Genomic DNA, 44,026 nt, shown 5'->3' on the forward strand with positions numbered 1-44,026 from the left:
GGTGGGGCCGACCACGCCGAGGGAGCCGAGGTGGAGCTCCTGCGGTCCGTAGCCGGTGGCCACGACGCTGGTCGCGGCGAGCTCGGAGTAGGGGCCTTCGTGGCCGATGCGCACGGTGAGCGCGTCGACGCCCGACTCCCCCAGCAGCTTGAGCAGCACGACGTGCTCCTCGAGCGCCTCGAGGAGGGGGCGGACGGCGGTGTCGAAGTCGCCGTAGCGCGCCAGGTTGGCGGTGCCGCTGACGGCGACCCGCTCGTCGCTGCGGTGGTCGGACATCGCCTCGGTGAGCACGGAGACGACCGCGCGCGTGACGTCGACGAGCTCGGGTCGCACCGTCTCGGGGAGGTCGCCCAGGGCGGTCGCGGCGGCAGCGATCTGCACGCCCGCGCTGGCCTGGTTGACCGCTGATCGCACCTCGGCGAGCTCGGTGTCGACGACCGTCTCGTCGAGCTCGACGAGGCGCTGCTCGACCCGCCCGCTGCTGAGGATGAGGATCACCATCAGCCGGGTCGGGGTGAGGGCGACGAGCTCGACGTGGCGCACGGTCGAGCGCGAGAGCGTGGGGTACTGCACGATCGCGACCTGTCGGGTCAGCTGGCTCAGCAGTCGCACCGAGCGACGTACGACGTCGTCCACATCGACCGCGCCGTCGAGCAGCGTCGAGATCGCGCGCCGCTCCGCCGCGCTCATCGGCTTGAGCGTGGCGAGCTTGTCGACGAAGAGCCGGTAGCCCTTGTCGGTGGGCACCCGTCCGGCGCTGGTGTGGGGCTGGTGGATGTAGCCCTCGTCCTCCAGCGCGGCCATGTCGTTGCGGACGGTCGCCGGCGAGACGCCCAGGCCGTGGCGCTCGACGAGCGCCTTCGAGCCGACGGGCTCCTCGGTGGCGACGTAGTCCTCCACGATGGCGCGCAGCACGTCGAGCTTGCGGTCGTCCACCACAGGAACCCTCCTCGCTGGCACTCGTCTGACGGGAGTGCCAACTCTACTCGCACGCCGTAGGGTCGCCGACATGCCCGACTTCGAAGAGGTGGCCCCTCGCGTGTGGGTGGCCCACTACGACTGGATGCACGTCAACATCGTGCTCGTCGGCGGGTCCGACGGTCTGGTCATGGTCGACACGCACGGCTCGGCCGAGCAGGCCCGCGTCGTCGCCGACGACGTGCGCCGCCTCGGCGCCGGACCGCTCACCGCGCTGGTCAACACCCACGAGCACTGGGACCACCACTTCGGCAACGCCACGATGGTCGAGGAGTTCGGCGCGATGCCGATCCACGCGACCGAGTGGGCCCGCGACCACGTCGAGGTGTCGTCGGGCCACACCTTCGAGATGTACGAGCAGGCCACCGACCACCCGCGCCGCGAGGAGGTCCTGGCCACGACCGTGCTGCCTCCGACGCACGTCTTCTCCTCCGCGGTGCAGCTCGACCTAGGCGACCGGGCCGTCGAGCTCGTCCACCCCGGCCGGGGCCACACCGCCGGCGACCTGGTCGTGCGCGTGCCCGACGCCGACGTCGTCCTCGGCGGCGACCTCGTCGAGGAGTCCGACCCCCCCTTCATCGGCGACGACTCGTTCCCGCTGGAGTGGCCCACCACGCTCGACCTGGTGCTCGGGCTGATGACCCCGGCGACCGTCGTCGTCCCGGGTCACGGCCGGGTCGTCGACAAGGACTTCGTGCAGGACCAGCGCATCGAGCTCGGCGTCATCGCCGAGACCATCCGCGACCTCGCCGCACGGGGCGTCCCGGTCGACCAGGCCCTCGTGACGGGTGAGTGGCCCTGGGAGCGCGAGCGGCTCGAGAGCGCCGTCCGCAGGGGCTACGAGCAGCTCCCGCGCGGCCACCGCCAGCTGCCCCTCGCCTGACACCGCCTATTGAGTTAGGGTCGCCTTACCTAACTCGAGGAGGCGCGGTGATCCCGTCCGAGGCGGCCCTGCTGGCGCGCAGCGTGCTGTCGTGCGCGCGGTCGATGACGCTCCGCGTCCACGAGGAGAGGCAGGTCTTCGGCGACGACGACTGCGACGTGACCACCGACGTGCACGGCTCGCCCGTCTTCAGCGCGCCGGAGGGCTCGGCCCTGGTCGCGGCCTCGCAGGGCAACGCGGTGGGGGTCGTCGAGGTGGTCAGCGGCCTCTCCGCCCCCGGCTCGGCCGGGCAGCGGCTCGACCTGTTCCTGCAGGGCACGTTGCGCCAGCGGGGCGCCGGCTGCGGGTGCTGCGGCGACCCCCGCGCGCTGGTCGGTCTCGACCTCGCACGCGTGACGCTCTTCCGCGACGACCGACCCGTGCCCGTCGACGTCACCCTGTTCCGCGACCGCCGGCACGTCCTCAACCCGGGCTACCTGCAGCGCACCGTCGAGCACGCCAACGACGCGCACGGGCCGGAGCTGCGCACCGCCATCGCCGCCGCCGTCGGAGCGCCCCTCCGGTCTCTGCTGGCCGCCGCGCTCGTCTCGGTCGACCCGAGCGGCGCCGAGGTCGCCTGGCTCGACGAGGCGGGCGCCCACCCGCACCGCATCGACTTCGCCCGACCCGTCACGTCTCCGCAGGAGCTCGGCGCGGCACTCCGGGCGCACCTGCACGCCGGCCTCTGCTGAGAGGCCCCGCCCGCCCCACCCCCAGGGGGCTGGCCCGCCGCCGGGTGCGCGGGTAGCAAGGACGGATGAGCGACAACGCCCCCGACCCGGCCCAGTCCACCGAGAACCCCGAGGCGACGAGCGGCACCAGCCCCGCCGACTCCGACCACTCCGGCGGCACCGCCTCCCCCGACGACGCCACCCTCGGCGGCATCTCCGACGACCAGCTCCCCGAGGACCTCCAGCCCGGCGAGGACAACCCCCTCGCCGAGCCGCTCGACCCCGACGCCGAGGAGACCAAGAGCCGCGAGGAGCTCGGGATGGACGACACCCAGGAAGACCTGGGCAACCCTCCCGTCGGTGAGTCGGGCGATTCGGGTGAGTCGGGTGAGTCCGGCGGCTCCGATGCCAACGAGGGCGACGGCGCCGAGGGCGCCGGCATCGCCGGCGGCTGACCTCGTCGCGCTGGACCTTGAGTCTCCCAGCGACTCAAGGTCCGACGGCGGCACCGCAGACACCCCGACACGCCCGGGATGCACAGTGAGTCTCCCCGCGACTCAGGGTCCAGCGGAGGCACCGCGGACACCCCGACACGCCCGGGATGCAGACTGAGTCTCCTAGCGACTCAGACTCCAGCGGCGACGTCGCCTCACTGCGTCACGCCAGCCAGACGAAGAACCCGACAATGCACGCGGCCGCGAGGGCCACGCTGCCCAGCGAGACCAACAGGTCCACCCACGGCGCGAGGCGCACCGGGCGGAAGGTTCCGTCCTCCACGTAGTCGTCCGTGCACCCACGGCGTGCCACCCCGAGTCGTGAGCCTGGTGTGCCTAACGTGGACCAGTGCCTGCCGATCGCTACGGAACCGACGTACTCTCCACCGACTGGCGCCGCCCCGCCCGCGGCCGCGCCACCGAGGTGCCCACCGAGCTGGGCATGGTGGTCGAGGAGGTCACGACCGACTGGTGCGGCGAGGTGGTCGCCGTCGACCGCGACATCGACACGCTGACGCTGGAGGACCGGCGCGGCAAGCGGCGTACGTTCCCGCTCGGCCCCGGCTTCCTGCTCGAGGGCAAGCCGGTCATCCTCACCAGGCCGGTGCGCGGCGGCGCGCCCGCCGCCCCCACCCGGACCGCCTCGGGATCGATCGCCGTGCACGGCGCCAAGGCGCGGGTGGCGCGGCAGAGCCGGATCTTCGTCGAGGGCCGCCACGACGCCGAGCTGGTCGAGAAGGTCTGGGGCGACGACCTGCGCGTCGAGGGCGTCGTCGTGGAGTACCTCGGCGGCGTCGACGACCTCGCCGACCACCTGCGCGACTTCCGGCCCGGCCCGCAGCGGCGCGTCGGCGTGCTGGTCGACCACCTGGTGGCGGGCTCGAAGGAGGCGCGGATCGCGCAGGGCATCGCCCGCTCGCCCATCGGCAAGCACGTCCTGGTCGTCGGCCACCCGTTCATCGACATCTGGCAGGCGGTGAAGCCCGACCGCCTCGGCATCGCACGGTGGCCCCACGTGCCCAAGGGCATCGACTGGAAGAAGGGCACCTGCCAGCAGCTCGGCTGGCCGCACCGCGACCAGGCCGACATCGCCCGCGCCTGGAAGCACGTCCTGGGCCGGGTCAGCTCCTACGCCGACCTCGAGCCCGAGCTGCTCGGCCGGGTCGAGGAGCTCATCGACTTCACCACCGCGCCGTAGGCCGCCGGCGTCAGTCCACGAGGTCGCGGACCACGGCGTCGGCCAGCAGCCGGCCGCGCTGGGTGAGCACGAGCCGCTCGGCCGACAGCTCGACCAGTCCGTCGGCGACGAGTCGGGCGACCTGCGAGCGGCCCGTGGCCTCGAGCGCGGACACCGGCAGCCCCTCCACCAGGCGGATCTCGAGCAGGATGCGCTCCATGCGCTGCGAGCGGTAGCCGAGGACCTCGCGCGCGAGCGCCGGCGAGACGCCGCGGCCGAGCCGCTCGGCGTACGCCGCGGGGTGCTTGACGTTCCACCAGCGCACGCCACCGACGTGCGAGTGCGCGCCCGGACCGACGCCCCACCAGTGGCCGCCGGTCCAGTAGAGCAGGTTGTGGCGGCACCAGTGGTCGGGCGAGGTGGCCCAGTTGGAGACCTCGTACCACTGCATCCCGGCGGCGGCGAACCGCTCGTCGGCGAGGTGGTACTTGTCGGCGAGGTCGTCCTCGTCGGGCATCGGCAGCTCGCCGCGCGCGACCTGGCGCGCCATCGCGGTGCCCTCCTCCACGATGAGGGAGTACGCCGAGACGTGGTCGGGCGAGCACGACAGGGCGGCCTCGACCGAGGTCTCCCAGTCGGCGAGCGACTCCCCCGGCGTGCCGTAGATGAGGTCGAGGCTGACGTCGTCGAAGCCCGCCTGGCGCGCCCAGTCGACCGCCGCCGGCACCCGCAGCGGGTCGTGGGTGCGGTCGAGGGTGCGCAGCACGTGGTCGACGGCGGACTGCATGCCGAAGCTGATCCGGTTGAAGCCGGCCGTGCGCAGCTCCTCGAGGTCCCAGGCCGCGACGCTGTCGGGGTTGGCCTCGGTGGTGATCTCGACGTCGTCGACCAGGCCGAACTCCGCCGCGGCGCTCGCCACGATCGCGCCGAGGTCGGCCGCCTTCAGCAGGGTCGGCGTGCCGCCGCCGAAGAAGATGGTCTCGATCGGGACGTCGCGGTGGCCGAGCACCTGGCGCGCGAAGCGGATCTCGCGGATCGCCGCCTCGGCGTAGGTCGAGCGGCTCGCGCCGACCTCGTCGCCGAGCTCGTGGGCGGTGTAGGTGTTGAAGTCGCAGTAGCCGCAGCGCACGCTGCAGAACGGCACGTGGACGTAGAGGCCGAAGGGCTTGCTGCCGAACTCGGCCCACGCCTCGTCGGGCAGCAGGCCGTCCTCGGGGGCGACGTCACCGTCGGGCTGAGCGGGGGGCACGCGGGTATCCAACCACGCGCACACCCCCGCTCAGGAGTCCCGGCTCAGGCGTACATCTCCTCGATGAGCGCCTTGTGGTTGTCCTCCACGACGTTGCGCTTGACCTTCATCGACGGCGTCAGCTCGCCCGACTCGACGGTGAGGTCGTGGTCGAGGAGCTTCCACTTCTTGATCGTCTCCCACCGGTTGAGGTGGGTGTTGAGGTCGTCGACGTAGCCGGCGACCATCTGCTGCACTGCCTGGGAACGCACGAGGTCGGTGTAGGACGCCCCGGACATCCCGTTCTCGTCGGCCCAGCCGGCCATCGCGTCGGGGTCGAGGGTGATGAGGGCGACGCAGTAGTTGCGCTCGTCGCCGAAGACCATGAACTGGCTGGCGTAGGGGCACACCGCCTTGAACTTCGACTCGATCGCCGGCGGGGCGATGTACTTGCCGCCCGAGGTCTTGAACAGCTCCTTGATGCGCCCAGTGATGACCAGGTGGCCGTCGGCGTCGAGGGTGCCCTTGTCGCCGGTGTGCAGCCAGCCGTCGGAGGTCAGCGTGCGCGCCGTCTCCTCGGGGAGGTTGTGGTAGCCGTCCATGACGCCGGGACCCTTGATCATGATCTCGTCGTTCTCGCCGAGCTTGACCTCGCTGCCGGGGAAGACCGGACCGACCGTGCCGAACTTGTTGGCGTCGGGGTGGTTCACGAACGAGCCCGCGGACGTCTCGGTGAGGCCGTAGCCCTCGAGGATCGTGATGCCGGCCGCGCCGAACCACTCGGCGATGTCGCGGTTGAGCGCCGCAGCACCGGAGATGAAGAACCGGACGCGTCCGCCGAAGCGGTCGCGGATCTTGGTGAACACGAGCCTGTCGTAGATCCCGTGCTGCACCTTCAGGCCCAGCGGCACCGGCTTGCCCTCGTCCTTGAGCCGGGCGACCTGCAGGCCGACCTTGAAGGCGTTCTGGAAGATCTTCTCCTTGGCGCCGCCCTCGGCGGCCTGCATCGTGACGATGCGGCCGTGGGCCTTCTCGAAGATGCGGGGTGCCGCACCCATGAAGGTCGGCTTCACGACACCCAGGTTGTCGACGATCTTGTCGACGCGACCGTCGATCGCGGCGGCGAAGCCGCACGCCATCTGCGTCGACATCAGCACCTTGCCGAACGAGTGGGCCATCGGCAGCCAGCGGAACTCCAGGTCGCTCTCCGACAGGATCCCCTGCGCGCGGATCGCCTCGCCCTCGTAGACCCACGAGGAGTGGCGCAGCCGCACGCCCTTGGGCCGGCCGGTGGTGCCGGAGGTGTAGATCAGGGTCGCGAGCTGGTCGGGCCGGATCGCCTGCGACGTGGTGCGCACGACGTCGGGCTGCTCGGCGAGCAGCTCCTTGCCCAGCGCGGCCAGGTCGTCGAGGGAGATCACCCAGTCGCCGTCGGCGCGGCCGTCGAAGGTGACGACCTTGCCGACGTGGGGCAGCTCGGCGCGGTGGGCGGTGAGCTTGGCGAGCTGCTCGTCGTCCTCGGCGAAGACGACGCGGCTCTCGGAGTCGCCGAGGATGTAGACGGTGTCCTCGGCGTTGGTGCTCGGGTAGACCGTGGTGGTCGCGCCGGCGGCGCACATGATCGCCAGGTCGGCGAGGATCCACTCGTAGCGGGTGCCCGACGCGATCCCGACGCGCTGCTCGGGCTGGACGCCGAGCGCCACGAGGCCGGCGGCGAGCGCCTCGACGCGGTCGCCGGCCTGCTTCCACGTCACCGACTCCCAGGCCTCGCCGCGGGGGAAGCGGAAGGCCTCGGCGTCGGGGGTCGCGGTGACCCGGTCGAAGAACTGGACGGCCACGTTGGCCGGCATGCTGGCGAGGAAGCTGGTGTCGATCGGGACCGCCATCGGGGACCTACTCATTCCGTCGGGGCGAGGCGGACGAAGCCTCGCTGCGGGGGCTGGGCTGCTGACTTGGGCTGTAACCTAGATCACTGTGTTTACCGGGCGGTAGCAAACGCGCCGGAATCGTCCGCCCTGCGGGACGTCGTCAGTCCTGGACGGCCTTGGTGATCGCGATGCACCGGGTGATCCAGTCCTGCTCGTCCGGCTCCAGGCCGCGTCCGGCCGCCCGGGCGTCCTGGACGGTCCAGCCGGCGTTGACGACCATCCGCACCACCACCCAGTCGCGGGCCCGGGCCTCGTCGAGCCCGCCCGCGTCGACCAGCGCGTGGAACCGGCGGCGCAGGCCGTCGCGCAGCGACCCCACGGCCAGCGGACCGGTCAGCTCCTCCATCCGCTTCCAGAGCATCGGCGCGGGCTCGTAGTGCGGGTCGCCGACCATCGGCTTCGGGTCGATGGCGTGCCACTCCCCCGCGTCGTCGGCCATCACGTTGGCGTAGTGCAGGTCGCCGTGCACGACGACCGGCTCGGGTGCGTCGGCGAGCAGGTCGGGCCCGAGCGAGAGCGCCTGCTCGACGTAGCGCCGCGGCACCGGGAGGTCGCGTCCCAGCCCGTCGAGCTCGTCCAGCCACCGTCCGACGTACGACGCGAGGCTCGCCAGCTGCGGCAGCGGGGGCACGTGGAGCCGGCCGTAGAGCGCGCCGACGACCTCGCAGGCCTCGACGTCCCAGGCGTCCGCCAGGTCGGGGCCGGGGAGCCAGTCGAGCAGCAACGCCCGCCGGCGAGGGTCGGCACGCCGCAGGCGTACGGCACCGTCACCGCCCCACCGCTGCAGCGCCAGTCCCTCGTGCTGCGACTCCTCGTCGCCGTCGAAGGTGACCTTGAGGGCGCCGGGCACCCCGTCGGCGTCGGTGACCGGCACGACCAGCGAGCAGTGCCCGTGCCGGCTCGGACCGGTCGGCCGCAGGTGCCACTCCTCGAGGAGGTCGGCCGCCAGCCGCGGGAGCCGGTCGAGCCAGGCGCTCCAGTCGGCCCCGAGCGAGCGCTGCGCGAGCAGGTCCTCGGGGATGGTGACGGGCACGTCGCGAGCCTAGGGTGGGCGCCATGAGCGAGCGGCAGCAGCCCTGGTCGGACGCGGAGGTCCGTCACGGGCGCCTCCTCGTGCTCAGCGACAACCCGATCTCCCGCGCGATCACCACGATCGCGACCGCTGCGGGTCGCGAGGTCGTGGTGGTCGCCGACGACGACGGCGGCCCCGGGCTCGACCCGCAGCCGGGCGACGCGGTCGTGCTCTGCGACCACGACGCCCCCGACGCGCCGGCGGTCCTCCGCCACGCGCTCGGCTCGGGCGCCGCCTACGTGGCCATGATGGCCAGCCGCCGCCGCGCCGCCGGCCTCGTCGAGGAGCTCACCGCCGAGGGCGTCGACACGAGCACGCTGCACGTCCCGGCCGGGCTCGACCTCGGCGGCAAGGGCCCCGGCGAGATCGCCCTGTCCGTCGTGGCCGAGGTGGTCGCGGAGTCCTACGGCCGCCCCGGCGGTCCGATGCGCGGCTGAGGCCGTGCCGCTGTCCTGGGAGGACCTCGCCGCGGCTGCGCTCGCCCGCCAGCTCCCGGAGGACCCCGGCGGGTCCGGGGTGGCGGCGCGCCTGGACCTCGTCGGGCCGGTCCAGTCGCAGACCGCCCGGTCACCGTTCCTGGCGCTCGCCGCGCGATTCCCCGGCACCACCCGCGCCGAGGTCGAGGCGGCGTACGAGGACGGCTCGCTGGTGCGCGGCAGCACGATCCGCGGCACCGTCCACACCGCCACCCCCGCGCAGTACGCCGCCCTCGGCGCGGCGACCCGGGTCGGCCAGCGCACCCTGTGGCAGCGCATGCTCAAGCTGGAGCGCTCGAGCCTCGACGACCTGTGGACGGCCACCGAGGAGTTCGCCGCCGGGTGGCGCACGCCCGACGAGCTGCAGGACCACCTCCACCGCTGGCTGGTCACCCACGAGGGACGCGACGACGTCACCGGCAACGCGGCCGGGCGCTACCTCGCCTTCGGCCACGGCGGCCTGGTGCGGCGCCCGGTCAACGGCGACTGGGCGGGTCAGGGCGCGCCCGAGTACCGCACGCTGCCGCCAGTCGTCGCCGCCACGCTCCGCGACGCCGTGCTCCTCCACCTCCGCTGCCACGGCCCGGCCTCGCGCCACGACGTCGCCTGGTGGTCGGGGCTGGGGCTGCGCGTCGTCGACGACGTGCTCGCCGGCCTCGACGGGCTGCTCGCCGACGAGGGCCCCGACGGGCGCACGTACGTCTCCCTCCCCGACGCGCCGGCGTCGCGGACCGACCACGGGGTGCGGCTGCTGCCGGAGTTCGACGCCCTGATGTGCGCCTACGAGCCGTCCGCGCGCGTGCGGTTCGCCGAGCGCCACCACCTCGACCGGCTGTGGTCGGGCGCCAACGGGATGGTGCTGCCCCCGCTCCTGGTCGACGGGCGGATCACCGGCTACTGGCGCGCCACCGGCTCGGCGCGCCGCCGACCGCTCGAGGTGGTGTGGTTCGCCCGTACCCGCCGCCCGCGCTCGGGCGAGCTCGACGCGCCCGTCGCCGCGCTGGAGGCGGCGCTCGGCATCGAGGTCGCCTCCGTGACGCTCAGCCGCGAGGACCTCGGGCGCGGGTCGGTCAGCCCCGGTCGAGGGTGACGACGGCGACCGTGCAGCGCCCGGCCACCTCGCCCGGTCCGACGACGAGGCTGCGGGCGTCCGGGCCGGTGAGCACGTAGGCCGCCTGGTCGTCGGCGAGGGGCAGGGCCGAGCCGCGGCCGAGCTCGAGGACCGTGACGTGGGGCGAGACCGACGGGTCGGCGACCACGTTGAGTGCCCGGACCGGACCCTCCGGCAGCCGCGCGACGACGTCGTCGTCGCCGGAGAAGGCGAAGGGGCGCTGCGGCTCGACGACGTGCGACACGCCGTCGACCAGCAGCTCGAGCACCGTGCCCTCGACCACCGTGAGCAGCCGGCGCCAGCCCGCGAACCGCGAGAACGGCCCTTCGGCCGCCACGTCGGCCAGGCTGACGCGCCAGGCCCCGTCGTCGGCGACGAGCAGCTCGCGGGTCGTGCCGCCGCCGTCGGCCCACGGCTGGGGCGCGACGTCGTCGCTGCGCACGACCCGGGCCACTACTTCTTGGCCTTCTCCGCGGGCTGCGTGGTGGACAGGGCGGCGACGAACGCCTCCGGCGGCACCTCGACCGAGCCGATGTTCTTCATCCGCTTCTTGCCCGCCTTCTGCTTCTCGAGCAGCTTGCGCTTGCGGCTGATGTCGCCGCCGTAGCACTTGGCGAGGACGTCCTTGCGGATCGCGCGGATGGTCTCGCGGGCGATCACCCGGGCGCCGATGGCGGCCTGGATCGGGACCTCGAACTGCTGGCGCGGGATGAGGTCCTTGAGCTTGCCGGCCATCATCACGCCGTAGGAGTACGCCGCGTCGCGGTGGATGATCGCGCTGAACGCGTCGACCGGCTCGCCCTGCAGCAGGATGTCGACCTTCACCAGGTCGGCGGCCTGCTCGCCCGAGCGCTCGTAGTCGAGCGAGGCGTAGCCCTTGGTGCGCGACTTCAGCTGGTCGAAGAAGTCGAAGACGATCTCGCCCATCGGCAGCGTGTAGCGCATCTCGACGCGGTCCTCGGAGAGGTAGTCCATCCCCTGCAGGTTGCCGCGCTTGAGCTGGCACAGCTCCATGATCGTGCCGATGAAGTCGGACGGCGCGAGGATCGTCGCCTTCACCACCGGCTCGCGGACCTCGGCGACCTTGCCGTCGGGGTACTCGCTGGGGTTGGTCACCTCGTGGCGCGAGCCGTCGTCCATGACGACCTCGTAGACCACGTTGGGCGCGGTCGAGATGAGGTCGAGGTCGAACTCGCGCTCGAGCCGGTCGCGGGTGATCTCCATGTGGAGCAGCCCGAGGAAGCCGCAGCGGAAGCCGAAGCCGAGCGCGCCGGACGTCTCGGGCTCGTAGGTGAGCGCGGCGTCGTTGAGCTGCAGCTTCTCGAGCGCGTCGCGCAGGCCGGGGTAGTCGTCGCCGTCGATCGGGTAGAGACCGGCGTAGACCATCGGGTTCGGGTGCTTGTAGCCACCGAGCGACTCGGTGGCCCCGTGGTGCTGCGAGGTGACCGTGTCGCCCACGCGCGACTGGCGCACGTCCTTCACGCCGGTGATGAGGTAGCCGACCTCGCCGACGCCGATCTCCCCCGCCTTGACCGGCTCGGGGCTGATTACGCCGACCTCGAGCATCTCGTGGACCGCGTTGGTCGACATCATCTTGATCCGGTCGCGGTGGCTGAGCTTGCCGTCGACGACGCGGACGTAGGTGACCACGCCGCGGTAGGTGTCGTAGACCGAGTCGAAGATCAGCGCGCGGGCCGGGGCGTCGGCGTCGCCCGTCGGGGCCGGCGTCTGCCGGACGATCTCGTTGAGGAGCGCCTCGACGCCGACGCCGGTCTTGGCGCTGGTGAGCAGCACCTCCTCGGGCTCGCAGCCGACCAGGCCGGCGAGCTCGGCGGCGTACTTCTCCACGTTGGCGCTCGGCAGGTCGATCTTGTTGAGCACCGGGATGATGTGGAGGTCGGCCCCCATCGCGAGGTAGAGGTTCGCCAGAGTCTGGGCCTCGATGCCCTGCGCGGCGTCGACCAGGAGGATCGCGGCCTCGCACGCCTCGAGGCTGCGCGAGACCTCGTAGGTGAAGTCGACGTGGCCCGGGGTGTCGATCATGTTGAGCACGTAGGTGCCGGGCTCGGCGCCCTGCTCGTTGTCGGCGGGGACCGTCCAGGGCATCCGCACGGCCTGCGACTTGATCGTGATGCCGCGCTCGCGCTCGATGTCCATGCGGTCGAGGTACTGCGCCCGCGACGCCCGCTCGTCGACGACCCCGGTGAGCTGCAGCATCCGGTCGGCGAGCGTCGACTTGCCGTGGTCGATGTGCGCGATGATGCAGAAGTTGCGGATGATCGACGGGTCGGTCGAGCCAGGCTTCGGTGCGTGGGAGAGGCTCACGGACTGCTTTCGGGAGTACGACGGCGGGGCGGGGCCATTCTTCCATGCAGCCCCGGGGGCGCCGAACCGACGACGCTCGCTAGCGTGCGACGGTGACCCGGCCGCCGCACGCATCCCACCTGCCCCTCGTGCCGGCGGCCGCGTTCGTGCTCGTCTGGTCGTCGGGCTACATCTCCGGGCCGGCGGCGGTCCACGCCGCCGCACCGTTCACGGTGCTCGGGTGGCGCTTCGTGCTGGCCGCCGTCCTCGGCGCCTCCCTCGCCCTGGCGTTGCGCCGTCCGACCGGGATGGACCGCGCGGTGCTCGGACGGGTCGCGGCGGTCGGGCTCGTGATGAACGCGGTGCAGTTCGGCCTGATGTACGTCGCCTTCGACCTCGGCCTGGGCGCCACGCTCGCCTCCCTGTTCCACGCGCTCAGCCCGGTGCTGACCGCGCTCCTGGCCGCGGCGCTGCTCGGCGAGCGGGTCACCCGCCTCCAGGTCGGCGGCTTCGCGGTCGGGGTGGTCGGCGTGCTGCTGGTGCTCGGCTCCGACCTCGGCCACGCCGGCGGGCCGGTCGCCGTGCTGGTGGGCTGCCTCAGCATGCTCACGCTCAGCCTCGGCACCCTCGGCCAGCGCTGGATCGGCGCCCGGCCCGACCTGCTGTGGTCGGCCGCGGTCCAGTTCGCCGTCTCCGCTCCCCCGCTGCTGGTGCTCGGCTGGCTCACCGAGGGCCTCTGGCCGGTCAGCGACACCCACCGGGCGGTCGTCTCCGTGCTGTTCCTGGCTGTCGTGAACTCGATCGTCGGGCTGGTGCTGCTGTCGCTGCTGGTGCTGCGCGGCGGCTCGGGCGCGGCCGCGAGCCTGTTCTTCCTCAGCCCGCCCGTGACGGCGGTGCTCGCCTGGCTGGTCCTCGACGAGACGCTGACCGCCACCCAGCTCGTCGGTCTGGTCGTCGCGGTCGTCGGCGTCGGCGCCGCCACCCGCACGCGCCGCACCCCGGCGCCCGTCGGGGCGCGTGACGACGCTCAGGACGTCGGCACCCAGTAGCGCCGCTTGACGCCCCGCACGTCCTCCAGCACGCCGCCCGCCGACTCGATCACCCGCGCCGACGCCACGTTGGTCTCGTCGCAGGTGACCAGCGCCGGGTCGATGCCGAGGTCGTGCGCCCACGGCAGCGCCGCCCGGAGCATCGCGGTCGCGTGGCCCTCGCGACGCCGCGTCGGGCGTACGTCGTAGCCGATGTGGCCGCCCACCTCCAGCAGGAAGTCGGTCAGCCGGTGCCGGATCGCCAGCCGGCCGAGGTAGTCGGTGCCGTCGACCCACCACAGGGTCGTGCAGGGCACGTGCCACTCGGGCCGCGGCGAGTCCTCCAGCGCGTCCGCGCGCACCGCCTCGACGAAGGCCGCGAACCCCTCCGCGCTCGACCACCCGTCGCCGTTCGTCTCGATCCAGGCCGCCGTCTGGCTGTTCTCCGCACCCTCGGCGACGAACTCCTCCATCGCCTCGAGGAAGGAGTCGCGGACGGCGGTGGTCGGCAGGATCAGCTCGGGCACGGCCCCAGTCTGTCGCTGCGCGGCCGACGGCCTCCACCCGATATCGGGTGGGGTCGGCCGAGGGGCGTGGGGAAGGATGCCCGCATGTCCCGCCGCGCGCCGCTCGCCCCGTACCCCGCACCCCACGAGCGGACGGCGCGCCGCCTGGAGTGGGCCTTCCTGCCGCCGAACCTCCGGGCGTACGTCGAGCGGAGGTGCGGGTCGCCGGTGGTCGAGGCGCACTCGCGCACGACCGGGTTCACCCCCGGCTTCGCCTCGGTGCTGGTCTGCGAGGACGGCTCGCGCCACTTCGTGAAGGCCGCCTCGGTCAAGGCGCAGCGGATGTTCGCCGACGCCTACCGCGAGGAGGCGCGCAAGCTCGCCGCGCTCCCGGCGTCGGTGCCGGCCCCTCGGCTGCTCTGGCACCTCGACGACGACTGGGTGGTGCTCGGCATCGCGTACGCCGAGGGCCGGCCGCCGCAGCGTCCGTGGGTGTCCAGCGAGCTCGACGCGCTGCTCGACGCGCTGGAGGTGGTCGTGGACGAGACCACCCCGCCGCCGGCCGCCCTGCAGCTGGACGACGCCTCCGTGGACCTCGCGGGGCTCCCGGCCGCCTGGGCGCAGGTGCGTGCGCACCGCGACGACCTCGACGCCAGCCACGTGGCCGAGGCGGAGGCGCTGGCCGGCCGCTTCGCCGAGGTCGTCGACGGCGACACCCTCGTGCACACCGACATCCGCTCGGACAACGTCATCCTCGGCCCCGACGGGCGCGCGGTGGTGTGCGACTGGAACTTCCCGGTGCGCGGGGCGGCGTGGTTCGACTCGTTCGCCGCGCTCATCGCGCCCCGGGGCGAGGGCATCGACGTCGACGCCGTCATCGCGTCGCGGCGGCTCCTGCGCGACGTGCCGGCCGAGACGTTCGACATCGCGCTCGCCCTCTACGTCGGCTACTTCCTCTCCCAGTGCGAGCAGCCGGTGCCCCCGACGTCGCCGCACCTGCGCGAGCACCAGCGCTGGCAGGGCGAGGTGTGCTGGGACTGGTTGTGCGAGCGCCGGGGCTGGTCGTGACCGCGCCCCGGGCCGTCGGCGTACGCCTGCCCTACGCCGCGGTGCCCGGACGGGTGCGTGCCTGGGTCGACGCCACCCTCGGCTCCCCGGTCGTCGCCACCGCCGAGCAGGTCGGCGGGATGTCCCCGGGCTGCGCCACCCGGCTGACCTGCGCCGACGGCACCCGCGCCTTCGTCAAGGCGGTCGGCGCGGAGCTCAACCCCGACACCCCCGGCCTGTTCCGGCGCGAGGTCGGCGTGCTGGAGCACCTCGGCGCGCACGAGCTGTGGGCCCGGCTGCTGGCGTCCTACGACGACGGCGACTGGGTCGCGCTGCTCGTCGAGGACGTCGAGGGCCGCCACCCCGACTTCACCGACCCAGCCGAGGTCGGCGCCGTCCTCTCCGGCACCGACCGGCTCTCCGCAGTCCTGGCCGAGCGCGGCGCGCCGCCCTCGGTCGCGCTGGTCGAGGCGGCGGACACGTTCGTGAAGTGGGCCGACTCGCTCGACTCCCTGCCCCACGCCTCGCCCGCGGCCCCGGTCCCGGCGTGGCTGCGGGCCGACCGCCGCGACTGGGCCGACGTGCTGCGACGCGAGGCCGCCCGCCCCGACCTGCGGGTCCTGCACTGGGACATCCGCGTCGACAACCTGCTGCGCCGGCCCTCGGGCGAGGTGGTCTTCGTCGACTGGGGCGTCGCCGCCCGCGGGCCGGCCTGGGTCGACCCGCTGCTCGCCCGGATGGAGCGGGTCGAGGAGGCGTGGTTCGACGACGCCGTGGCGGGCTCCGCCGCCCTGGCGGAGGCTGGTGACGAGGTCGTCACGGCGTTCCTGGCCGGCTTCGGCAGCCACCTGGCGCTCCGCTCGGTCGTCGCGGTCGACGTCAACCTGCCCACGATCAACGATTTCCGCATCGCCGAGTCCAGGCGGATGCTGGGAGCCGTCGCACGGCGTACGGGGCACGAGCCCGACTGAGCGATTTGGGCGCGCACGAGGCGTGCCGGTAGAGTTCCTCACTGCGCGTCCGGCACCCGACCCTCCCCGTCCCGATGGGAGGGATTGCCAGGCAGCCGACAAGCACCAGACTTTCCGATTCCGGTCGAGCACTCAAGGATCCACACGTGGCGAACATCAAGTCCCAGATCAAGCGCAACAAGCAGAACGAGAAGGCGCGTCAGCGCAACCAGGCCGTGAAGTCGCGCCTGAAGACCGCCGTTCGCAAGTTCCGCGAGCTGTCCGAGGCAGGCGACAAGGACGCCGCTCTGACCGCCGGTCGCGACGCGATGAAGCAGCTCGACAAGGCCGCCTCGAAGGGCGTCATCCACGCCAACCAGGCCGCCAACCGCAAGTCCTCGATCGCCAAGAAGGCCGCGTCGCTCTGACCGCAGCCCTCCGCCGAGCACCCGCCCTCGTGGCGGGTGTTCTGCATTTCGGGCCCGGGACGGACCCGCTGCCTCAGCGCGCCTCGCGCAGTCCCGCCACGGTGAGCACCAGCCGCTCCAGGGTGTAGGACGCGTCGTGCGCCTGCCCCTTGATGTCGGCGTCGGCGACCGCGACCGCGCGGACCGCGGCGGCGATCCCCTCCGCGCTCCAGGAGCGTGACTGGTCGCGCACGGTGCGGACCTTCCACGGCGGGACGCCGAGGTCGCGGGCCAGGTCGGCGTCGCGGGCGCCCCGCGAGGCGCCGAGGTAGCGCGCGATGCTCCGCGCCGAGGCGGCCATCGCCGAGGTGACCAGGACCGTCGCGGTGCCCGTGTCGAGCGCCCAGCGCAGCTCCTCCAGCGCCTGCGCCCGACGTCCGGAGAACGCGGCATCGGCCACCGTGAACGACTTGGCCTCCGCACGACCGCCGAAGTAGCGCTGGACCTTGTCGACCGTGAGCTGCTCGTCGGGGAAGTCGTTGGTGAGCTGGTCGGCCGCGGCCGCGAGGGAGCGCAGGTCGTTGCCCACCGCCTGCACGAGGAACGCCGCCGCGGCGGAGGCGATGCGGGCGCCGTGGGAGGCGACCTCGGAGGTCACGAACGCCGGCATCTCGGAAGGCTTGACCTCCTCCGACTTCACCTCCGTCACGGCGGGGAGCTTGCGCAGCCTGGTCAGCACGCCGCTGCCCTTCTGGCCGCCGGAGTGCACGAGCACGAGGGCGACGTCCTCGGACGGGGCCGCGCAGTAGCCCAGGAGCCCGTCGACGGACTCGTCGGGCAGGTCCTCGAGCCCGCGGACGACCACGCACCGGATCGAGGAGAAGAGCGAGGGCGCCGACATCTCGCCCAGCGAGGCCAGGGTGAGCTCCGCGGCCTGCGACTCCGCCATCTCGGCGTCGCCGTCGTGGGCCCGCACGGCGTCACGCACGGACGCCACCGTGCGGGCGGAGAGGTACTCCTCCTTGCCCGTCACGAGGACGACGTGGCCGAGGACCTGGGCGGCGGTGGGAGTACGTGCCATGGTGCGGCGATCCTATCGGCGCGCGACGACACCGACCCCTCCCTCCCGCGCGACCACGGCGACGTCGCCGGACAGGTCGGTGCGCCACACCTGCATGCCCGCCGCAGTGAGGGCGGTGAGGAGGTCGGGCGAGGGGTGGCCGTAGTCGTTGTCGGCGCCCACCGACACCAGCGCCGCCCGGGCGCCCAGCGAGGACAGCCAGTCGAGGTCCTGGTGCCGGCTGCCGTGGTGGGGCACCTTCAGCACGTCGACGGCCAGGCCCGGCAGGTCGCGCGCGAGCGCGGCCTGCACCGACGGCTCCACGTCGCCGGTCAGCAGCACCCGCACGCCGCGCACCTGCGCCAGGAGCACCACCGAGGCGTCGTTCGGCGCGCTCTCCCCCGCCGCGCCCGGCCCGGCGCCCGGGCGCGGCCACACGACCTGCATCCTCACGTCGCCGACCTGCCGGGTGGTGCCGTAGGCCGCCACGTCCGGCGCGGCGCCGACCGCCTCGCCGACGAGCCTGACGCCGCCGGCCGGCTCGAGGAGCGAGGTGGACTCCACCCGGCCGACCTCGCGCCCCTCGAGCACCCCGTCGAGGCCGTCGACGTGGTCGGCGTGGAAGTGGGTCAGCACGACGAGCGGCACCGCGCGGACCCCGAGCCGGTCGAGGCAGGAGTCCATCGCCTCGGGGTCGGGACCGGCATCCACCACGACCGCCGTGCGCGGAGCCGCGCGCAGGACCAGGCCGTCGCCCTGGCCGACGTCGCAGGCCACCAGCACCCAGCCCTCCGGCGGCCACCCCGGGCTCGGCGGGCGCACCACGACGACGGCGACGAGCAGTCCGGTGCAGGCGAGCGCGGACCCGGGCCGGCGCAGCAGCCGCGGGGCGAGCGGCACGGCCAGCACGCAGGCGAGGGTCAGCCCGGCGAGGGCGACCGGTCCGGTCCCCCACGCCACGGCCGCCGTCGGCACCGCCGCCCCGGTCCGGGCCACCGCGATGATCCACTGGGCGGACCACGCGGCCGGGGCGGCGACCACCGTCCCCGTCGGGTGCCACAGCAGCGCCAGCAGGCCGCCCGCCAGCCCGAGGACCGTGGCCGGGGCGACCGCCGGCGCGGCCAGGAGGTTGGCGCCGACGGCCACCAGGCTGACCTGTCCCGAGAGGGCCGCGACCACGGGCGTGCAGGCGACCTGCGCCGCGAGCGGCACCGCGACCGCCTCGGCCACCCAGCGCGGCGTCCAGCGTGCGAGGGCGTCACGCCAGCCGGGGGCCAGCAGGAGGATGCCGGCGGTCGCGAGGGCCGACAGCGCGAAGCCCGCGCTCACCGCCAGGCGCGGCCAGAGCAGGAGCAGCCCCAGCACCGCGACCCCGAGCCCGCGCGTGCCCCGTGAGCGACCGTTGCGCCCGAGGCCGAGGAGGGCGACCGTGCCCATCGCCGCCGCGCGCACGACGCTCGGCTCCGCCCGCGCCGTCATGACGAAGCCGACGATGCCCGCGGCGGCGAGCACGTGCAGCCACCGCCCACGGACGCCGGCCCAGCGCCCCAGCACGAGCAGGAAGCCGACGACCAGGGTGAGGTTGGTGCCGCTCACCGCGAGGAGGTGGGTCAGGCCCGTCGTCCGGAAGTCGTCGGCGAGGTCGGGGGCGAGCCCGCCGTCGTCACCCACCACCAGCGCCGGCACCAGCTCGCGGGCGTCCGCGTCGCGACCCGCGACGACCGAGCGCACCGATGCCCGCACCGCCGCCGCGCCGTCCCACCACCCCGAGGGTGGACGGACGACCCGCGGGTCACCGAGCGGACGCACCAGGGCGGCTACGTCGTCGTCGGAGGCCACCAGCCGGGCCGAGGTGTCGACGACGGTGCCGAGCGGGAGGCGCGGCCAGTCCTCGGCGGCCATGACCACGACCGGCACGTCGAGCGACCAGGCGCTCCCCCGCCCCTCGAGGCGCTGGACGCGAGCCTGCACGACCCGGAGGTCGCCGTACTGGCCCGGCACCACCCGGGTGTCGGACGTCAGGTCGAGCCGGACCTCCACGACGGCGCCGCGCTGGGCCAGCGCCGCCACCGGTGACGTCGAGACGACCGCCTGCTGGAGCGCGGCCACGCCGGCGACCGCGACGAGGGCGGCCAGCGGGCCGAGCCAGGCCGGGCCCCACCACCGTCGGCGCACCCCGATGCCGACGAGGGCGACGACCAGCAGCACGGACGCCACCGCGGCCATGCCCGGGAGGACCAGCGCGAGGAGCGCGCCGCACCATGCGCCGAGACCGACCGCGAGCGCGCGGAGGTCGGGCGGCGCGGGCACCACGGTCAGAGGGTCACGTGGGGCGCGATGTCGGCCAGGGTCGCCTCGCCGATGCCGTCGACCTCGAGGAGCTCGTCGACGGAGGTGAACGCGCCGTGCTCCGAGCGCCACGCCAGGATCGCCTCGGCGGTCACCGGGCCGACCCCCGGCAGCGACTCCAGGGCCGCCTGGTCGGCCGCGTTGAGGTTGACCAGCGCCCCGTCACCGGCCGGCGGCGCGCCGAGGCTCCCCGCGACCCCCGCTGCCGGCGCGGGGCCGACGAGGATCTGCTCGCCGTCGACGACGACCCGGGCGAGGTTGAGGCCGGCCAGGTCCACGCCCCGCCGCGCACCGCCCGCCGCCTCGATCGCGTCGACCACCCGGGATCCCGGCGGCAGGACGGCGATGCCCGGGCGACGTACCTTGCCCGCGACGTCGACGACCACCTCCACCCCGCCCGCGGCGGCGCTCTCCGCCGGCTGCTCCCCCGCGGCGGGTCCGTCCGAGCCGGGCACGGCAGCGAGCGGCGGCGCGGCGGTGGGGGTCGCGGGGGCGAGGGGCACGGCCTCGGCCTGGTCGCGCACCGCCCACCACGCGGCGAGCCCGACGGCGACGGCCGCGACCACCGCGACGAGCGCCAGGTGGAGCGGGCCGAGCTGCAAGCCGCCGACCCGCAGCCGCCGGGAGGCGTGGCGTCCGGGGACCGGCAGCACGACGGGCGCGGGCGGCTCCCCGCGGTCGCGCACCCGGGTGTGGGTGGGCCCCTCGCCCTCAGGGCCCGGCGCGGCCCCGGACTCGCCGCGTACGGCGGCCAGCTCGGCGCTCAGCGTCGCCAGCCGCCGCGACACCGCCTCGGCGTGCTCGGAGGAGGACTGGGACCGTCGCATGCCTCCACGCTAGGAAGCGCGGACCCTGCGCCGACAGACCCTCGGAGCGATCTGTGGACAGGCGTCGGCGCGGCCGCGCCTCCCCCGTGTTGCTTCACCATGGGATGTCGCTGGACCCGCACTTCCCCCACGCAGCTGCCTTCGGGAAGTGCGCATCGACCGACATCCCATGGTGAAGCGGCAGCGGGCGGCACGAGCGGGGCGAGGCGGAGCCAGGGCGGACTAGTCGACCGCGGTTGACGCTAGACGCACGCCATGGCGTGCGTCGAGCGGACAACGGTCCGCTCGAGTCACCCCGTGGACGCCCGCCCGCGTACGCCAGCGGGGGGGTACGCCGTCAGGGGCGGGGCGAGACGCAGACGGCGACCATGCCGGGCCCGACGTGGGCGCCGAGGACCGCGCCGAGCTCACCGCACATCACCTCGCGGCCTTCGAGCCCGTCGGCCAGGCGCTCGGTGAGCGAGGCCGCGAGCTCGGCGGCGCGCTCGGGGTTGGCGAGGTGGGCGACGCAGACGTCGACCGGCAGGTCGCCGGCCGCCTCCACAGCGAGGTCGGCCAGGCGGGCGAGGGCGCGCGACGCCGTGCGGACGCGCTCGCGCGGGACCACCTTGCCGTCGACGATCTCCAGCAACGGCTTGACCGCGAGCGCGCTGCCCAGCAGGGCGGCGGCCCCGCCGATGCGCCCGCCGCGGCGCAGGTGCTCGAGGGTGTCGACGTAGAACAGCGAGGTGGCCGCGCGGCCCCGGGCCAGCGCCGCTTCGGCCGCGTCCTGGCCGCTGCCCCCGGCGTCGACGACGTCGGCGGCGGTCAGGGTGGCGTAGCCGGTGGCGATGCCGACCTGGCCGGAGTCGACGACGTGCACGGGCAGGTCGACCTCGAGGGCCCCGAGCTGGGCCGACTCGAAGGTGCCGCTCATCTCGCCGGAGAGGTGGACCGAGACGATCTCCTCGGCGCCGTCGGCGGCGAGGGCGCGGTAGAGCTGGGCGAACAGCGCGGGTGCGGGTCGCGAGGTGCTGACGGGCACGAACTCGCGCAGCGCCTCCGCGACGACGTCGGGCGTCGCGCCGCCCGGCCCCTCCTCGAGCACCTGGGCACCGACCACCACCTGCAGCGGCACGACCCGGATGCCGCGAGCCTCCACCAGCTCGGCGGGGAGGCTCGCGGTCGAGTCCGTGACGACGACCACGCGCGGCATGTCAGCGACCCTAGCGGGGCACGAGGAACGAGTGCCACGCGTGGGTCACGAGGTCGAGCGAGCGGCGGGACCGAGCCTTCGAGGGCGCGCAGGAGCGCGTCGAGACCCGCGCCCTCGAACGCTCAGACGACGATGTTGACCAGCTTGGGCGCCCGCACGACCACCTTGCGCACCGGCGCCCCGTCGATGGCGCGCTGCACGCCCGGGTCGGCCAGCGCCAGCGACTCCAGGTCGGCGTCGCTGATGTCGGGCGAGACCTCCAGGCGTCCCTTCACCTTGCCCTTGACCTGCACGACCGCGGTGACGGTGTCCTCGACCAGCAGCGCCTCGTCGACGGCCGGCCAGCCGGCGCGGACGACGGTCGCGGTGCGGTCGGGGTTGCGACCCAGCCGCTCCCACATCTCCTCGGCCGTGTAGGGCGCGACCAGCGACAGCAGCACCGCGACGGCCTCGGTGGCCTCGCGCACCGCCGGGTCGGCCGGGCCGCAGCCGGAGTCGATCGCCTTGCGGGTCGCGTTGACCAGCTCCATCACCCGGGCGACCATCACGTTGAAGCGGTACGTCTCGACCAGCTCGGCCGCGTCGTGCACCGTGCGGGCGGTCACCCGCCGCAGCGCCTCGTCGCCGCCCGTCACGTCGACGCCCGGCTCGGAGGTGACGTCGCCGGACAGCCGCCAGGCACGCTGCAGGAAGCGCAGCGAGCCGTCGGGCGACATGTTGGCCCAGTCGATGTCGTCCTCCGGCGGGCCGGCGAAGACCAGCGTCAGGCGCACCGCGTCGACGCCGAAGGCACCCAGCTGCTCGCCCAGGTTGACGCCGTTGCCCAGCGACTTGCTCATCTTCTTGCCCTGGTTGATCACGAAGCCCTGGTTCAGCTGTGCCGACCACGGCTCACGGAAGTCGACCAGGCCCATGTCGTTCAGCACCTTGGTGAAGAACCGGCCGTACAGCAGGTGCAGCACCGCGTGCTCGACGCCGCCGACGTACAGGTTGGTCGGCATCCAGGCGTTGACCTTGGCGCTGTCGAACGGCGCGTCGGCCTCGTGGGGCGAGCAGTAGCGGAACATGTACCAGGACGAGTCCACGAAGGTGTCCATGGTGTCGGTGTCGCGGGTGGCCGGGCCGCCGCAGGTCGGGCAGGTGGTGGCGACCCAGTCGGTGGCACCGCCCAGCGGCGAGGTGCCCTTCGGCTTCAGGTCGGCGCCCTTCAGCATCGGCAGCGTCACCGGCAGCTGGTCCTCGGGCACCGCGACCTCGCCGTGCTCGGGGCAGTGCACGATCGGGATCGGCGCACCCCAGTAGCGCTGGCGGCTCAGCAGCCAGTCGCGCAGGCGGTAGTTGACCGCTCCGGAGCCGCGGCCCTCGGCCTCCAGCCGCTCGATGATCGCGCGGATGCCGGACGCCTTGTCGCCCAGGCCGTCCAGCGGCCCGCTGTTGACGTACGTCCCGTCGCCCGAGGTCGCGACACCGCTCTCCTCCGGGTCGTCGGCACCCGGTACGTCGATGACGCGACGCACCGGCAGGCCCATGGCGCGGGCGAAGTCCAGGTCGCGCTGGTCGTGCGCGGGCACGGCCATGATCGCGCCGGTGCCGTAGTCGGCCAGGACGTAGTCGCTCGCCCACACCGGCACCTCCTCGCCGGAGACGGGGTTGGTCGCGGTGATGCCCAGGTCGACGCCCGTCTTGGGCCGGTCGGTGGCCAGGCGGTCGATGTCGGAGGCCTTGCGGACCTCGACCAGGTAGTCCTGCAGCGCCTGCGCGCGGTCGGGGTGCACGATCTCGGCGGCCAGCGCCGCGTCGGCCGCGACCACCATGAACGTCGCGCCGTACAGCGTGTCGGGGCGGGTCGTGTAGACCTCGACGTCACGCTCGCCACCGGCGGTGTGCAGGGTGAAGCTCACGTGGGCGCCCTCGGAGCGGCCGATCCAGTTGCGCTGCGCGGTCACCACGCGGTCGGGCCAGGTCTGCTCCAGCTCGTCCAGGCCGTCCAGCAGCTCCTGGGCGTAGTCGGTGATCTTGAAGTACCACTGGGTCAGCTCCTTCTTGGTCACCTCCGCCCCGCAGCGCTCGCACTGGCCTCCGACGACCTGCTCGTTGGCCAGGACCGTCTGGTCCCGCGGGCACCAGTTGACCGGGCTGTTCTTGCGGTAGGCCAGGCCGCGCTCGAAGAACTTCAGGAACAGCCACTGGGTCCAGCGGTAGTACTCCGGGTCGGAGGTGTTGAAGGTGCGCGACCAGTCGAACGACGCGGCGTAGCGCCGGCACGACTCGATCGAGCGCGCGATGTTGGCGCGCGTGTAGGTGTCGGGGTGCTCGTCGTTGCGGATCGCGGCGTTCTCGGCGGGCAGCCCGAAGGAGTCGAAGCCCATCGGGTTCAGCACCTCGTAGCCGCGCTGCCACCAGTAGCGCGCCACCACGTCGTGCAGCGCGAAGACCTCGGCGTGACCCATGTGCAGGTCGCCGCTCGGGTAGGGGAACATCGTCAGCGCGTAGCGCTTCTCGCGCGGGCTGTCGTCGTCGGCCCGGAAGGGCTCCAGCTCCTCCCAGACCCGCTGCCACTTGGTCTCGGTGGCCTCGATGTCGTAGGTGGTCTCGCCGTGGCCGGTCTGGGGGTTGCTCTGCTCGGGGTTCATCTCTCTCGCTCCTTGGGGGTCCTGCTCCCGACATGAAAAAACCCCTCACGCATGGAGGGGTGGCCGCGGTGACTGCCTGGACGGTGGGTCAGCGCGGCTGTCGAAGGAGCAGGATCTGCGACGGCACACGCCCATGGTAGCCCCTCGCGGCGCGATGCCGGAGCCACGGCCGTGCGCCGCAGACGTGCGGCGGCACGGCCGTGCCCGGGGTCAGCGGATGATCTGCGGGGTCAGCGGCGGGTTCCACCACTCGCCGTTGTAGGCCTTGACCGCCCCGATGACGTGGAGGATGCCGGCCCACACGAGCGGCACCGCGAAGACCGGCAGCAGCAGCACGAACCCGATGCCGAGCGTGACGATGCCGAGGACGACGTAGACCACCCCGAGGACCACGAGCCACACGAACATCGAGATCTGCACGTTGATCGAGTTCGCCGCGTGCGAGCGCACGAACGGCCCACGGTCCTTGTGGATCAGGTAGACCGCGACCGAGGCGACGAAGCCGAGGAACCCCGCGGAGACGACCATCGCGACCACGGCGCCCGCGTGGCTGAGCATGCCCCAGGTGCGCTCGTCCTGCGCCGACATCGGCTGCGCCGGCGGGCGGTAGCCCTGCGGGGCGGCGTACGGCTGCTGGCCGTGGGGCGGCTCGCCCTGCTGGCCGTACTGCTGGCCGTAGGGCTGGCCGTAGGGCTGCTGCGGGTCGTGGGGCTGGCCCTGCTGCGGGTACTGGTCGGACATCTCACTCATTCCTCGATGGGCGCGCGCCTCGGTGTGTGGGGTCAACCCAACCACCTCCGGGCGGCGAATTCACGTCGCTCGGGGTGCGTCCGGGGTCGGCTCAGGGTGCCGCCCGGGTCGCGGTCGTGCCGCTCCCTCCGCCCCCGGGCCGGGGTGGTCCAGTGGCAGACGGTCGTGCCGGGCCCGGATCCACGACGACCTGCCACTGGACCACTGCGACGGGAGGACTGCCCAACACACGTTTGACAGTGGCCGGCGCCGCCCGCCACACTCACTCCCCAAGAGCTCTTGGAGGGTGATGATGGACCAGACCGACCCGGCGGCCGTCGCCCGGCTGCGTGCCACCGCGCACCCGGTGCGGCTGCGCATCCTGTCGCTGCTGACGGCCGAGGCCATGAGCGCCGCCGAGGTGGCGCGCGCCCTCGACCTCACCCACGCGAACGCCTCCTACCACCTGCGGCAGCTCCACGACGTCGGCGAGCTGGTGATCGAGAGCGAGGAGAAGGTGCGCGGCGGCGTCGCCAAGCGCTACCGGTACGACGCCACGCGGGAGGTCCCCGACCGGTCGAGCGGGATCGACGACCGGATCTCCTACGCCCGGGCGACCGCGGTCGAGGTGGAGCGGCGCCTGCACGACGCAGCGCGCGGGGCGGCCTCCTCCAGCGACCTCGAGGCCTGGGTGCCGGTCGAGACGTGGCACCGCGCGCTCGACCTCCTGCACCAGGCCTCCCACCTGCTGCACGCCGCGGCACGTCCGGCGGGCACACCCGGCACCGTGCACGTCTCGGCCACCACCACCGCCTTCACGATGACCGGCGGCCTCGACGGTGAGGACGTGCGGTGGACCCCCACCGAGGAGGCCCCCCGATGAGCGGCCGTGGCTCGCTCGCGCCGCTGGCCGAGCGCAACTTCGCCTGGTACTTCTCCTCGCGCCTGGTCAACACGCTCGGCGCGATGATGGCCAACATCGCGCTCACGTTCGCGGTGCTCGACATCGACGGACGCGCCTCGGCGATCGGGCAGGTGCTGGCCGCGCACACGATCCCGATGATCCTCCTCCTTCTCTGGGGCGGGGTGATCTCCGACCGCTTCCCGCGGGCCGTGGTGCTGCAGGTCTCCAACGTCGCCTCGGCGCTCTCGCAGGGCACGATCGCGTGGCTGGTGCTTAGCGGCCGCGCGGAGCTCTGGATGATCGTCGTGCTCAGCGCGGTGCACGGTGCGGTGTCGGCCGTCTCGATGCCGGCCATGGCCGGCCTGGTCCCCCAGCTGGTGCAGCGGGAGTCGCTCCAGCAGGCCAACGCGCTGCTCTCGCTTACCCGCAACGGCCTCACCGTGCTGGGACCGTCGCTCGGCGCGTTCATCGTCGTCACCGCCGGCCCGGGCTGGGCCCTGGCGGTCGACGCGCTCACCTGGGTGGTCGCGGCGGTGCTGCTGACGCCCGTGAGGATCCCCCCGCGCCCGCCGCGCGAGGAGCAGACCTCCACGTGGGACGACCTCCGCGAGGGCTGGACGTTCTTCCGCAGCGTCACCTGGCTGTGGGTCGTGGTCCTCGGCTTCGGCGGCCTCAACATGATCCACAACGGCGCGCTGTTCACCCTCGGCCCGGTGGTCGCCGAGGACACCATCGGCCGGCAGGCGTGGGGCTTCGTGCTCTCCGCGGAGGCCGCCGGGCTGCTGGTGATGGCGCTGGTGCTGCTGCGCTTCCGCCTCGAGCGGCCGCTGCTGTGGGGCATGGCCGCGATCGTCCTCAACGCCGCTCCCATGGTGATGCTGGGCGTCGACCCGGTCGTGGTCGCGCTGGTGGTCGCCGCGTTCGTCGGCGGCATGGGCATCGAGGTCTTCTCGATGGGCTGGTCGCTGGCGATGCAGGAGAACATCGACGACGACATGCTTGCGCGCGCCTACTCCTACGACATGCTCGGCTCGTTCATCGCGATGCCGATCGGCCAGCTCGCCTGGGGCCCGCTCGGCGACGTCTTCGGCGACGAGCGCGTGCTGGTCGCCTCCGGGGTGGCGTACGCCGTCATCTGCGGGCTCGTGCTCTGCTCGCGCTCGGTGCGCGACCTGCCCCGGCGGCCCGCCACCCCGGCTCCGGCGGTGACGACCACCACGCCGTAGGGTCCCGGCATGGGAGTCATGGACCTGTTCCGCCTCGACGACAAGGTCGTCATCGTCACCGGCGCCTCCAGCGGGCTGGGCGTCGCCTTCGCCCACGGCTTCGCCGGGGCCGGCGCCGACGTGGTGCTCGGCGCCCGCCGGGTCGAGAAGCTCGACCGGGTCGCCGACTCGGTCCGCTCGACGGGCCGACGCGTGCACACCGTCGCCACCGACGTGGCCGACCCCGCGCAGTGCCAGCGGCTCGTCGACGAGGCGATGGCGACCTTCGGCCGGGTCGACGTGCTGGTCAACAACGCCGGCATCGGCACGGCGGTGCCTGCCACCCGCGAGACGCCCGAGCAGTTCCGCTCGGTGATCGACGTGAACCTCAACGGCTGCTACTGGATGGCGCAGGCCTGCGGCCGGGTGATGCAGCCGGGCTCGAGCATCATCAACATCTCCTCGATCCTCGGCCTCACCACCGGTGGCCTCCCCCAGGCGGCGTACTCCGCCTCCAAGGCCGGGCTCGGCGGCCTGACCCGCGACCTGGCCCAGCAGTGGACCGGCCGCAAGGGCATCCGCGTCAACGCCCTGGCCCCCGGCTTCTTCGCCTCCGAGATGACCGAGACCTACCCCGAGGGCTACCTCGACCTCGCCCTGCAGCGTGTCCCCGCCGGCCGCAAGGGCGACCCGCGCGAGCTCGCCGCGACCGCGGTGTGGCTGGCCTCCGACGCCGCCGGCTACGTCACCGGCCAGATGATCCCGGTCGACGGCGGGCTCACGATCGCCTGAGGTCCCCGCGGACTCAGGTCCAGTAGAGGACCCGGCACGACGGCAGGCGCTCGCCGATCCGGGTCTCGAACCAGGTGCGCAGCTCGGCCATGACCTCCTGGGGGTAGACGTGCTTGACGTTGCCGAACTTGCCGCGCTTCGCGGCACGACGCGCCTCGTCCATCTCCAGGGTGGTGCGCGGGTACCACCCCAGGAGCACCTCCCTGCTGCTCGCGGTGAAGCGGTGGGTGATCAGCTCGGCGGTGAGGTCGAGGTCCGGCACGTGACGCACCGCCTCCTCCACGAGGTCGAGCAGGTGGCCGTAGTGCTCGGTCCAGCCGTCCAGCGGCATGATGGGTGCGATGGTCAGGCCCACGGGGTAGCCCGCCAGTGCGAGCCGCCGCAGGGCGGCGAGCCGCGCCTCGAGCGGACTGGTGCCCCCCTCCCACCGACGGGTGACCGGCAGGCAGTTCACGCTCAGGCGCACGCGCGTGCGGCCCGCGTGGTCGAGGCCCAGGAACGGCGCGACGTCGTCGAACTTGGTCGTCCACCGCAGCTGCACGGGAGCGTCCCAGGCGCCGAAGTGCTCCACGGCCCGCTGCCAGCTGCCCGTCAGGTGGTCCAGCGCGAGGGGGTCGGTGTAGCAGGACGCCTCGAAGGTCGTCCCCTCGTGGGCCCGGGCACCCGACCGGCTGGTGACGGCTCCGGTGCCCAGGTAGTCGGCGAGCCCGTCGAGGATGGCGTCGAGGTCGGCGTACACACGGGTGACCGGCGGGCCGGACAGGGACCCGGCCAGGTAGCAGTACTGGCAGTGCGCGGGGCAGCCCTCCGCCAGGTCGACGCGCCAGTCGGCGCTCGGCGCGATCGGCTGCAGCCGGCGCCGGCTGGGTGGGCTGACGACGATCGCCATCGTGGACTTGGCGCGCGCGTAGGTCTCGCGGTCGGTCTCGCCACGCACCCCGGTCAGGCGGTTGCTCCGCAGGCGCTCGACCTCGATGCCGAGGGACTCCACACGCTCGACCACCCCGGCGCCGTGCGGCTCCTCGAGCGCGGCCGGCGTGACCACCACACGTCGCGGGAGCCAGCGGCGGGCGGGCCGACGGGGCGCGAGGTCGGACAGGTCCCTCTCGAGGCTCACCTCCCCGCTGGCGCTGTGCGGGAGAGGCTGGTCGCGGGCCAGCGGCTCGCCGAGATCGAGGGCGGGCTCGTGGTCCATGGCGTTCGTTACCCGGTGGCCCGCCCGGCATGCCCTCAGTCGAGCCAGGGCTCCCCCGCCACCACGCCGTCCGTACGCCGCCCGGCGGCCGCGTCGTCGAGCCAGCGCTGCGCCTCGCCGGTGTCGGCGAGGCCGCTGCCGCTCCAGCCGTCGAGCGAGCGGCGCACCACCCGGTCGCCGTCGCGCACCACGTGGACCCCGCCGGAGAGGGCCAGCACGAACGCGGAGTCGACCGTGTCGATCAGGTCGGCCGAGCCGGTGTCGCAGGCGTCGCAGCCGCAGTCGGGCTGGAGCTCGAGCGCCTCGACCGGCTCGCCGACCCCGATCCTGACGAACGTCTCGTCGTCGAGCAGCGCGACCGCCAGCGGCAGCGTGCCCGGCCGCCCGCGCAGGACCGTCGCACGGCTCGGGCGCAGCGGCGACGGCTCCACCCACGCCACGGACCCGGGGTCGACCTCCTCGGCCGCCCCGAGCCCGGCGTCCGCGACCGCCCCGACCCATGCGTCGGCACGGGCCGCTAAGAGCCGGTAGCGCTCGGGGTGGTCGCGGCGGGAGTACTCCTCGGCCGGCATCTCGCCGGGACGGCGCGGGCTCGGCCAGTCGGGCAGGTCCCTGCGCAGCCGGGCGAACGCCGCGTCGACCGCCGGCAGCAGCGATGCCGCGGCGAAGCGGCGGCGGTCGGGACGGGTCGAGACCGCCACGCCGTCGAGGACGGCGCTCGCCGCCTCCCCCGTCGGGACCCCGAAGGAGAGCGAGGCGAGCGGCTCGTCGGCCGGTCCCTCCGCATCGGCCCAGCCCATGTACCAGGACGCTCCGTCGAGACCGACCGGCTCATCGACGGGCCAGAGCGTCACCTGCAGGCCGGCGCCGTCGTGGAAGACCCGGCGCGGCCAGTGGGGGCTGGGCGCGAAGCCGAGGGCGAGCAGCAGGTCGGCGACCCGCTCCGGGTCGGGCGGCGTCAGCCCCAGCCACTCCACGACGGGTCCGTCGGCGGGACCGGGAGGCATCGGCGTCGTCCACTGGATCAGGAAGGGCAGCACCCCGTCGTAGGGGCCGTCACCGACGTCGCAGACCACCCACTCCACGACGGCGCCCGCGGGCGTACGACGTGAGCCCGGCACCGCCGGGCCGGGGTCGAGCCCCGCCGCGACCAGCGCGGCGCGCGCCGCCTCGACGTCGTCGACCGCGACCGCCCACGAGATCGGCCCGCGGGCGTCGCGGACGCGGTCGAGCCCCGGGTCGTCGTCGTCACGACCGGCCGCGATCAGCTCGACGTAGGCCGGCCCCGGTCCGCGCACGAGCGCGTTCTCGGTGCCGACGGGGTGTGTCCCCCCGCGCGCGGCGGGCAGCCCGGCCGCGGACCACCGGGCCGCCGCGGCGTCGAGGTCCTCGACGGCGACGACCAGGTGGTCGAAGCGGGCTGCCACGACCGGTCCCGCGTCAGGCGCGGGCGTCGCCCAGGATGTCGGTCACGGCCGCGACGAGCCCGGCGACGTCCTCGTCGCTGGCGACCAGCGGCGGGGCGAAGCGGACGGTCGAGCCGTGGGTGTCCTTGGCGAGGATGCCGCGGGCCATCAGCGCCTCCGACATCGCACGGCCGGTCATCAGGCTCGGGTCGATGTCGATGCCGGCCCATGCGCCGCGCACCCGGACGTCGGAGAGGCCCTGGCCCACCAGGGGGCCGAAGCCGGCCTGCAGCTGCTCGCCGATCTCGGCCGAGCGGGCCTGGAAGGTGCCCTCCTCGAGCATCGCGACGACCTCGGTGCCGATCGCGGCCGCGAGCGGGTTGCCACCGAAGGTCGAGCCGTGCGAGCCGGGCGTGATGACGTCCATGACCTCGCGGTCGGCCGCGATCGCGGAGACGGGGTAGATGCCGCCGCCGAGCGCCTTGCCCATGATGTAGATGTCGGGGACGACGCCCTCGTGGTCGCAGGCGAAGGTCTTGCCCGAGCGGGCCAGGCCCGACTGGATCTCGTCGGCGATCATCAGCACGTTGCGCTCGGTGCAGAGCGCGCGCAGCTCGGTCAGGAAGCCCTCGGGCGGCATGACCACGCCGCCCTCGCCCTGGATCGGCTCGAAGAGCACACCGACGGTGGTCTCGTCGATCGCGGCGGCGATGGCCTCGATGTCGCCGTACTTCGCGCTGCGGAAGCCGGTGGTGAACGGCGCGTAGCCCGAGGTCGCGACGTCGTCGTCGGAGAAGCTGACGATCGTGGTGGTACGGCCGTGGAAGTTGCCCTCCATCGTGATGATCGTGGCCTGGCCGGCGGGCACGCCCTTGACCTCGTAGCCCCACTTGCGGCTGACCTTGATCGCCGTCTCGACGGCCTCGGCGCCAGAGTTCATCGGCAGGATCATGTCCTTGCCGGTCAGGCGGGTCAGCGCCTCGGCGAAGTCGCCGAGCTTGTCGTTGAAGAAGGCGCGGCTGGTGAGCGTGAGCGTGCCGAGCTGCTCGCGAGCCACGGCGACCAGGCGCTCGTTGGAGTGGCCGAAGTTGAGCGCGGAGTAGCCGGCGAGGCAGTCGAGGTAGCGCTTGCCGTCGACGTCGACGACCCACGCGCCCTCGCCGCGCGCCAGCACCACCGGGAGGGGGTGGTAGTTGTGCGCGGCGTACTTCTCCGTGGTCTCGATGTGCGAGGCCGTGAGCTCGGAGACGGTGCTGGTGAGGGCGTCGGTCGCGGTCATGGGTTCATGGTGCCACCGGACGTCGGGGAACGCCGATTTGCCTGCCACGGGTGCTCTGGACCGGCAGATCTGCGGGGCACCCGGCCACGGGGCAGGACGCTCCCTCGTCCCACGCGCGGGCGGCGCGTCCCCCGGACGAGGCCACCGATCGCGAGGTGGCCCGGGACAGCCCGTCGCCCGGGTGGTCTCATCGGGGGGACACCTGCGAGGGAGGCATGCGATGGACGACACGGGACCCGTCGGCTTCGTCGGGCTGGGGCACATGGGCGAGCCGATCGCGCTCAACCTGGTGCGGGCGGGGGTGCGGCTGGTGGTGTGGACCCGCCGGGCGGAGCGGGTCCGGGAGCTGGCGGCCGCCGGTGCGACCGGGGCCGCCGACGTCCGCGAGGTGCTCGAGCGCTGCGAGGTCGTGTTCTTCATGCTGTCCGACGCGGACGCGCTGGAGGACGTGCTGGGGTGGGACGGCACCGGCTTCGGCACACGTCTCGGGGGACGCACCCTGGTCAACCTCGGGACGGTGTCGGCGACGGCGGCGTCGGCGTTCGACGAGCGGGTGCGGGCGGCGGGCGGACGCTACGTCGAGGCCCCGGTCTCCGGCTCGCGGGTGCCGGCGCAGCGCGGCGAGCTGGTCGTGATGCTCGCCGGCGAGGGCGACCTCGACCCCGTCGAGCGGCTGCTCGCCGCGACCAGCCGCACGGTCGTCCGATGCGGCCCCGTGCCGACGGCGACGGCCACCAAGCTCTCGGTCAACGCCTTCCTCGTCAGTCTCGTCACGGCCCTCGCGGAGTCGGTGCACCTGGCCGAGCGCAGCGGGGTGGACCCCGCCGTGCTCCGCGACGTGCTCGACGCCGGCCCGATGGCGAGCGCCGTGTCCCGGATGCGCCTCGCCGCGATGCTCGAGCACGACTACACGCCGCAGACCGCGATCGACGACGTGGCGCGCAACTGCGCCCTCGTCCTGCAGCTGGCCGAGGCGTCCGGGACCACCGCACCGATGGCCCGGCAGAGCCACGAGCTCTACCGCCGCTCCTCCGACCTCGGGTTCGGCGCCGACGACATGGCGGCCGTCGTGGAGGCGCTGCGCGACCCGACCCGGACGTGACAGGAGGCCGGACCCTGACGGATCCGGCCTCCGGTGATGGTGGAGCTGAGGGGACTCGAACCCCTGACCCTCTGCATGCCATGCAGATGCGCTACCAGCTGCGCCACAGCCCCATCTTCTGCGCCGCCCGCGAGGGGCAACGCGGAGAACATTAGCCGACACCGTCGAGGAGGTGAAATCCGGGGGTGCCCGGCGGGTCGGGGTCAGGTCAGCAGGCGCCAGAGCAGCCAGGTGCCGAGCACGGTCGCCGCCACTCCGGCGACCACGGGGACGAGCATCAGCGCGACCGCCCCGGCGACGTAGGCCACGCTCGGCGGCTCGCGCAGCGGCTGCCGCTCGACCTCGCGCAGGAGCAGGCGGAGGTTCTTGCGGTTGGCGCGGTGGGCGACGTCGAGCAGGTCGCCCACCCCCGGCACCAGGCCGAGCACCGCGTCGAGGAGCAGGTTGAGGCCCATCCGCGCCAGCACGACCATCGGGACCCTTGCCCGGATCGCGTCGCGCACGACCACGCCGGACAGCGCGCTGCCGAGGGCGTCGCCGATGCCGGGCACCAGCCCGACCAGGGCGTCGAGGCCCACGCCCACCCGGGTGCCGGGCACCACGAACGCGTCGTCCATCACCTTCGCCACGCGCCGGCTGGCCGTCACGTCGACCTCGCGCGCGCGGTCGGTCACGGCGCGACCCGGTTCCAGGCGTCCATCCGCCAGCGGGCCTCGCCACCGGTCCACACCGACGCGGAGTGGACGAGCTCGACCCACCCGCAGTTGGCCAGCACCGCCAGTCCCTCCCCCGGGGCGTCACCCCAGCCGAGGAACGCCGGCACGGCCACGCGCAGGGCAGCGCCGTGGGAGACGAGCACGCCCGTCTGGCCGTCGCCGACCCCGTCGGCGTACGACGTCAACGCCGGGAGGAAGCGCTCGAGCAGGTCGTCGGTGGTCTCGCGGCCCGGGATGGCGGCAATGTCGCCGGCGAGCAGGGCGGCGTGCTCGCGCGGGTGCGCGGCGGCGTACTCGTCGGTGGTGAGGCCGGTGCGGTGCGGGCCGACGTCGAACTCGCGCAGGCGCGGGTCGAGCACCGGCTCGAGGTCGCACTCGGCGCCGACGGCGCGGGCGGTGGCCGCGGCGCGGGCGAGGTCGGAGGACCAGAGGGCGACGGGCTCCAGCGCGGCGATGACGGGGGCGACGGCCTTGGCCTGCGCCTCCCCCACGTCGTCGAGCGGCACGTCGGCGTGCCCCTGCGCACGCCCGGTGTCGTTCCAGGCGGTGCGGCCGTGGCGCAGGAGGACCAGGCGCCTCACGTCAGGGTCAGCGGGATGAGCGGGCAGTCGCTCCACAGGCGCTCGAGGGCGTAGAAGGACCGCTCCTCCTCGTGCTGGACGTGCACCACGATCTCGCCGTAGTCGAGCAGCACCCAGCGCCCCTCCTTGTGGCCCTCGCGACGGATCGGCTTGGCGCCGGCCTCGCGGAGCTTGTCCTCGACCTCGTCGACGATGGCGCCCACGGCGCGCTCGTTGGTGGCGCTGGCGAGCAGGAAGGCGTCGGTGATGGCGAGCTGGTCGCTGACGTCGAACGCCAGGACCTGGTCGGCCTTCTTGTCGTGCGCGGCCTGGGCGGCGACGGCGACGAGCTCGAGCGCGTGGTCGGTGGCAGTCATGCGGTGTCCTTGCGGGTGGTGGTGCCGGTCGTGCCGGCCGAGGTACTGGCTGAGGTGTAGAGGTCGTGCTTGGCGATGTACTGGACGACGCCGTCGGGCACGAGGTACCAGACCGGCTCGCCGCGCCGCTTGCGCTCGCGGCAGTCGGTCGAGGAGATCGCCAGGGCGGGGATCTCGATCATGGTCACCCGGTCGGCCGGGATCTTCGCCAGCGTCGCGGGGTCCATGGCGTAGCCGGGACGCGTGCAGCCGACGAAGTTGGCGAGCTCGAAGAGCTCGTCGGCGTCACGCCAGGTGAAGATGTCGGCGAGGGCGTCGGCGCCGGTGATGAAGAACAGCTCCGCGTCGGGCATCTGCTCGCGCAGGTCGCGCAGCGTGTCGATCGTGTACGTCCGGCCCGACCGGTCGATGTCGACGCGGGAGACCCAGAAGCGGGGGTTGGCCGCCGTGGCGACGACGGTCATGAGGTAGCGGTGCTCGGCCTCGGTGACGGTGTGCTCGCTCTTCTGCCACGGGTCGCCGGTGGGCACGAAGACGACCTCGTCGAGGTCGAACCACGCCTGGACCTCCGAGGCGGCCACGAGGTGGCCGTGGTGGATGGGGTCGAAGGTGCCGCCCATCACCCCGACGCGACGCGGCGCCTTCTGCTCCGGCACGTCGATCAGCTGTGCTCGCGCCCGCCGCCGAAGGAGACCACGGCCAGCAGCAGGAGGAGGAGCAGCGCCAGCGCGATGCCACCGATGGCGAACGGGGGGACCGCGGGCTCGCCGTGCTCGGCGGTCTCGGCGGCAAGCGTGATCACGGTGCTCAGCATGGAGCGATCCTATCGCCTGGGCCGGCGGGTCAGCGCACGTGGCCGTCACCGACCACGACGTACTTGGTGGAGGTCATCTCCGGCAGCCCCATCGGGCCGCGCGCGTGGAGCTTCTGCGTGGAGATCCCGATCTCGGCGCCGAAGCCGAACTCCCCTCCGTCGGTGAACCGCGTGGAGGCGTTGACGACCACCGCCGCCGCGTCGACCGCCGCCACGAAACGTCGGATCGTGGCCTGGTCGCGCGCCACGATCGCCTCGGTGTGGCCCGAGGAGAACCGGCGCACGTGGGCGATCGCGGCCTCCACGTCGTCGACCACGGCGGCCGAGATCTCCAGGGCCAGGAACTCCGCGGCGTGGTCCTCGTCGGTGGCCGGCACGACGCCGTCCCGCGACGCGAACTCCTCGTCGCCGTGCACCAGCACCCCGGCGTCCTGCAGCGCGGTCACCACCCGGGGGACGAACTCCCGGGCGACGTCGCGGTGCACGAGCAGCGACTCGGCGGCGTTGCACACGCTGGTGCGCTGGGTCTTGGCGTTGAGCACGATGGCCAACGCCTGGTCGAGGTCGGCGGAGGCGTCGACGTAGACGTGGCAGTTCCCCACGCCGGTCTCGATCACCGGCACGGTCGACCCCTCGACGACGCTGGCGATCAGGCCCGCCCCGCCGCGCGGGATCAGCACGTCGACCAGGCCCCGGGCACGCATCAGGGCCGTCACGCTCTCGCGGGTCTCCCCCGGCACGAGCTGCACGACGTCCTCGGGCAGGCCCGTGGCAGCCAGCGCCCCGCGCATCGCCGCCACCAGCGCCGCGTTGCTCGAGCGCGCGCTCGACGAGCCGCGCAGCAGGACCGCGTTGCCGGCCTTGAGGCAGATGCCGGCCGCGTCGGCCGTCACGTTGGGCCGGGCCTCGTAGATCATCGCGACGACGCCGAACGGCACCCGCACCTGGCGCAGCTCGAGGCCCTTGGCGAGCGTGCTGCCCCGCACCACCTCGCCGACCGGGTCGGGCAGGCCGGCGACGTCGCGCAGTCCCTGCGCCATCGCCGCCAGGCGCGCGTCGTCGAGGCGGAGCCGGTCGACGATGTTGGCGGGCGTGCCGTCGGCCTCCGCACGGGCGACGTCCTCGGCGTTGGCGGCCAGCACGTCGGGGCCGGCCGCGAGGAGCGCGTCGGCCATCGCGTGCAGCGCGGCGTCCTTGGTGGCCCGGGTGGCGGTGGCGAGCTCGTGGCTCGCCTCCCGGGCACGGGCGGCAACGGCGCGTACGGCGTCCTCGGGGCTCACCCGGCCCAGCGTAGGGCGCGGGCGAGGACCGGGAGCAACCATCTCGGCCCCTCGCGCGTCTGTAGAGACATGTCACCTCGCACCCTGCTCCCGACGCTGGCCGCCCTCGGGCTCGCGGCCACCGGGCTCGCCACGGTCACCACCCTGCCCGCCGCCACTGCCGAGACCGGCACGTCCTCCGCACGTGCGGGCGCGGGGGCGGTCCTGCGCCTCTACGCCCCCGACCACCTCGAGGCGTTCAGCGAGGGCGGACGGGTCTTCGCCAACCTCGGGATCCGCGTCGTCGCCCCGGAGTCCGACGTCGAGGTCTGGTCGCACCGCACGTCCTACGACCAGCCGATCGTCTCCGAGGTGCGCACACCGGCGGGCACGACCGCGCTGCCGGCGGGAGCGATGAAGGACTTCCAGGGCCTCGACAACTTCATCGTCATGGACGTGCGCCGGGCCGGCAGCGGGAAGAAGGTCGTGCACCGCAACCTCGACGCGTGCCTGTCCAGCACCGGCGAGCGCATCGACCCGGCGGCCGCGCCGACGTCGCCCTACCCGCGCTACTGCCCCTACAACCCCTACACCGTCGGCTCGGTGATGGGCGTGCAGAAGGGCTGGGCCTCCAACATCTTCGAGTCGACCGGGGTGCGGCCGTTCTCGCTGCCGCTCGGGAAGTACGTCGTGGAGAGCCGGGTCGCGAAGCGGTTCTGGCCCGCCTTCGGGCTGACCGCCGACACCGCGAGCGTCACCACGCGGATGACGGTGACCGACGAGTGCCACGAGTGCCGCGGGCGCGGCAACGGCTCGTCCGGCTCGGCCGGCCCCTCGGCCGCCCCCGCGCCGCGCCCGACCGCGGCGCGCGAGGGTCGCGCGACCGGCCCCGTGCCCGACCTCCGCTCGCTGCCGGCCTTCGGCATCGCGCTCAACCCGAAGGGCACCACGCTCCGCTTCGCCGCGACCGTGTGGAACGCCGGTGACAGCCCGCTGGTCATCGACGGGTTCCGCCGCAGCGGCGGCGAGGTGATGGACGCCTACCAGTACTTCTTCGACGCCGACGGCAACCAGACCGGCTACCAGCAGGTCGGGACGATGGAGTTCCACCACGCGAACCACAACCACTGGCACTTCGAGGACTTCGCCCGCTACGACCTCCTCGACGCCCACAAGCAGTACGTGAAGAAGTCGCGCAAGCAGTCGTTCTGCCTGGCCAACACCGACGCCGTCGACTACACCGTCCCGGGCGCGGACTGGCAGCCCGAGAACACCGACCTCGCCACCGCCTGCGGCGACGAGGGCGCCCTGTCCATCCGCGAGGTGCTGGCCGCCGGCTCCGGTGACACCTACGCCCAGTACCGCGCGGGCCAGGCGTTCAAGATCGGCACGCTGCCCAACGGCGTCTACTACATCCGCGTCGAGGGCAACCCCGAGCGCAACCTCACCGAGTCCGACACGACCAACAACGTCGCCGACCGGAGGATCCGCATCGGCGGCTCCGGCGCCGATCGCTGGGTCAAGGTGGCACCCATCGGCGACATCGTCGAGCCGCCGTACTTCTGAGGACCAGAGCGCGACGGCGCCTCGCGCGACGACGCCCCGCCTCCCTCACGGGTGGCGGGGCGTCGTGACGTGCGGGGCTCAGCCCTTGCGCTCCTGGACCTTCTCGGTCGCGGCGGGCAGCACGGAGTGCAGGTCGCCGACGACGCCGAAGTCGACCAGCTCGAAGATCGGGGCCTCGGGGTCCTTGTTGACCGCGACGATCGTCTTGGAGGTCTGCATGCCGGCGCGGTGCTGGATCGCACCCGAGATGCCGTTGGCGACGTAGAGCTGCGGGGAGACCGTCTTGCCGGTCTGGCCGACCTGGAAGGCGTGCGGCATCCAGCCCGAGTCGACCGCGGCGCGCGAGGCGCCCACGGCGGCACCGAGGCTGTCGGCGAAGCCCTCGACCGGCTCGAAGTTGCCGCCGGTGCCTCGACCACCGGAGACCACGATGGCGGCCTCGGTGAGCTCGGGACGGCCGGTGGACTGGCGCGGCTGGGTGGCCACGACCTGGGCGCCGCGGGCGGCGTCGGAGATCGTCGCGGTGAACGCCTCGACGGTGCCGGCGCCGTCGGCCGCCTCGGGGGCGGCAGAGTTGGGCTTGACCGTGATGATCGGCGTGCCGGTGGTGACCTTGGCCTGCACGGTGTAGTTGCCGGCGAAGACCGACTGCGTGGTCACGCCGCCTTCCTGCACGTCGACGGCGTCGGTGATCAGGCCCGAGCCCAGCTTGATCGCCAGGCGACCGGCGACCTCCTTGTTCTCGAAGCTCGAGGGCAGCAGGATCGCGGCGGGACCGGTCTTCTCGGCCAGCTGCTGCAGGGCCTCGGCCTTCGGCGCGACGAGGTAGCCCTTGATCTGCGCGTCGTCGACGACGTAGACCTTGGCAGCCCCGTAGGCCTTGACCTTCTCGGCCACGGCGTCGCCCTTGTCGGGCGAGCCGAAGAACACGGCCGACGGCTCGCCGAGACGGCGCGCGATGGTCAGCAGCTCGTAGGTCGGCTTCTTGACCTCGCCGTCGGCGTGGTCGATGACGACAAGAACCTCAGACATGCGGTGCTCTCCAGTCCCTGCTCAGATGAACTTCTTGGACGCGAGGAAGTCGACCAGCGCGGTGGCGCCCGAGCCGTCCTCGTCGGTGACGATCTCGCCGGCGGTGCGCGGCGGGCGGGCGGTGGTGTCCTCCACCTGGGTGTAGGCCACGGACAGGCCCACCTGGTCGGCCGCGAGGCCGAGGTCGGAGAGCGAGTAGGTCTCCAGCGGCTTCTTCTTGGCCGCCATGATGCCCTTGAACGACGGGTAGCGGGCCTCGCCCGACTGGTCGGTCACCGACAGCACGATCGGCAGGGTCGCCCCGATGACCTCGGTCGAGCCCTCGTTGTCGCGCTTGATCCGCACCTGGTCGCCCTGGGACTCCACGACCGAGGCCAGCGTGACCTGCGGGAGGCCGAGGCGCTCGGCGAGCATCGCCGGCACGACGGAGCCCGACGCGTCGGTCGAGGCCATGCCGCACACGACCAGGTCGACCGACCCGGCGGTCTCGCGGATCTTCTCGACGGCCTTGGCCAGCACCAGCGAGGTGCCGAGGTAGTCCGAGCCGGCGATGGCCTCGTCGACGACGTGGACGGCCTGGTCGGCGCCCATCTGCAGCGCCTTGCGCGCGGCGTCGACGGCCTTCTCCGGTCCGACCGTGAGCGCGGTGACGGTGATGTCCTCACCCTCGCGCTTCTCGCGGAACTGCAGGGCCTGCTCGACGGCGTACTCGTCGAGCTCGGACAGCAGGCCGTCGACACCGACGCGGTCGACGGTGAAGTCGTCCTCGAACTTGCGGTCGGCCGTGGCGTCCGGCACGTACTTCACACAGACAACAATGTTCATGGTGGTGTGGCCTCGCGGCCCCTCCTGTGCACTCGGATGTGCTTGGAGGCTACAAGTCGCCGCCCCCGGACCGGAATGGTCCGGGGCGTGGGGATGCTCACAGTGGCACTGTCACGGTCGTGCGGGAGGGCGTACGACGCTCAGCGCTGGCGCACGCGGAACCGCACGACCCGCTTCTCCGGCAGGTGGGAGGCATCGCCCGCGTAGCGCACGACGACGCGGTAGGCGCCGCGCGGCAGCCGGCCGAAGCCGACCCGCACCGGCGCCCCGGTGAGACCCACCCGCTCGGTGGCCCGGAGCCGGCCGTGGCGCTGCAGCCGCACCCGCACCTCGCCGCCGGGCACGCTGCCGTACTCCCCCGACGCGGTGAGCACCAGCGAGGTCGGGGTCCGCAGGCCCTTGCCGACCACCCGCGGCTGCAGGCGGGTCCGGACCCGCCCGACCGTCCACGGCTGCGCCGGGGAGGTGCTGCCCTGCTGGAGCACGGCGTCCTGGGGGACGAAGGTGGCGGTGACCGCGTGCGTGCCGACGGCCGCGTCCGGGAGCACGAGCGTGGCGGTGCCGGCGGCACCGAGGTTGGCCTTGTACGCGAGGCCGTCGACGGCGAAGACGACGTCGCCCGACGCGGGCCCGGGCGAGACGACGACGGACGCGCTCGCCGTGACCGTCTGGCCGTAGGCCGACGAGGTCGCGCTGAGGGTCAGCGTGGTGCTCGACGGCGCGGCTGCGGCCGCCTGCGCGGGTGTCGCCGGGGTCGCCGACAGCGCCCCCAGCCCGAGCAGCAGCGCTGCTCCTGCAGTCGTCGTGGCCACGTGCCTCACCCCCGCGACGATCGTAGGTCGGTCCTCACGGCTTGACGATGCGGTCGAGGACCCGGCCCACGACCAGCCACGCGATCGCGCCCAGGCCCCAGTTGAACAGGGCGTTCTTCACGTCGGCGCCGTCACCGCGGAACTGCTTGACCCCGTCGGAGCGGGAGAAGACGCCGAGGTCGACGTAGTCGGCAGCGCGCAGGATCGCGTGCACCAGGTCGTTGGACCGGTTGGCGTCCAGCGCGATCAGCAGGGCGCCGATCGCCAGGACCAGGGCGCAGAGCGCGGCGATGAGCCAGATGAGCTGGGCCAGGGCCGAGCGGAGCTTCGTCACGGCGGGGTTCTCCTTGATGTCGTGGGTCGCGGGGAGCCGGGACCTCAGCGCCCGACGAAGGTGGCCTTGCCGGGTCCGTCCTCAACGAACGAGGTGATGCCTCGGGTACGGTCCTCGGTCGCGAAGACCCCGGCGAACTGCTGCCGCTCGATCTCCAGCCCCGTGTCGAGGTCGACCTCGCTGCCCCGGTCGATGCACTCCTTGGCGGCCCGGACCGCGAGCGCTGCCGCACCGCGGAACTGCGCGGCCCAGGCGACCGACTCCTCGAGCACCTTCCCGGCCGGGACCACGCGGTCGACCATCCCGATGCGCAGCGCCTCGTCGGCCTTGACGAATCGTCCGGTGAAGATGATGTCCTTCGCCCGCGAGGTGCCGACCAGGCGGCTCAGCCGCTGGGTGCCACCGGCGCCGGGGATGATGCCGAGCAGCACCTCGGGCTGGCCGAAGACGGCGTCCTCGGCGGCGAAGCGCAGGTCGGCGGCCAGGGCCAGCTCGCAGCCACCGCCCAGGGCGTACCCGTTCACCGCGGCCACGACCGGCTTCGGGATCCGGGCGATCGCGGTGGTGGCCGAGCTGACCGAGGCGGAGACCTTGACCATGTCGGAGTAGGTCATGTCGGCCATCTCCTTGACGTCGTTGCCGGCGGCGAAGACGCGCTCGCCGCCCCAGACGACGACCGCGCGCACGTCGTCGCGCTCGGTGAGCTCGGCGGCCGCCTCGCGCAGGTCGGACTGGACCTGGACGCTGATCGCGTTCATCTTCGGGCGGTCCAGCCGCAGCACGGCGACGCCGTCGGTCACGTCGATCGAGACGAACTCCATGGTTGCTCCCCTTCATCGGTGCAGGTCGGTGCAGGTCGGTCCGGGTCCTCGTGGCGGGACCGGATCGTGGTTCGGCATTGTGCCGTGCGCGGGCGGCTCCACCACAATGACCCGCGTGACCCCGCTCCCGGAGACGAGCACCGTCTGGAACCACGACGGCGAGACCATGTCGGTCTGGCCGGGTCGGTGGTACCCCCTCGGCGCGACGTGGTCCTCGGAGGCGACCAACTTCGCCGTCTACGCCCCCGCCGCGACCCACCTGTGGGTCTGCGTCTTCGACGACGACGGCACCGAGGTGCGCCACCGGCTGACCGAGCACTCGCTGGGGGTGTGGCACGGCGCCATCCCCGGCATCACGCCCGGCACGCGCTACGGCTACCGCGCCGACGGACCCTGGGACCCCGACGCCGGGCTCCGGTTCAACCCGGCCAAGCTGCTGCTCGACCCCTACGGCAAGGCGGTCGAGGGCGACCTGACGGTCCACGACGCGATCTTCGGCTACGTCGTGGGCGACCCGGCCACGAGGAGCGACCTCGACTCCGCGCCGTTCGTGCCGCGCAGCGTCGTGGTCTACGACGAGTTCCAGTGGGGCGGCGACACCCCGCCGCGGCGCCGGTGGCGCGACACCGTCATCTACGAGGCGCACGTCAAGGGCATGACCGCGCTGCACGACCGGGTCCCCGAGCACCTGCGCGGGACCTACGCCGGCCTCGCGGCGCCCGCGGTCACCGACTACCTCCGCGACCTCGGCGTGACGGCGATCGAGCTGCTGCCCGTGCACCAGTTCTTCTCCGAGCCGGCGCTCGCCGAGCGGGGGCTGGTGAACTACTGGGGCTACAACTCGCTGTGCTTCTTCGCCCCGCACAACGCCTACTCCTCCTCCGGCGACCGCGGCCAGCAGGTCTCGGAGTTCAAGCAGATGGTCAAGGACTTCCACGCCGCGGGCCTGGAGGTGATCCTCGACGTGGTCTACAACCACACCGCCGAGGCCGGGCCGCTCGGGCCCACGCTGAGCTTTCGCGGCCTCGACGACCTGGGCTACTACCAGCGCGTGGTGCAGCCCACCGACCCCGACCCCGACGCCCCCGCCCCGGTCGACACGTACTGGGACGTCACCGGGTGCGGCAACACGGTCGACGCCACCCACACGCAGAGCCTGCGGATGATCCTCGACTCGCTGCGCTACTGGGTCACCGAGATGCACGTCGACGGCTTCCGCTTCGACCTGATGAGCGCGCTCACCCGCACCGACCAGGTCGTCGACATGGGCAGCCACCTCATCACCGCCATCGGCCAGGACCCGGTCCTGCGCCACGTGAAGCTCGTCGCCGAGCCCTGGGACGCCTCCATGGACGGCTACCGCGTCGGCCAGTTCCCGCCGCCGTGGATCGAGTGGAACGACCAGTTCCGCGACACGGTGCGCGACTTCTGGCGCGGCCACTCCGCGGGCGTGCGCACCGTCGCGACCCGGCTGGCCGGCTCGAGCGACCTCTACGCCGACGACGGGCGCTCGCCCTACGCCTCGGTCAACTTCGTCACCGCCCACGACGGGTTCACCGTGCGCGACCTGGTCTCCTACGACCACAAGCACAACGAGGCCAACGGCGAGGACAACCGCGACGGCACCGACAACAACCGGTCCTGGAACTGCGGCGTCGAGGGCGAGACCGACGACCCCGAGGTGCTCGCGCTGCGCCGGAGGCAGGCGGCCAACCTGATGGCCACGCTCTGCTTCTCCAGCGGCGTGCCGATGCTGACCGCCGGCGACGAGCGCGGGCGCACCCAGGGCGGCAACAACAACGCGTACGGCCAGGACAACGAGGTGTCCTGGATCGACTGGCGTCCCGACGACGCCTGGCTCGACGTCTACGAGATCACCAAGGCGGCCCTGCGCCTGCGCCGCGAGCACCCAGTGCTGCGGCAGCGGCACTGGTT

43 protein-coding genes and 1 tRNA gene are annotated in these 44,026 nt (G+C 73.4%); 16 read left to right on the forward strand and 28 right to left on the reverse strand.

The features are described 5' to 3' along the window. Positions 1–939 (reverse strand): heat-inducible transcriptional repressor HrcA (gene hrcA, locus ACFFJG_RS16090; protein WP_378519800.1); only part of this gene is annotated, 939 nt, incomplete at its 3' end. Positions 940–1,009: 70 nt separating this feature from the next. Between hrcA and ACFFJG_RS16095 the strand changes: the two genes are divergently transcribed. The 4 genes from ACFFJG_RS16095 (at position 1,010) to ACFFJG_RS16110 (ending at position 4,263) form a co-directional block, all read left to right on the forward strand. Continuing rightward, positions 1,010–1,861, forward strand: coding sequence for an MBL fold metallo-hydrolase (locus tag ACFFJG_RS16095; RefSeq protein ID WP_378519801.1), 852 nt, complete (start codon positions 1,010–1,012; stop codon positions 1,859–1,861). Between the two features lie 47 nt (positions 1,862–1,908). Next, positions 1,909–2,592: a DUF2470 domain-containing protein gene (locus ACFFJG_RS16100; RefSeq protein ID WP_378519802.1), complete on the forward strand. Its 684-nt coding sequence runs from the start codon at positions 1,909–1,911 to the stop codon at positions 2,590–2,592. A gap of 65 nt (positions 2,593–2,657) precedes the next feature. Then, positions 2,658–3,026 (forward strand): hypothetical protein, encoded by a 369-nt coding sequence (locus ACFFJG_RS16105; RefSeq protein ID WP_378519803.1) that lies wholly within the window; start codon positions 2,658–2,660, stop codon positions 3,024–3,026. Between the two features lie 388 nt (positions 3,027–3,414). Further along, positions 3,415–4,263: a DUF3097 domain-containing protein gene (locus ACFFJG_RS16110; protein WP_378519804.1), complete on the forward strand. Its 849-nt coding sequence runs from the start codon at positions 3,415–3,417 to the stop codon at positions 4,261–4,263. A gap of 10 nt (positions 4,264–4,273) precedes the next feature. On the opposite strand, the gene hemW is transcribed toward ACFFJG_RS16110, so the two are convergent. The 3 genes from hemW to ACFFJG_RS16125 form a co-directional block, all read right to left on the reverse strand. Beyond that, entirely contained in the window at positions 4,274–5,491 is a 1,218-nt protein-coding gene (hemW, locus tag ACFFJG_RS16115) for a radical SAM family heme chaperone HemW (RefSeq protein ID WP_378519805.1), read from the reverse strand. A gap of 44 nt (positions 5,492–5,535) precedes the next feature. Continuing rightward, complete coding sequence (locus ACFFJG_RS16120) at positions 5,536–7,356, reverse strand: AMP-dependent synthetase/ligase (RefSeq protein WP_378519806.1); 1,821 nt, start codon at positions 7,354–7,356, stop codon at positions 5,536–5,538. Positions 7,357–7,498: 142 nt separating this feature from the next. Then, on the reverse strand, positions 7,499–8,431 hold the full coding sequence (locus ACFFJG_RS16125) for an aminoglycoside phosphotransferase family protein (protein ID WP_378519807.1): 933 nt from the start codon (positions 8,429–8,431) through the stop codon (positions 7,499–7,501). 23 nt (positions 8,432–8,454) lie between these two features. On the opposite strand from ACFFJG_RS16125, the gene ACFFJG_RS16130 reads away from it, so the two are divergent. Together ACFFJG_RS16130 and ACFFJG_RS16135 are read left to right on the forward strand one after the other, a co-directional pair. After that, positions 8,455–8,907 (forward strand): XdhC family protein, encoded by a 453-nt coding sequence (locus ACFFJG_RS16130; protein WP_378519808.1) that lies wholly within the window; start codon positions 8,455–8,457, stop codon positions 8,905–8,907. Positions 8,908–8,911: 4 nt separating this feature from the next. Beyond that, positions 8,912–10,036, forward strand: coding sequence for a winged helix DNA-binding domain-containing protein (locus tag ACFFJG_RS16135; protein ID WP_378519809.1), 1,125 nt, complete (start codon positions 8,912–8,914; stop codon positions 10,034–10,036). Here the strand turns inward: ACFFJG_RS16135 and ACFFJG_RS16140 are convergent. Both ACFFJG_RS16140 and lepA read right to left on the reverse strand, forming a co-directional pair. Continuing rightward, positions 10,017–10,499: a HutD/Ves family protein gene (locus tag ACFFJG_RS16140; protein ID WP_378519810.1), complete on the reverse strand. Its 483-nt coding sequence runs from the start codon at positions 10,497–10,499 to the stop codon at positions 10,017–10,019. The two genes, ACFFJG_RS16135 and ACFFJG_RS16140, sit on opposite strands and share 20 nt — an antisense overlap. Before the next feature lie 11 nt (positions 10,500–10,510). Next, entirely contained in the window at positions 10,511–12,382 is a 1,872-nt protein-coding gene (gene lepA, locus ACFFJG_RS16145; protein WP_378519811.1) for a translation elongation factor 4, read from the reverse strand. Between the two features lie 92 nt (positions 12,383–12,474). Between lepA and ACFFJG_RS16150 the strand changes: the two genes are divergently transcribed. Continuing rightward, positions 12,475–13,410 carry a DMT family transporter gene (locus ACFFJG_RS16150; RefSeq protein ID WP_378519812.1) on the forward strand — a complete coding sequence of 312 codons (936 nt, stop codon included), beginning with the start codon at positions 12,475–12,477 and terminating at the stop codon, positions 13,408–13,410. Here the strand turns inward: ACFFJG_RS16150 and ACFFJG_RS16155 are convergent. After that, positions 13,389–13,916: a GNAT family N-acetyltransferase gene (locus ACFFJG_RS16155; protein WP_378519813.1), complete on the reverse strand. Its 528-nt coding sequence runs from the start codon at positions 13,914–13,916 to the stop codon at positions 13,389–13,391. The two genes, ACFFJG_RS16150 and ACFFJG_RS16155, sit on opposite strands and share 22 nt — an antisense overlap. An 84-nt stretch (positions 13,917–14,000) precedes the next feature. Between ACFFJG_RS16155 and ACFFJG_RS16160 the strand changes: the two genes are divergently transcribed. The 3 genes from ACFFJG_RS16160 to rpsT all read left to right on the forward strand — a co-directional run bounded on the left by ACFFJG_RS16160 (position 14,001) and on the right by rpsT (position 16,320). Next, positions 14,001–14,963: a phosphotransferase family protein gene (locus tag ACFFJG_RS16160; RefSeq protein WP_378519814.1), complete on the forward strand. Its 963-nt coding sequence runs from the start codon at positions 14,001–14,003 to the stop codon at positions 14,961–14,963. Then, complete coding sequence (locus ACFFJG_RS16165; protein ID WP_378519815.1) at positions 14,960–15,913, forward strand: aminoglycoside phosphotransferase/kinase family protein; 954 nt, start codon at positions 14,960–14,962, stop codon at positions 15,911–15,913. Before ACFFJG_RS16160 ends, ACFFJG_RS16165 begins: the two co-directional genes overlap by 4 nt. Before the next feature lie 146 nt (positions 15,914–16,059). After that, a complete protein-coding gene (rpsT, locus tag ACFFJG_RS16170; protein ID WP_378519816.1) occupies positions 16,060–16,320 on the forward strand; it encodes a 30S ribosomal protein S20 in 261 nt (86 codons plus the stop codon). Between the two features lie 73 nt (positions 16,321–16,393). Here rpsT and holA read toward each other — a convergent pair whose 3' ends face one another. The 6 genes from holA to ACFFJG_RS16200 form a co-directional block, all read right to left on the reverse strand. Further along, complete coding sequence (holA, locus tag ACFFJG_RS16175) at positions 16,394–17,380, reverse strand: DNA polymerase III subunit delta (RefSeq protein WP_378519817.1); 987 nt, start codon at positions 17,378–17,380, stop codon at positions 16,394–16,396. Positions 17,381–17,392: 12 nt separating this feature from the next. Further along, on the reverse strand, positions 17,393–19,672 hold the full coding sequence (locus tag ACFFJG_RS16180; protein ID WP_378519818.1) for a ComEC/Rec2 family competence protein: 2,280 nt from the start codon (positions 19,670–19,672) through the stop codon (positions 17,393–17,395). A gap of 2 nt (positions 19,673–19,674) precedes the next feature. Next, complete coding sequence (locus ACFFJG_RS16185) at positions 19,675–20,535, reverse strand: helix-hairpin-helix domain-containing protein (protein ID WP_378519819.1); 861 nt, start codon at positions 20,533–20,535, stop codon at positions 19,675–19,677. A 337-nt stretch (positions 20,536–20,872) separates the two neighbouring features. Then, a complete protein-coding gene (locus tag ACFFJG_RS16190; protein WP_378519820.1) occupies positions 20,873–21,730 on the reverse strand; it encodes a DegV family protein in 858 nt (285 codons plus the stop codon). Between the two features lie 122 nt (positions 21,731–21,852). Continuing rightward, positions 21,853–24,363 carry a leucine--tRNA ligase gene (leuS, locus tag ACFFJG_RS16195; protein WP_378519821.1) on the reverse strand — a complete coding sequence of 837 codons (2,511 nt, stop codon included), beginning with the start codon at positions 24,361–24,363 and terminating at the stop codon, positions 21,853–21,855. Between the two features lie 210 nt (positions 24,364–24,573). Beyond that, positions 24,574–25,113, reverse strand: coding sequence for a DUF4870 domain-containing protein (locus ACFFJG_RS16200; protein ID WP_378519822.1), 540 nt, complete (start codon positions 25,111–25,113; stop codon positions 24,574–24,576). Between the two features lie 292 nt (positions 25,114–25,405). Here ACFFJG_RS16200 and ACFFJG_RS16205 point away from each other — a divergent pair, with 292 nt between their 5' ends. Genes ACFFJG_RS16205 through ACFFJG_RS16215 form a run of 3 tightly spaced genes read left to right on the forward strand, consistent with a single transcriptional unit; the run spans position 25,406 to position 27,993 of the window. Further along, complete coding sequence (locus ACFFJG_RS16205) at positions 25,406–25,975, forward strand: ArsR/SmtB family transcription factor (RefSeq protein WP_378519823.1); 570 nt, start codon at positions 25,406–25,408, stop codon at positions 25,973–25,975. Then, a complete protein-coding gene (locus ACFFJG_RS16210; protein WP_378519824.1) occupies positions 25,972–27,222 on the forward strand; it encodes an MFS transporter in 1,251 nt (416 codons plus the stop codon). The genes ACFFJG_RS16205 and ACFFJG_RS16210 overlap by 4 nt, the downstream gene beginning before the upstream one ends. Before the next feature lie 9 nt (positions 27,223–27,231). Next, on the forward strand, positions 27,232–27,993 hold the full coding sequence (locus ACFFJG_RS16215; RefSeq protein WP_378519825.1) for an SDR family NAD(P)-dependent oxidoreductase: 762 nt from the start codon (positions 27,232–27,234) through the stop codon (positions 27,991–27,993). A 13-nt stretch (positions 27,994–28,006) separates the two neighbouring features. On the opposite strand, the gene ACFFJG_RS16220 is transcribed toward ACFFJG_RS16215, so the two are convergent. The 3 genes from ACFFJG_RS16220 to rocD are packed head-to-tail and all read right to left on the reverse strand — an operon-like array spanning position 28,007 to position 31,873. Continuing rightward, entirely contained in the window at positions 28,007–29,188 is a 1,182-nt protein-coding gene (locus tag ACFFJG_RS16220) for an SPL family radical SAM protein (RefSeq protein ID WP_378519826.1), read from the reverse strand. A gap of 35 nt (positions 29,189–29,223) precedes the next feature. Beyond that, the gene (locus ACFFJG_RS16225; RefSeq protein WP_378519827.1) at positions 29,224–30,615 is read right to left on the reverse strand and encodes a DUF6226 family protein; all 1,392 of its coding nucleotides are present in this window, start codon (positions 30,613–30,615) and stop codon (positions 29,224–29,226) included. Positions 30,616–30,628: 13 nt separating this feature from the next. Continuing rightward, positions 30,629–31,873 carry an ornithine--oxo-acid transaminase gene (gene rocD, locus ACFFJG_RS16230; RefSeq protein ID WP_378519828.1) on the reverse strand — a complete coding sequence of 415 codons (1,245 nt, stop codon included), beginning with the start codon at positions 31,871–31,873 and terminating at the stop codon, positions 30,629–30,631. A 220-nt stretch (positions 31,874–32,093) separates the two neighbouring features. On the opposite strand from rocD, the gene ACFFJG_RS16235 reads away from it, so the two are divergent. After that, positions 32,094–32,975, forward strand: a complete 882-nt coding sequence (locus ACFFJG_RS16235) for an NAD(P)-dependent oxidoreductase (protein ID WP_378519829.1) — start codon at positions 32,094–32,096, stop codon at positions 32,973–32,975. 37 nt (positions 32,976–33,012) lie between these two features. Here ACFFJG_RS16235 and ACFFJG_RS16240 read toward each other — a convergent pair. From ACFFJG_RS16240 to ACFFJG_RS16270, 7 genes are all read right to left on the reverse strand, one after another. Beyond that, positions 33,013–33,088 (reverse strand) — tRNA-Ala (locus ACFFJG_RS16240). Positions 33,089–33,178: 90 nt separating this feature from the next. Continuing rightward, complete coding sequence (locus ACFFJG_RS16245; RefSeq protein WP_378519830.1) at positions 33,179–33,649, reverse strand: DUF4112 domain-containing protein; 471 nt, start codon at positions 33,647–33,649, stop codon at positions 33,179–33,181. Further along, on the reverse strand, positions 33,646–34,272 hold the full coding sequence (locus ACFFJG_RS16250) for a histidine phosphatase family protein (protein ID WP_378519831.1): 627 nt from the start codon (positions 34,270–34,272) through the stop codon (positions 33,646–33,648). The genes ACFFJG_RS16245 and ACFFJG_RS16250 overlap by 4 nt, the downstream gene beginning before the upstream one ends. Then, positions 34,269–34,628 (reverse strand): ribosome silencing factor, encoded by a 360-nt coding sequence (rsfS, locus tag ACFFJG_RS16255; RefSeq protein ID WP_378519832.1) that lies wholly within the window; start codon positions 34,626–34,628, stop codon positions 34,269–34,271. Before rsfS ends, ACFFJG_RS16250 begins: the two co-directional genes overlap by 4 nt. After that, positions 34,625–35,290 carry a nicotinate-nucleotide adenylyltransferase gene (gene nadD, locus ACFFJG_RS16260; RefSeq protein ID WP_378520347.1) on the reverse strand — a complete coding sequence of 222 codons (666 nt, stop codon included), beginning with the start codon at positions 35,288–35,290 and terminating at the stop codon, positions 34,625–34,627. Before nadD ends, rsfS begins: the two co-directional genes overlap by 4 nt. Continuing rightward, positions 35,290–35,442, reverse strand: coding sequence for a hypothetical protein (locus tag ACFFJG_RS16265; RefSeq protein ID WP_378520360.1), 153 nt, complete (start codon positions 35,440–35,442; stop codon positions 35,290–35,292). Before ACFFJG_RS16265 ends, nadD begins: the two co-directional genes overlap by 1 nt. 29 nt (positions 35,443–35,471) lie before the next feature. Beyond that, on the reverse strand, positions 35,472–36,722 hold the full coding sequence (locus tag ACFFJG_RS16270; RefSeq protein WP_378519833.1) for a glutamate-5-semialdehyde dehydrogenase: 1,251 nt from the start codon (positions 36,720–36,722) through the stop codon (positions 35,472–35,474). 69 nt (positions 36,723–36,791) lie between these two features. On the opposite strand from ACFFJG_RS16270, the gene ACFFJG_RS16275 reads away from it, so the two are divergent. Continuing rightward, complete coding sequence (locus tag ACFFJG_RS16275) at positions 36,792–38,267, forward strand: lysyl oxidase family protein (RefSeq protein ID WP_378519834.1); 1,476 nt, start codon at positions 36,792–36,794, stop codon at positions 38,265–38,267. Between the two features lie 78 nt (positions 38,268–38,345). Here ACFFJG_RS16275 and ACFFJG_RS16280 read toward each other — a convergent pair whose 3' ends face one another. The 5 genes from ACFFJG_RS16280 to ACFFJG_RS16300 all read right to left on the reverse strand — a co-directional run bounded on the left by ACFFJG_RS16280 (position 38,346) and on the right by ACFFJG_RS16300 (position 42,091). Then, positions 38,346–39,299 (reverse strand): electron transfer flavoprotein subunit alpha/FixB family protein, encoded by a 954-nt coding sequence (locus ACFFJG_RS16280; RefSeq protein ID WP_378519835.1) that lies wholly within the window; start codon positions 39,297–39,299, stop codon positions 38,346–38,348. 21 nt (positions 39,300–39,320) lie between these two features. Further along, positions 39,321–40,106: an electron transfer flavoprotein subunit beta/FixA family protein gene (locus tag ACFFJG_RS16285; RefSeq protein ID WP_378519836.1), complete on the reverse strand. Its 786-nt coding sequence runs from the start codon at positions 40,104–40,106 to the stop codon at positions 39,321–39,323. A gap of 158 nt (positions 40,107–40,264) precedes the next feature. Further along, the gene (locus ACFFJG_RS16290) at positions 40,265–40,936 is read right to left on the reverse strand and encodes an Ig-like domain-containing protein (protein WP_378519837.1); all 672 of its coding nucleotides are present in this window, start codon (positions 40,934–40,936) and stop codon (positions 40,265–40,267) included. A gap of 34 nt (positions 40,937–40,970) precedes the next feature. Continuing rightward, a complete protein-coding gene (locus ACFFJG_RS16295) occupies positions 40,971–41,270 on the reverse strand; it encodes a hypothetical protein (protein ID WP_378519838.1) in 300 nt (99 codons plus the stop codon). A gap of 44 nt (positions 41,271–41,314) precedes the next feature. After that, positions 41,315–42,091 carry an enoyl-CoA hydratase/isomerase family protein gene (locus ACFFJG_RS16300; RefSeq protein WP_378519839.1) on the reverse strand — a complete coding sequence of 259 codons (777 nt, stop codon included), beginning with the start codon at positions 42,089–42,091 and terminating at the stop codon, positions 41,315–41,317. Positions 42,092–42,206: 115 nt separating this feature from the next. Between ACFFJG_RS16300 and glgX the strand changes: the two genes are divergently transcribed. Next, positions 42,207–44,026, forward strand: a 1,820-nt coding sequence (glgX, locus tag ACFFJG_RS16305) for a glycogen debranching protein GlgX (protein WP_378520348.1), incomplete at its 3' end; no start/stop codon positions are given.

Source organism: Nocardioides zeicaulis (genome assembly GCF_042432345.1).
In the GTDB taxonomy this organism is placed as follows: Bacteria; Actinomycetota; Actinomycetes; order Propionibacteriales; family Nocardioidaceae; genus Nocardioides; species Nocardioides zeicaulis.

Excerpts from the sequence above, each read along its gene's own strand:
- ACFFJG_RS16220 (WP_378519826.1), bottom strand. The coding sequence starts at position 29,188 with ATGGACCACGAGCCCGCCCTCGATCTCGGCGAGCCGCTGGCCCGCGAC.
- ACFFJG_RS16120 (WP_378519806.1), bottom strand. The coding sequence starts at position 7,356 with ATGGCGGTCCCGATCGACACCAGCTTCCTCGCCAGCATGCCGGCCAAC.
- rocD (WP_378519828.1), bottom strand. The coding sequence starts at position 31,873 with ATGACCGCGACCGACGCCCTCACCAGCACCGTCTCCGAGCTCACGGCC.
- rsfS (WP_378519832.1), bottom strand. The coding sequence starts at position 34,628 with ATGACTGCCACCGACCACGCGCTCGAGCTCGTCGCCGTCGCCGCCCAG.
- ACFFJG_RS16205 (WP_378519823.1), top strand. The coding sequence starts at position 25,406 with ATGGACCAGACCGACCCGGCGGCCGTCGCCCGGCTGCGTGCCACCGCG.
- ACFFJG_RS16210 (WP_378519824.1), top strand. The coding sequence starts at position 25,972 with ATGAGCGGCCGTGGCTCGCTCGCGCCGCTGGCCGAGCGCAACTTCGCC.
- ACFFJG_RS16280 (WP_378519835.1), bottom strand. The coding sequence starts at position 39,299 with ATGTCTGAGGTTCTTGTCGTCATCGACCACGCCGACGGCGAGGTCAAG.
- ACFFJG_RS16235 (WP_378519829.1), top strand. The coding sequence starts at position 32,094 with ATGGACGACACGGGACCCGTCGGCTTCGTCGGGCTGGGGCACATGGGC.
- ACFFJG_RS16215 (WP_378519825.1), top strand. The coding sequence starts at position 27,232 with ATGGGAGTCATGGACCTGTTCCGCCTCGACGACAAGGTCGTCATCGTC.
- leuS (WP_378519821.1), bottom strand. The coding sequence starts at position 24,363 with ATGAACCCCGAGCAGAGCAACCCCCAGACCGGCCACGGCGAGACCACC.
- ACFFJG_RS16190 (WP_378519820.1), bottom strand. The coding sequence starts at position 21,730 with ATGCCGCGCGTGGTCGTCGTCACGGACTCGACCGCGAGCCTCCCCGCC.
- holA (WP_378519817.1), bottom strand. The coding sequence starts at position 17,380 with ATGGCACGTACTCCCACCGCCGCCCAGGTCCTCGGCCACGTCGTCCTC.
- ACFFJG_RS16200 (WP_378519822.1), bottom strand. The coding sequence starts at position 25,113 with ATGAGTGAGATGTCCGACCAGTACCCGCAGCAGGGCCAGCCCCACGAC.
- ACFFJG_RS16095 (WP_378519801.1), top strand. The coding sequence starts at position 1,010 with ATGCCCGACTTCGAAGAGGTGGCCCCTCGCGTGTGGGTGGCCCACTAC.
- ACFFJG_RS16265 (WP_378520360.1), bottom strand. The coding sequence starts at position 35,442 with ATGCTGAGCACCGTGATCACGCTTGCCGCCGAGACCGCCGAGCACGGC.
- ACFFJG_RS16130 (WP_378519808.1), top strand. The coding sequence starts at position 8,455 with ATGAGCGAGCGGCAGCAGCCCTGGTCGGACGCGGAGGTCCGTCACGGG.
- ACFFJG_RS16275 (WP_378519834.1), top strand. The coding sequence starts at position 36,792 with ATGTCACCTCGCACCCTGCTCCCGACGCTGGCCGCCCTCGGGCTCGCG.
- ACFFJG_RS16160 (WP_378519814.1), top strand. The coding sequence starts at position 14,001 with ATGTCCCGCCGCGCGCCGCTCGCCCCGTACCCCGCACCCCACGAGCGG.
- ACFFJG_RS16105 (WP_378519803.1), top strand. The coding sequence starts at position 2,658 with ATGAGCGACAACGCCCCCGACCCGGCCCAGTCCACCGAGAACCCCGAG.
- ACFFJG_RS16300 (WP_378519839.1), bottom strand. The coding sequence starts at position 42,091 with ATGGAGTTCGTCTCGATCGACGTGACCGACGGCGTCGCCGTGCTGCGG.
- ACFFJG_RS16185 (WP_378519819.1), bottom strand. The coding sequence starts at position 20,535 with ATGCGACGGTCCCAGTCCTCCTCCGAGCACGCCGAGGCGGTGTCGCGG.